The sequence below is a fragment of the Bradyrhizobium sp. 195 genome (assembly GCF_023101665.1).
GTDB lineage: Bacteria > Pseudomonadota > Alphaproteobacteria > Rhizobiales > Xanthobacteraceae > Bradyrhizobium.
The window spans coordinates 511,788-566,075 of sequence record NZ_CP082162.1; the positions used below are offsets into that span (position 1 = coordinate 511,788).

General features: G+C 62.8%; 60 protein-coding genes and 5 pseudogenes (2 of these 65 running past the window's edge). 27 read left to right on the forward strand and 38 right to left on the reverse strand.

Features of this window, described 5'->3' with window-relative positions; translation table 11 throughout:
- Positions 1–407, reverse strand: partial view of a (2Fe-2S)-binding protein gene (locus IVB26_RS41265; RefSeq protein ID WP_247973587.1) — the 5' portion only. 64 nt of this gene lie to the left of the window's left edge; only the first 407 of its 471 coding nucleotides appear in the window; its start codon is at positions 405–407; the stop codon falls past the left edge of the window.
- Between the two features lie 653 nt (positions 408–1,060).
- Between IVB26_RS41265 and IVB26_RS41270 the strand changes: the two genes are divergently transcribed.
- From IVB26_RS41270 to IVB26_RS41295, 7 genes are all read left to right on the forward strand, one after another.
- On the forward strand, positions 1,061–1,588 hold the full coding sequence (locus IVB26_RS41270; protein ID WP_247973588.1) for a hypothetical protein: 528 nt from the start codon (positions 1,061–1,063) through the stop codon (positions 1,586–1,588).
- A 53-nt stretch (positions 1,589–1,641) separates the two neighbouring features.
- Entirely contained in the window at positions 1,642–2,295 is a 654-nt protein-coding gene (locus tag IVB26_RS41275) for a cysteine hydrolase family protein (RefSeq protein ID WP_247973589.1), read from the forward strand.
- A gap of 134 nt (positions 2,296–2,429) precedes the next feature.
- Entirely contained in the window at positions 2,430–3,140 is a 711-nt protein-coding gene (locus IVB26_RS41280) for an SDR family NAD(P)-dependent oxidoreductase (protein ID WP_247973590.1), read from the forward strand.
- Positions 3,141–3,155: 15 nt separating this feature from the next.
- Positions 3,156–3,392 (forward strand): tautomerase family protein, encoded by a 237-nt coding sequence (locus tag IVB26_RS41285; RefSeq protein WP_247973591.1) that lies wholly within the window; start codon positions 3,156–3,158, stop codon positions 3,390–3,392.
- Between the two features lie 30 nt (positions 3,393–3,422).
- Entirely contained in the window at positions 3,423–4,664 is a 1,242-nt protein-coding gene (locus IVB26_RS41290; RefSeq protein ID WP_247973592.1) for an MFS transporter, read from the forward strand.
- Between the two features lie 462 nt (positions 4,665–5,126).
- Positions 5,127–5,261, forward strand: coding sequence for a hypothetical protein (locus tag IVB26_RS43080; RefSeq protein WP_256468930.1), 135 nt, complete (start codon positions 5,127–5,129; stop codon positions 5,259–5,261).
- A gap of 830 nt (positions 5,262–6,091) precedes the next feature.
- The gene (locus IVB26_RS41295; protein WP_247973593.1) at positions 6,092–6,607 is read left to right on the forward strand and encodes a YybH family protein; all 516 of its coding nucleotides are present in this window, start codon (positions 6,092–6,094) and stop codon (positions 6,605–6,607) included.
- A gap of 274 nt (positions 6,608–6,881) precedes the next feature.
- On the opposite strand, the gene IVB26_RS41300 is transcribed toward IVB26_RS41295, so the two are convergent.
- The 6 genes and pseudogenes from IVB26_RS41300 to IVB26_RS41325 form a co-directional block, all read right to left on the reverse strand.
- Positions 6,882–7,100 (reverse strand): hypothetical protein, encoded by a 219-nt coding sequence (locus IVB26_RS41300; protein ID WP_247973594.1) that lies wholly within the window; start codon positions 7,098–7,100, stop codon positions 6,882–6,884.
- A 141-nt stretch (positions 7,101–7,241) separates the two neighbouring features.
- A pseudogene (locus IVB26_RS41305) lies at positions 7,242–7,432 on the reverse strand (hypothetical protein); the annotation flags it as partial.
- Between the two features lie 328 nt (positions 7,433–7,760).
- Positions 7,761–8,837, reverse strand: coding sequence for a relaxase/mobilization nuclease domain-containing protein (locus tag IVB26_RS41310; protein ID WP_247973595.1), 1,077 nt, complete (start codon positions 8,835–8,837; stop codon positions 7,761–7,763).
- The gene (mobC, locus tag IVB26_RS41315) at positions 8,834–9,160 is read right to left on the reverse strand and encodes a plasmid mobilization relaxosome protein MobC (RefSeq protein ID WP_247973596.1); all 327 of its coding nucleotides are present in this window, start codon (positions 9,158–9,160) and stop codon (positions 8,834–8,836) included. Before mobC ends, IVB26_RS41310 begins: the two co-directional genes overlap by 4 nt.
- A gap of 616 nt (positions 9,161–9,776) precedes the next feature.
- Positions 9,777–10,757 carry a ParB/RepB/Spo0J family partition protein gene (locus tag IVB26_RS41320; protein ID WP_247973597.1) on the reverse strand — a complete coding sequence of 327 codons (981 nt, stop codon included), beginning with the start codon at positions 10,755–10,757 and terminating at the stop codon, positions 9,777–9,779.
- Positions 10,747–11,508 carry a ParA family protein gene (locus IVB26_RS41325; protein ID WP_247973598.1) on the reverse strand — a complete coding sequence of 254 codons (762 nt, stop codon included), beginning with the start codon at positions 11,506–11,508 and terminating at the stop codon, positions 10,747–10,749. Before IVB26_RS41325 ends, IVB26_RS41320 begins: the two co-directional genes overlap by 11 nt.
- An 833-nt stretch (positions 11,509–12,341) precedes the next feature.
- Here IVB26_RS41325 and IVB26_RS41330 point away from each other — a divergent pair.
- Positions 12,342–12,647: an HU family DNA-binding protein gene (locus tag IVB26_RS41330; RefSeq protein ID WP_247973926.1), complete on the forward strand. Its 306-nt coding sequence runs from the start codon at positions 12,342–12,344 to the stop codon at positions 12,645–12,647.
- 11 nt (positions 12,648–12,658) lie between these two features.
- Here IVB26_RS41330 and IVB26_RS41335 read toward each other — a convergent pair whose 3' ends face one another.
- From IVB26_RS41335 to IVB26_RS41345, 3 genes are all read right to left on the reverse strand, one after another.
- Positions 12,659–12,802, reverse strand: a complete 144-nt coding sequence (locus tag IVB26_RS41335) for a hypothetical protein (protein ID WP_247973599.1) — start codon at positions 12,800–12,802, stop codon at positions 12,659–12,661.
- A gap of 61 nt (positions 12,803–12,863) precedes the next feature.
- Entirely contained in the window at positions 12,864–13,175 is a 312-nt protein-coding gene (locus IVB26_RS41340; protein ID WP_018273795.1) for a DUF736 domain-containing protein, read from the reverse strand.
- Between the two features lie 709 nt (positions 13,176–13,884).
- Positions 13,885–14,067, reverse strand: coding sequence for a hypothetical protein (locus tag IVB26_RS41345; RefSeq protein WP_247973600.1), 183 nt, complete (start codon positions 14,065–14,067; stop codon positions 13,885–13,887).
- A gap of 148 nt (positions 14,068–14,215) precedes the next feature.
- Between IVB26_RS41345 and IVB26_RS41350 the strand changes: the two genes are divergently transcribed.
- Complete coding sequence (locus IVB26_RS41350) at positions 14,216–14,413, forward strand: hypothetical protein (protein ID WP_247973601.1); 198 nt, start codon at positions 14,216–14,218, stop codon at positions 14,411–14,413.
- 239 nt (positions 14,414–14,652) lie between these two features.
- Here the strand turns inward: IVB26_RS41350 and repC are convergent, their stop codons facing one another.
- The 3 genes from repC to repA form a co-directional block, all read right to left on the reverse strand.
- On the reverse strand, positions 14,653–15,870 hold the full coding sequence (gene repC, locus IVB26_RS41355) for a plasmid replication protein RepC (RefSeq protein ID WP_247973602.1): 1,218 nt from the start codon (positions 15,868–15,870) through the stop codon (positions 14,653–14,655).
- 251 nt (positions 15,871–16,121) lie between these two features.
- A complete protein-coding gene (gene repB, locus IVB26_RS41360) occupies positions 16,122–17,120 on the reverse strand; it encodes a plasmid partitioning protein RepB (RefSeq protein WP_247973603.1) in 999 nt (332 codons plus the stop codon).
- The gene (gene repA / locus IVB26_RS41365; protein WP_458309400.1) at positions 17,120–18,340 is read right to left on the reverse strand and encodes a plasmid partitioning protein RepA; all 1,221 of its coding nucleotides are present in this window, start codon (positions 18,338–18,340) and stop codon (positions 17,120–17,122) included. The genes repB and repA overlap by 1 nt, the downstream gene beginning before the upstream one ends.
- Positions 18,341–19,960: 1,620 nt before the next feature.
- Here repA and IVB26_RS41370 point away from each other — a divergent pair.
- From IVB26_RS41370 to IVB26_RS41380, 3 genes are all read left to right on the forward strand, one after another.
- On the forward strand, positions 19,961–20,206 hold the full coding sequence (locus IVB26_RS41370; protein ID WP_247973604.1) for a type II toxin-antitoxin system VapB family antitoxin: 246 nt from the start codon (positions 19,961–19,963) through the stop codon (positions 20,204–20,206).
- Complete coding sequence (locus IVB26_RS41375; RefSeq protein ID WP_247973605.1) at positions 20,206–20,601, forward strand: type II toxin-antitoxin system VapC family toxin; 396 nt, start codon at positions 20,206–20,208, stop codon at positions 20,599–20,601. The genes IVB26_RS41370 and IVB26_RS41375 overlap by 1 nt, the downstream gene beginning before the upstream one ends.
- Positions 20,602–20,914: 313 nt before the next feature.
- Positions 20,915–22,132 carry an RHE_PE00001 family protein gene (locus tag IVB26_RS41380; RefSeq protein ID WP_247973606.1) on the forward strand — a complete coding sequence of 406 codons (1,218 nt, stop codon included), beginning with the start codon at positions 20,915–20,917 and terminating at the stop codon, positions 22,130–22,132.
- A 155-nt stretch (positions 22,133–22,287) separates the two neighbouring features.
- Here the strand turns inward: IVB26_RS41380 and IVB26_RS41385 are convergent, their stop codons facing one another.
- From IVB26_RS41385 to IVB26_RS43645, 12 genes and pseudogenes are all read right to left on the reverse strand, one after another.
- A complete protein-coding gene (locus IVB26_RS41385; RefSeq protein ID WP_247973607.1) occupies positions 22,288–22,602 on the reverse strand; it encodes a DUF736 domain-containing protein in 315 nt (104 codons plus the stop codon).
- 653 nt (positions 22,603–23,255) lie between these two features.
- Complete coding sequence (locus IVB26_RS41390; protein ID WP_247973608.1) at positions 23,256–24,182, reverse strand: ArdC family protein; 927 nt, start codon at positions 24,180–24,182, stop codon at positions 23,256–23,258.
- Positions 24,183–24,472: 290 nt separating this feature from the next.
- Positions 24,473–25,060 (reverse strand): hypothetical protein, encoded by a 588-nt coding sequence (locus IVB26_RS41395; protein WP_247973609.1) that lies wholly within the window; start codon positions 25,058–25,060, stop codon positions 24,473–24,475.
- 386 nt (positions 25,061–25,446) lie between these two features.
- Positions 25,447–25,773: a hypothetical protein gene (locus IVB26_RS41400; RefSeq protein WP_247973610.1), complete on the reverse strand. Its 327-nt coding sequence runs from the start codon at positions 25,771–25,773 to the stop codon at positions 25,447–25,449.
- Positions 25,774–26,004: 231 nt separating this feature from the next.
- Positions 26,005–26,208, reverse strand: coding sequence for a hypothetical protein (locus IVB26_RS41405; RefSeq protein WP_247973611.1), 204 nt, complete (start codon positions 26,206–26,208; stop codon positions 26,005–26,007).
- Positions 26,209–26,211: 3 nt separating this feature from the next.
- Positions 26,212–26,573: pseudogene (locus IVB26_RS41410) on the reverse strand (DUF7007 domain-containing protein); the annotation flags it as partial.
- A pseudogene (locus IVB26_RS41415) lies at positions 26,559–28,616 on the reverse strand (N-6 DNA methylase); the annotation flags it as partial. The pseudogenes IVB26_RS41410 and IVB26_RS41415, both read right to left, overlap by 15 nt.
- Before the next feature lie 167 nt (positions 28,617–28,783).
- A pseudogene (locus IVB26_RS41420) lies at positions 28,784–29,390 on the reverse strand (DUF1419 domain-containing protein).
- 297 nt (positions 29,391–29,687) lie between these two features.
- A complete protein-coding gene (locus IVB26_RS41425; RefSeq protein ID WP_247973612.1) occupies positions 29,688–30,587 on the reverse strand; it encodes a DUF3991 and toprim domain-containing protein in 900 nt (299 codons plus the stop codon).
- Positions 30,588–30,792: 205 nt separating this feature from the next.
- A complete protein-coding gene (locus tag IVB26_RS41430; protein WP_247973613.1) occupies positions 30,793–30,969 on the reverse strand; it encodes a hypothetical protein in 177 nt (58 codons plus the stop codon).
- A gap of 693 nt (positions 30,970–31,662) precedes the next feature.
- Positions 31,663–32,904, reverse strand: coding sequence for a recombinase family protein (locus tag IVB26_RS41435; protein WP_247973614.1), 1,242 nt, complete (start codon positions 32,902–32,904; stop codon positions 31,663–31,665).
- Between the two features lie 48 nt (positions 32,905–32,952).
- A pseudogene (locus tag IVB26_RS43645) lies at positions 32,953–33,345 on the reverse strand (recombinase family protein); the annotation flags it as partial.
- A gap of 244 nt (positions 33,346–33,589) precedes the next feature.
- Here IVB26_RS43645 and IVB26_RS41440 point away from each other — a divergent pair.
- Positions 33,590–33,859 carry a hypothetical protein gene (locus IVB26_RS41440; RefSeq protein ID WP_247973615.1) on the forward strand — a complete coding sequence of 90 codons (270 nt, stop codon included), beginning with the start codon at positions 33,590–33,592 and terminating at the stop codon, positions 33,857–33,859.
- On the opposite strand, the gene IVB26_RS41445 is transcribed toward IVB26_RS41440, so the two are convergent.
- The 4 genes from IVB26_RS41445 to ku all read right to left on the reverse strand — a co-directional run bounded on the left by IVB26_RS41445 (position 33,856) and on the right by ku (position 36,447).
- On the reverse strand, positions 33,856–34,020 hold the full coding sequence (locus IVB26_RS41445) for a hypothetical protein (RefSeq protein ID WP_247973616.1): 165 nt from the start codon (positions 34,018–34,020) through the stop codon (positions 33,856–33,858). The genes IVB26_RS41440 and IVB26_RS41445 overlap by 4 nt on opposite strands.
- A gap of 183 nt (positions 34,021–34,203) precedes the next feature.
- On the reverse strand, positions 34,204–34,500 hold the full coding sequence (locus IVB26_RS41450) for a hypothetical protein (RefSeq protein WP_247973617.1): 297 nt from the start codon (positions 34,498–34,500) through the stop codon (positions 34,204–34,206).
- Between the two features lie 245 nt (positions 34,501–34,745).
- Complete coding sequence (locus tag IVB26_RS41455) at positions 34,746–35,354, reverse strand: DUF72 domain-containing protein (RefSeq protein ID WP_346732903.1); 609 nt, start codon at positions 35,352–35,354, stop codon at positions 34,746–34,748.
- 166 nt (positions 35,355–35,520) lie between these two features.
- Positions 35,521–36,447 carry a non-homologous end joining protein Ku gene (gene ku / locus IVB26_RS41460; protein WP_247973618.1) on the reverse strand — a complete coding sequence of 309 codons (927 nt, stop codon included), beginning with the start codon at positions 36,445–36,447 and terminating at the stop codon, positions 35,521–35,523.
- Between the two features lie 168 nt (positions 36,448–36,615).
- Between ku and IVB26_RS41465 the strand changes: the two genes are divergently transcribed.
- From IVB26_RS41465 to IVB26_RS41475, 3 genes are read left to right on the forward strand one after another with little or no spacing between them, the layout of a single operon-like run.
- Positions 36,616–36,846: a hypothetical protein gene (locus IVB26_RS41465; protein WP_247973619.1), complete on the forward strand. Its 231-nt coding sequence runs from the start codon at positions 36,616–36,618 to the stop codon at positions 36,844–36,846.
- Positions 36,839–37,087, forward strand: a complete 249-nt coding sequence (locus IVB26_RS41470) for a hypothetical protein (protein ID WP_247973620.1) — start codon at positions 36,839–36,841, stop codon at positions 37,085–37,087. Before IVB26_RS41465 ends, IVB26_RS41470 begins: the two co-directional genes overlap by 8 nt.
- An 11-nt stretch (positions 37,088–37,098) precedes the next feature.
- Positions 37,099–37,245: a hypothetical protein gene (locus tag IVB26_RS41475; RefSeq protein ID WP_247973621.1), complete on the forward strand. Its 147-nt coding sequence runs from the start codon at positions 37,099–37,101 to the stop codon at positions 37,243–37,245.
- Positions 37,246–37,634: 389 nt separating this feature from the next.
- Here the strand turns inward: IVB26_RS41475 and IVB26_RS41480 are convergent, their stop codons facing one another.
- The 3 genes from IVB26_RS41480 to IVB26_RS41490 all read right to left on the reverse strand — a co-directional run bounded on the left by IVB26_RS41480 (position 37,635) and on the right by IVB26_RS41490 (position 38,559).
- Entirely contained in the window at positions 37,635–37,805 is a 171-nt protein-coding gene (locus tag IVB26_RS41480; RefSeq protein ID WP_247973622.1) for a hypothetical protein, read from the reverse strand.
- A 250-nt stretch (positions 37,806–38,055) separates the two neighbouring features.
- Entirely contained in the window at positions 38,056–38,301 is a 246-nt protein-coding gene (locus IVB26_RS41485; RefSeq protein WP_247973623.1) for a hypothetical protein, read from the reverse strand.
- A 33-nt stretch (positions 38,302–38,334) separates the two neighbouring features.
- Complete coding sequence (locus tag IVB26_RS41490; protein WP_247973624.1) at positions 38,335–38,559, reverse strand: hypothetical protein; 225 nt, start codon at positions 38,557–38,559, stop codon at positions 38,335–38,337.
- 784 nt (positions 38,560–39,343) lie between these two features.
- Here IVB26_RS41490 and IVB26_RS41495 point away from each other — a divergent pair.
- The 4 genes from IVB26_RS41495 to IVB26_RS41510 all read left to right on the forward strand — a co-directional run bounded on the left by IVB26_RS41495 (position 39,344) and on the right by IVB26_RS41510 (position 43,844).
- Positions 39,344–40,159, forward strand: a complete 816-nt coding sequence (locus IVB26_RS41495) for a sensor histidine kinase (protein WP_247973625.1) — start codon at positions 39,344–39,346, stop codon at positions 40,157–40,159.
- A 323-nt stretch (positions 40,160–40,482) separates the two neighbouring features.
- Entirely contained in the window at positions 40,483–42,306 is a 1,824-nt protein-coding gene (ligD, locus tag IVB26_RS41500; protein ID WP_247973626.1) for a DNA ligase D, read from the forward strand.
- Positions 42,303–42,800 carry a hypothetical protein gene (locus tag IVB26_RS41505; RefSeq protein ID WP_247973627.1) on the forward strand — a complete coding sequence of 166 codons (498 nt, stop codon included), beginning with the start codon at positions 42,303–42,305 and terminating at the stop codon, positions 42,798–42,800. Before ligD (IVB26_RS41500) ends, IVB26_RS41505 begins: the two co-directional genes overlap by 4 nt.
- A gap of 177 nt (positions 42,801–42,977) precedes the next feature.
- The gene (locus IVB26_RS41510) at positions 42,978–43,844 is read left to right on the forward strand and encodes a 3'-5' exonuclease (RefSeq protein WP_247973929.1); all 867 of its coding nucleotides are present in this window, start codon (positions 42,978–42,980) and stop codon (positions 43,842–43,844) included.
- A 44-nt stretch (positions 43,845–43,888) separates the two neighbouring features.
- Here the strand turns inward: IVB26_RS41510 and IVB26_RS41515 are convergent, their stop codons facing one another.
- Positions 43,889–44,071: a DUF3606 domain-containing protein gene (locus IVB26_RS41515; RefSeq protein ID WP_247973628.1), complete on the reverse strand. Its 183-nt coding sequence runs from the start codon at positions 44,069–44,071 to the stop codon at positions 43,889–43,891.
- Between the two features lie 261 nt (positions 44,072–44,332).
- Between IVB26_RS41515 and IVB26_RS41520 the strand changes: the two genes are divergently transcribed.
- From IVB26_RS41520 to ligD (IVB26_RS41535), 4 genes are read left to right on the forward strand one after another with little or no spacing between them, the layout of a single operon-like run.
- Positions 44,333–44,539: a hypothetical protein gene (locus IVB26_RS41520; RefSeq protein WP_247973629.1), complete on the forward strand. Its 207-nt coding sequence runs from the start codon at positions 44,333–44,335 to the stop codon at positions 44,537–44,539.
- Positions 44,540–46,222, forward strand: coding sequence for a DNA polymerase/3'-5' exonuclease PolX (locus tag IVB26_RS41525; RefSeq protein ID WP_247973630.1), 1,683 nt, complete (start codon positions 44,540–44,542; stop codon positions 46,220–46,222).
- A complete protein-coding gene (locus tag IVB26_RS41530) occupies positions 46,222–46,785 on the forward strand; it encodes an MOSC domain-containing protein (protein ID WP_247973631.1) in 564 nt (187 codons plus the stop codon). Before IVB26_RS41525 ends, IVB26_RS41530 begins: the two co-directional genes overlap by 1 nt.
- A 12-nt stretch (positions 46,786–46,797) precedes the next feature.
- On the forward strand, positions 46,798–47,745 hold the full coding sequence (gene ligD, locus IVB26_RS41535) for a non-homologous end-joining DNA ligase (protein WP_247973632.1): 948 nt from the start codon (positions 46,798–46,800) through the stop codon (positions 47,743–47,745).
- Between the two features lie 28 nt (positions 47,746–47,773).
- On the opposite strand, the gene IVB26_RS41540 is transcribed toward ligD (IVB26_RS41535), so the two are convergent.
- Entirely contained in the window at positions 47,774–48,598 is an 825-nt protein-coding gene (locus IVB26_RS41540; RefSeq protein WP_247973633.1) for a ribonuclease HII, read from the reverse strand.
- A gap of 232 nt (positions 48,599–48,830) precedes the next feature.
- Between IVB26_RS41540 and IVB26_RS41545 the strand changes: the two genes are divergently transcribed.
- The gene (locus tag IVB26_RS41545) at positions 48,831–49,934 is read left to right on the forward strand and encodes a DNA topoisomerase IB (protein ID WP_247973634.1); all 1,104 of its coding nucleotides are present in this window, start codon (positions 48,831–48,833) and stop codon (positions 49,932–49,934) included.
- A gap of 378 nt (positions 49,935–50,312) precedes the next feature.
- Here IVB26_RS41545 and IVB26_RS41550 read toward each other — a convergent pair whose 3' ends face one another.
- Positions 50,313–50,726 carry a hypothetical protein gene (locus IVB26_RS41550; protein ID WP_247973635.1) on the reverse strand — a complete coding sequence of 138 codons (414 nt, stop codon included), beginning with the start codon at positions 50,724–50,726 and terminating at the stop codon, positions 50,313–50,315.
- 15 nt (positions 50,727–50,741) lie between these two features.
- Positions 50,742–50,942 (reverse strand): hypothetical protein, encoded by a 201-nt coding sequence (locus IVB26_RS41555; RefSeq protein ID WP_247973636.1) that lies wholly within the window; start codon positions 50,940–50,942, stop codon positions 50,742–50,744.
- A 651-nt stretch (positions 50,943–51,593) separates the two neighbouring features.
- Between IVB26_RS41555 and IVB26_RS41560 the strand changes: the two genes are divergently transcribed.
- The gene (locus IVB26_RS41560; protein WP_247973637.1) at positions 51,594–51,923 is read left to right on the forward strand and encodes a hypothetical protein; all 330 of its coding nucleotides are present in this window, start codon (positions 51,594–51,596) and stop codon (positions 51,921–51,923) included.
- Between the two features lie 440 nt (positions 51,924–52,363).
- Complete coding sequence (locus IVB26_RS41565) at positions 52,364–52,993, forward strand: helix-turn-helix domain-containing protein (protein ID WP_247973638.1); 630 nt, start codon at positions 52,364–52,366, stop codon at positions 52,991–52,993.
- On the opposite strand, the gene ribB is transcribed toward IVB26_RS41565, so the two are convergent.
- Together ribB and IVB26_RS41575 are read right to left on the reverse strand one after the other, a co-directional pair.
- Complete coding sequence (ribB, locus tag IVB26_RS41570) at positions 52,952–54,028, reverse strand: 3,4-dihydroxy-2-butanone-4-phosphate synthase (RefSeq protein ID WP_247973639.1); 1,077 nt, start codon at positions 54,026–54,028, stop codon at positions 52,952–52,954. The two genes, IVB26_RS41565 and ribB, sit on opposite strands and share 42 nt — an antisense overlap.
- A gap of 136 nt (positions 54,029–54,164) precedes the next feature.
- Positions 54,165–54,288 carry the end of an Lrp/AsnC family transcriptional regulator gene (locus IVB26_RS41575; RefSeq protein ID WP_247973640.1) on the reverse strand. The gene runs 500 nt beyond the window's last position, so the window shows 124 of its 624 coding nt (coding positions 501–624); the start codon falls outside the window, past its right edge — the gene reads right to left on this strand; it ends in the stop codon at positions 54,165–54,167.

The following is a 54,288-nucleotide window of genomic DNA, read 5'->3' on the forward strand; positions in this document are numbered from 1 at the left end:
CCGCATCGGCAGATGTTTCCACTCATGGCTTCGTCGATGTCAGCATCGGTGGGATGCGGATTACTGGCTAGTAACGCCGAAGCCGACATGATCTGCCCTGATTGGCAGTAGCCGCACTGGACGACCTCGTGGTTGAGCCAGGCTTTCTGAATGCTTGCGCCAGGCGCCGTCGCCCCGACGGCTTCAATCGTCGTGACAGTGGACTTTCCGATGCTATCGATCGGAGTGACGCATGACCTTGTCGCGACGCCATCGATATGCACCGTACAGGCGCCACATAGCGCTTCGCCACAGCCGAATTTCGTGCCGGTCATACCGAGCACGTCACGCAAGACCCACAGTAACGGCGTGTCGCCATCTACATCGACGCTGTGCCTGCTTCCATTGATGCTGACGGTAAAGGCCATGGTGTGTCCTCTCATTTCTGCGAATGTGTTTTCGCATGCTGTTGCCGATTGCGGCTACTCAGCCGGTGGCCGACCAAACTCGCTGCCAAGACTGCTGATACGATGCGGCACGCCTTCCCCGCTTCTGTGCGGTTGGCCGTTCGCCACGTAGTACACATAACTGCTTCCGACGATCAGTACGGCCGTCGTCAAAGATCTTAGCGTCTTCACAAGACCTATCGTCCGCACAGGCACAATCATCGTCGTATTCCGGGGCACTTCCGGCATGGTCATGACGATCTTCTCCATTTTCGCGTTGTGCCGACCCGAGATCGAAACCGGCTGATTGCTCCGTCATGACCCTCGCGCAGCCGCAGGGAATTAGCTCGTTATGGGTTGTTAGACGCTGTTAGCTGTTGCCAGCGGCTATCCGGCGGCTTCCTGGCCGAGGGCGACACATTCGCCGCCCGCGCCCCCCAGCCATGCAAGGGCTAACGATCCATAACAACCCATAACGAGCAAAATCCGTCCGCCCGCTGCATTGTCGGTTTGAGACAAGTCGACGGCGCCCATGACGACGACCCGTGAAAGCCTCACCGCGGGTAGCCGAATGGGTCGTCAGGCCCTCGAACAAGACGAGCCTATAACGCGCAGAGCAACCAGGAGACCGAAATATGACCACCAACCAGATCGTCGATTCCAGCTTCACGGCCATCATCAACGCACCGATCGAGAAGATCGACATTCCCTCCTGGTGCTTCAACCTCTCCGAGACCGATTATCAGGGTTGTTCGCCGGCACACATCGCGGCCGGTTTCACCACCGCACCCGACGGGCGAAGAATGTCCATCAACGTCGAAATCATCGGCGGAAGTCTGATGGTTCAGCACTACGTCGAGACGCTGGGCGAGAAGAACCATCTTGTCCTCGATTCGACCTCGGACGTCTTCACGCCGACCGGGCGGACCACCATCCACGTCACCTGGGAATTAAGCGCCCGGGAAATCGAGCCCGGGAAGTGCGAATTCACCAACAGGGTGCGATCGAACGCCACGGACGAGTTCATGACGTTCATCGGCAAGCAGGGAATTCCGTTCGACCTGTTCCGCGCTCAACGCCAGCCTGCTTCGATTGCTCACAATCAGAGCGAAACGCCTCTTTTTGCAGCCAGCATCGAGCGGGCCGCGCTCAAGACGAGCTGAACACAAACCGCAGCTGCGTCGGTGCAAGGGCGCGGCCGCTATGGAGAGCTTCCATGACTTACCCTTCCTTCGACAAGAACGTCACCGGACTGCTGGTTATCGACCCTTACAACGACTTCATTTCCGAGGGCGGCAAGATCTGGCCGCGGATCAAAGCCGTCGCCGAAGCGAACAATTGTGTTCCGCACATGCAGCAAGTCCTGCATGCGGCACGCGATGCGAAGGTTCGCGTCTTCTATGCCATGCATCACCGGTACCGTGCCGGGGATTATGCCTCCTGGAAGTACATCGCACCCATCCAGCGAGCTGCATGGAAACGCCGTAGCTTTGAATTCAACACCTGGGGCGGCGAGTTCCGCGCTGAATTCGTTCCAGCTCCAGGCGAGATCGTTGCCGACGAACACTGGTGCTCCAGCGGCTTTGCCAACACCGATCTGGATCTGCAGCTCAAGAAGCACGGCATCCAACAACTCATCGTCATTGGATTGGTGGCGCATACGTGCGTTGAAGCGACCGTGCGTTTCGCCGCGGAGCTCGGATATGACGTCACAGTCGTCAAGGATGCGGTTGCCGATTACTCGGACGAGATGATGCACGCCGCACTCGAAATCAACCTGCCGAATTATGCAAGCGCGATTGTGACCACGAAGGAGATCGTCGAAGCACTGTCAATCACGCATGCGCCGGCGCTCGATCCGTCCGCATAAAGGCCCCATCCGGCGTTCGTTCGCCGCGTAACGGTGTCTGTATGTATTCGCATCCGGGCTATCGGAGCCTAACTGGAATGCCCAAGCCAGCCGCTGCTGGCGAAGGTTCTCAAAGCCAACTACAGGAGCCCATCATGGGTATCGAACAGAAGGTCGCCATCATCACCGGTGCATCGCAGGGCATCGGTGCCGCTTTAGTCCAGGGTTTTCGCGACCGCAACTACAGGATTGTTGCCACAGCGCGCACGATTAAGCCGTCGGGTGACGATAAGGTTCACGCCGTTGCCGGCGACATCGCCGAGCGGGGCACGGCCGAACGCGTGGTCGCGGAAGCCGTCGCCCGGTTTGGCCGCGTCGACACGCTGGTGAACAATGCCGGTATCTTCGTCGCAAAGCCGTTCACGCAGTACACCGCCCAGGACTATGCGGCGGTGATGGGCACCAACGTGGCGGGCTTCTTCAACATCACCCAGCTCGCCATCGCCGAGATGGAGAAGCAGCGGTCCGGCCATGTCGTGCAGATCACGACGACCCTCGTGGAGCAGGCCAACTCGAACGTTCCCTCGGTGCTGGCTTCGCTCAGCAAGGGCGGGTTAAGCGCCGCGACGAAGTCGCTCGCGATCGAATACGCGAAGCGCGGGATCCGCGTGAACGCCGTGTCTCCCGGCATCATCAAGTCCCCAATGCATCCGGCCGAAACGCATGCCCAGCTCAGCGCGCTGCACCCGGTCGGCCACATGGGCGAGATGTCCGATATCGTTGAGGCCGTGCTCTATCTCGAGGGGGCCTCCTTCGTGACCGGCGAGATCCTGCATGTCGACGGCGGCCAGAGCGCCGGTCACTGAGCACGGAGAAACACGATGCCCATCGTCACCATTCAAGTGACCCGCGAGGGAACAACGCCGGGTACGGCGTCGATCACGGCGGATGAGAAGGCCGCACTGATCGAGGGATCGAGCCAGCTCATGCTCAACGTGCTCGGCAAGCCGCTCGATTCCACCTTCGTCGTGATCGAAGAAGTCGACATCGATAACTGGGGCTGGGGCGGCCTCCCCGTGCAGGAATTCCGGCGCCGGCGCGCAGCCCAGACCGGATAATCCGCGGGCCATCGTGCGCGGGAGGATGACATGACCAACGCGGATACGAAGCAACACGTCGACACCCGGCAGCATCCGCGGCCGGGATCGACATCACAGCAAACTACAACGCGAACGTGGCGATATGCCGTGGCGGGATTGTCCGCGTCACTGGTTGGACTTGGCCTCGCCCGGTTTTCCTACACGCCGCTGATCCCGGCCCTGATCGCCGCGAAGTGGTTCAGCGCATCCGACGTCGTCTATCTCGGAGCTGCCAATCTTGCTGGCTATCTCGCCGGCGCGTTAGTGGCCAGGACCGTGGCCGCTCACATCGGCGCAGTCTGCGGGCTGAGGGCGATGATGCTGCTCGCAACACTCTCCTTCTTCGCCAGCTCGGCACCAGTCTCGTTCACCTGGTTTTTTGCCTGGCGGACGCTGTCCGGCCTGACCGGAGGAGTCATCATGGTGCTGGCAGCCTCCGTCATTCTGCCGCACACCTCACCCGGGCGGCGCGGCATCATCGGCGGCGTGATCTTTGCGGGCGTCGGGCTCGGCGTCGCCGCGTCGGGCTCCCTGGTGCCGCTGCTGCTCCAGCAGGGCTTGCAGCATAGCTGGTATGGTCTGGGCGTGCTCTCCGCCGTGCTGACGCTCGCGAGCTGGTGGAACTGGCCGGCTGAGTCTAAGCCCGCTGCGGCACCTTCGCATCATTCGAAGCACGACCATGCTTCGCCCGCTGTCCGCGCTCTGCTGGTTCAATACGGCCTCAACGCGGTGGCCCTGGTGCCGCACATGGTCTTCATTGTCGATTTCGTCGCGCGCGGCCTCGGCCAGGGCATCGCGGCCGGCTCGCGCTACTGGGTGCTGTACGGCCTCGGCGCAATCGTCGGCCCGCTCGTCACCGGCCTTCTCGGCGACCGGTCGGGCTTCGGTCCGGCGCTGCGCGCAGCGTTCCTGATCGAGGCAGTTGCCGTTCTGCTCCCGAGCGTCAGCACCGCTCCGATTTCGCTGATCGTATCGAGCGTAGTGGTCGGCGGCTTCACGCCCGGCATCGTGCCCCTGGTGCTCGGACGCATCCATGAACTCGTCCCGCACTCGACCGAACAGCAGCGGGCGGCATGGAGCCACGCCACGACGAGTTTTGCGCTGTTCCAGGCTGTGGCGGCTTACGGCTTTTCCTGGATCTATGCACAGACTGGCGGAGACTATCTGGTGCTGTTCGGGTTGGGGGCCGCCGCTGTGGTGCTGGCCGTCGCTCTCGATTTCGCGATCGCGCTCACCACACGGGAAGCATAGTAGATGGTCAAGCGGAACGCCATTAACCTGCGATCTCCCCTTCGAACCGGAAGCCCGGAATTCTGGCTTCCCCAAAAATGAGCGTTTACTCGAACTGCCGAACTGACGCTCCGGAAGGAGGTTTGGATTACGCCGCCCCCAAAACCTCTGCCGCGTGAAGACCGGTGCCAATGACCTTTTCGCGCTGCTTCGTGCCTAGATTGACGCCCTCAGCCCCGATGGTTTCGATATCGGTCACGCGCCATCATTGGCGACTGAGCCGCCGAACGACTATTATAAATCCAACAAGGAGGCCCTGGCCAAGCTGATCCGCGGCTGGGCTAATGCCAACGACTACATCATCGCGAACAGCAACGAGGCGAAGGAGAAGCTGCAGAAAGGTCATTACAGCCGGACGCCGTTGTCGGACATCAACAAATCCTTCAAGGCCAGAACATCTTCACGTCCAAGGACTGTAAGCGGATGTACTCGGTCGGTACGGTCACCAACTGGCTGCAGCAGCCGACCGACTTCTTCATGACCAAGGCCGGCATCGAGTACTTCACGCCCGCGCGCAAATACTTCGATCCGAGCCTGTATTCGAAGACGATCGCCTAGAGCCGAGGGGGTCGAGAGACTCGGAGTTCGCACTGCACACGTCACGGGTGCAACCAGCTCCGGTCGATTGATCTGCTAACGTACCAAGCATGTATTGAGCACCGCGGTGAAAACGACCATCCTTTCCGTACGCTCAAATGCGCTGCTTCGCTCCTTATTCAGGGGTGGTGTGGATTATCGGCTCCAAACAGGCTAACCTGTTCACTGTCCTTCGGCCGCCGTGAAGGCGGGAGACATAGCCAAGGCTACGCCAGAATACGCGATAGCTGCCTGCGGCACTACTCCCACTCTATCATTTCAAACGACTCTTCGTAATTGATCTGCAAGCACAATTTGTCACTCTGACGGACAAACGCCGGCGGCATACCCGCCGGATTTTTTTGACCTTGAATTCACAGAAAAATTCGAGCTGTCCGCAATGCCAGCGATTTCGATACCTATCGGAGTCAATCGACTGATCGGGTCATCTGCGTAGACAAGAAAGCGATACCCGATCCAGCGCCGCGTCGTTTCAAATACCGTCAGAGGTGAAGAACACCTAGCTAGGGCGTCTTGTGATCGTGCGCCGACCAGAATAGTCCGCTTTGCGCCAAGAACTGCCCTCCCCCCAAGTCGCCTTTTGACCCAACTCGGACGTCAATCAAGATGGGAAAGCTGTTCGCTCCTCATCTCGACGCTGGCGATACGGCGCGTCAGTTCGTCCGGGCGGGCCGCCATGGCAAGGAGCAATCACTCTCGTCGCTCCCGGGACCGAGTGAGTTGGCGAGGGCGCCACGTCTCACTCAGTTCGTCAATATTTCTTACGGTAATTCCCCGGAGTTGCTGTTTTGTTGAACCCGGTCTGGGATGTGGCATTCGACGCCTCCGCTGTGGGCAACACCCGCGCTGCAATCGAATTGTACATTGAGTTGGAGATGATCATGCGCAACATCGTACTGGTGATGGTATTCGTGGTCTCGCTGGCGGCTCCGGCTTTGGCTCAGAAGCCCGAGATTGAGGCGATCAACACCAAGTTTATTGAATTCTTCAACAAGGGCGATTTCTCTGGTATCGGCTCGCTCTATAGCGCTGATGCGATCGCGATGCCGCCCGGCTCCTCGATGGTGCAGGGCCGAGCAGCCATCGAAGTGATGTGGAAAGGCATGGCGGATCAAATCGGCGACCCGAAGCTCACAACTGTTGACGTGAAGTCGCTCGGCCCTTCGGCGGCACGCGAGATCGGCACGTTTGCTCTGAAGACCAAAGGGCCGACACCGCAGGAAGTGACTGGGAAGTACGTCGTTGTTTGGGAAAAGGTCGGAAATGACTGGAAGCTCGCCACCGACATATGGAACGAGGGCAAGTAGGCCGCCCGTAGGCGTACGTGTCCGTTAGAAGTCACGGGTCGTGTCATGGAGGTCCAGATTGTGAGGCAGTCCGGCCCAAGGACCGAAGATCAGTCGAGTTAAAGGCAACGGCACTAGGTGCGAAAAAACACGAACCAGACAACGGCCATACCGACGACCGCGACACTTACGCTGATGACAAGCAGTACGAGGATTGATGGCCCGGGTTCGGCTTGACGCGCTTCAGTCGGTGTTTCGATAATGATGCCGTGCTTTTTCCTCGTCATGAGTGCACCTAAATTTTTGGCGCTAAGTCTGCGCGGTCAAACACCGGGACAACCTCAATGTCTTCCGGTATGGCACCCGATGGCGTGTCTTCCGCAGCTTGGCGCGTCGCTTCGGTGCTTGCATCCAATCCATCAGCAGTTTCGTTCGCGCCGCTCCCGGCATCGTGACGACGTGGCTGGACTTGATGGCCCGTATCGGCTTCTGTGATCGGTATCTTTGTGGACATATGATATCCTTTCGTCTCGGATACCAAGCTGCCCCAACGGGATGGTTCCTGCCCTGGCTGAGCGTCGGTCTCTACTCACGCACGTTGAAATCGGAGTCGGCTGCCTGAAGTTCTGGTGGCAGGAAGCGCGATTGTGCGTGGTGAATGTAGCGCGGATGAATTTGGTTTGCCTATTGGCGGCACTTCCCCGTCGAGCCACTGCTGCTCCTCGGCGAGCGCGCGCCACGCCCCTCCATGCGCTGATAGCGGCGCGCCGCGGGGGCAGTCTGGGCCTGCTCCGCGAGCTGGGCGCAGTTCTCGGCGGACTCAAGGTATTCGCGGGTACGATACATGATACTGCTCTCGACTAATGGGTGTTGCTCTCCTGCCATTTCTCCAGGTCGATATCCGGACGGTCGGGCGGGATTTGATCCTTCTCAGGATTGCCCTTCCATGCATACATCGGCCGCAGGCAAGAGCGTCTGCGCACGCCAACTTGGTGTACAAAACTTTCACAACCCGGATGCGCTTGTCACCAGTTCGGGTGCTGCCTAGAGCATCAACTCGCCTTTACTAATAAGCTTTCTCTCAAATCCTTATCAGTTGTCGAAAAGAAACGTCCGTTTGTACGTCTTACTTCGCGCGTTGGATTGTTTTGTGGAACGCAACAACCAGATCCGCCTATCTCGTCCGCTCATCGCCTCGTGTTTCGTCGCGCCTGTCGGCATCGACGCTCTTATTCGCGCCTAGGCGCCGGCTACTAGCCAGCGCGGAAGGCTCGTTCTTCAGCACATGCCGGCGGGTTTCGATCGTAGGCATATCGCCGACGAATTGCCGTATCTCGCGCGCGAGCGCGTGATCTGCTCGCGCCTCACAGCGCTGTAGCTCGGCGGCATAATCGAGATATCGACGCCGGATCACGTCCTGACGGGACTTAATCTGTTCGTCCCAAGGATGCTTGGCAGCGTTGCCACCCCTCACCTCGGAAAGCACCTCCTTACGAGCGAGCCGATCAACATCGGGCGTGATTCTTCGCTTGCGCAAAGCGAGGACCGCCCCGCGATCGGCCTTTCGAACCCGTCCACGGGTGCGCCGCGGCGTTGCCTCAGCCGCGATCCCGCGAAGCCGGAGTTCACCGGCAAATCGCTCTCGCCATGCCTGAAGATCCGCCTTGCGGGGGTTGAGGCGCTTGCCGTCATGGCCGAGTGAGCGGACGGTCAAGTGCACGTGGGGATGCTTGTCGTCGAGGTGCTGCACAAAGACGTAATCGTAATTATCGCCAAACGTCTCGACGGCAAGTGCACGAGCCGAATCCTTAACGCCGACCGCATCGGTGCCAGCCGGCATTGACAGAATGATGTTGATCGAAAGCGATCCATCGCGGCGGCGCTTGTCGTCGAGACCGGCATCATCCTCCCAGCGTTGCTGCAGGTCTTTCAATCCGGCACGACCCGTCAGCGACGTGCCCTGCTCTGTTTCCGCATCGAGCTCGCCGTTTCGCGTGATGTATGCCAGGTGTGACTTGAGATGCGCCACGTCCTTGGTGCGGCCGGTGATCTTGACCATCACCTCTGGTGCTCGGCGCACGATGCGTTCGAGCTTCGCACGCATCGCCGGGGTCAGGCGGCCGGGAGCGGCCGGATCTGGGATGTCCCACTCGGCCCGCCGCGGGCGCCGATTGGGCGTTTCCCAGACATAAGAGATCGGCGGAAGCCCGGAGGCCAGGTCTGTCGGCCGCGGCGGTTTGCGCCGGCTCATGACTGTCCATTCCAATAGTCGGCATTGCCGTGCAGCGCGCTACGCAATTGCGCGAGCTCTCTTTCAATGACCAATTTGGCCTCTTGAATTGCGGATAGATCGGGCTCAACCGCGCTGCTCTGCAGCACGCTGGTGTTTACGGCACGCGCGATCTGATTGATGTTGCCGCCAATCCGGTTGAGCTCGCGAATGATCGCACGGAGCGCCTCATGCTCGTTCGGGGAATGCTGCACGGGCGACGCCAATCGTGAGCGCACCAGCGCAACAATCCAGCCTGTGCGGGTCATGCCGCGCTGATGTGAAGCTTCCGCGAGCTGCCGCATCTCGCTCTCGCGAAATCGCACTGTCACCTTTTCCGGCCGTCCGACAGGCAACGCCAAGATGCGGGGCGCTGGTGCGGCTAGTGCATCAGCAATGAGACGCCGCAGCATCGCGGATTTGCCGCCCTGGGTCGCTGCAAGAACTGAGAACTCCGCCGCGACTTCATCGGAGACACGAAGCGAGATCAAAGCCATGCTCTCCAATCCCAATCGCGATGTAATACATCGCTGGTGCGAAGCCTATCCTGCACTAGAAAGTGCGAATCCTTCCACCCCCTCCATGTTGGTCCAGACCAACAGGCTCGGCAATCAAAGCTCGGGTGTTGCTGCAGGCGAGATGCAACCCAGCCGACGATCGATGCGGGGACTTCCTCTGGGAATGACGCAGCCGTCGCCCTCAGTGCTTCTACTCCACGAACACCGCGCGTAGAGATCGGCAACATTGGCACCGAGCATGTGGACCGCGGCTTTCCAGCAGCCTCCGGCCTCTCTACAGCGCTGTGGGGGGCGCGTTCGGCCTCCGGCTGCTGCGCTAACGCGCCATCCTTCGGATGGGAAATCCGCTCCGCCGGCGTACCAAGCGCAGCAGTTTTTCTGAGGAGACAGTCTAAGGCCAGCTTCATGCGAAAATGATCTCTTCGATCGTGATGGTCGATGCCGGCACCTCTTCCGCTTCTTCTGCGCCATCGACCAATAGCACGGCATGGCGTGAGCCTTGAGACGCGAGCCGATCGACGAGAAGACAGCCGGCGCGATTTTGATGGCGCACTCTGATCGTCACTGACGAACTCATTCGCTCATTTCGATGGACGGAAGACTTGGAGCCCTTCTCCGCGGCCGCCGTTACACGGTCTCTCTCTATGGGTCGCAATGCTACTTGCGGTGCGATCGGGCCTCGTGCCGATTGAGCTCCAGCGGCACCTTCACCATCAGCATGGGAGCCACCAACTTCGCTGCGAATTTTGCGTGCCAGCTGACGGGCATGTGCGTTGGTGAAGCTCTCCTGCGCTGCGCATAAGGTCTCGACGGTGTTGGGCTGCTCGCGCCAAGCCTGGTAGAGTTCATACACAGCGCGGATTGATGAGCCGGCAAGCTTCGACCGGAGGAATTCCGGCATGCTCTGGACCGAGGCGTAGCGAGACACCCAGTCCCTAGGCTTGCCGAGCTTGCGCGAGATGTCCGCTTGGTTGTCACCCTGCTCCAAGCGGTCCGCGATGAATGCCGCAATTTCGGGGGCATTGAGGTCTTCGCGCTGGATATTCTCGATCATCTGAACGTAGCGATCCGCAGAACCAACGGCATGAATGAAAGCCGGGATGTCGCGGAGGCCGGCGCGCTTGGCAGCACGATACCGCCTCGCGCCCATGACGATCACGTACCGGCCTTCGTCGGTCCCTTGCCGCAGCACAATCGGTTGCAGCACGCCATGCTGAAGGACCGATTCCGCAAGCTCCTCGAGCTTCTGTTCGTCGAAGCTGCGGCGGGGCTGATCCGGATCTTCGTCAACTTGATTGATGGGGATGGAAATCGGCTGCCCGGTAGGGGCAGCCACTTCTTCCGCGGCGTCGATGAGCTGCTTAAAGCTAAGATCAAGCGCCATGTGCCGTCTCGTTCATCTGCGCGACGATCTTGGCGAGAACGTCACGGATTTCGCGACCAGCTTCCTGCGCAGAGCGGCGCTTCAACTTCCAGACCGGCAGGCGTTCCGCCACGGCCTCAGCGTAGCCGTCCCTTGCAACGATCTGACCCGGGAACACATATTTGCCGGCCTCCCGCAATAGTTGTTCAAGATGCGTCCTTTGGCGGGGCGACTTCGTGTTGAAGTTCGAAGGCAGCAACCCGAGGAACTTCGTATCCTGGCGGCCATAGCGCCTCTGCACGCCGATCACAGTTTGCATCAGCCCTTTGACGCCCTTGATCGAATAGTCTTCCAGATAGATGGGAGCCAGCACGTGCGACGCCGCAACCAAACACCCGACACTGCGCAATCCAAGCGATGGCGGTGTATCGATGACGCAGGCATCGAACTGATCCGACGCAATGGCGAGGTTTTCTTGCAGAGTCGTTATGGCAGCGGCATTGCTGCGATCGAGATCAGTCAGCGAGCTATCGGCCGGCGCTAGCGTTAAGCCTTCGTCCTCTCGAGGTGCGATCCGGATCCCCGGCTTGAACAAATCCGCGGCTAATGTTGAACCGGCATATTTCCTCAGCGTGTCCGACGCATTGCTCTGCGCATCAACGTCGATCACGAGAACGCGGAGATTCGCTTCCGCCATGAACCAAGCCAAATGCACAGCAAGCGTCGTCTTGCCGACCCCGCCCTTTTGATTGTTGATGACAATGGTCTTCATCTTGAGGTCCGAAACGGGTCTAACGGCGCGGGGGGCATATCTTCGTCCATCATGTCGTGGGAGATGTTGGTTTGAACCAACAGACGATCGCGAATCCGATCACCGGAACGATCCCGAAATTCATCCGGCGAATCCCCTGCCAGAAGAGTCAGGTCGGTCCATAACCATCGGGAGGAGCAAATTCTGGCTAGGGCGGCTGAGATCGTGCTCGTTGCTGGACCACCGCTGTCGACACGGCCGCGAGAGGATCGTCACGCGAATGCGCGGAGACCGCTTGCGGGCTCCGGGAGCGTCGCAGCGCGGCGCGAGTAGAGCCGTCCCCTAAGGGGCTCGCCCAAGCGTCCCTGCTGCAAGAGTGGACCCCTGGATACGAATTCTTCTATGCGACGGCTATGTGCATCGATGAGAATACATTCTGCCTACCGCGAGCGAGAGTCGTACCGTCGGTTCAAGCTCGACCACTGCCGGCTGTTGCGATAAAGACCGGCGCAATTGCAAGCCAGGCATCGCAACGGGCATCCTGACAGCGAAGTCGCCGTTGAGGAAAGATTTAATCCGGCAAGGGTGGAGTCAATTTCCGGCGCAATTGACCGATCGAAGATGAATCGATCTGCCCAGTCCGATTCACGATACTCATTGGACGGAGCTTGCGAGAGAAGCAAGAATCCGCCCATGCCGAAATCGGAACCAAATCCGCTTCATCTGCACCGCATCGATGCCGCGCGCAATATGCGGCGGTTCGGGGATTACGGCTCCGCCTGCGATGCCGGCTCTATCAGTTCCAAGGCCTTAATGTCAGACGAGCAAAATCGAAACAAGACGGAGCCCGTCCCATGACGACTACCAATGAGATTGCCGAAAAGATTGCAGCCGAGAACGAGCTGACAAAGGCTCAGGCGAAAACGATCGTCGATGGCGTGTTCAAGGCGATCGCTGATGCGGCCGCAAGCGGAGCCGAGACGAGCCTTCCCGGGTTCGGCAAGTTCAAGGTCAAGGATAGCCCCGCTCGTGAGGGCCGCAATCCGTCGACCGGCGCAACGATTGCGATCGCAGCTTCCAGGAAGCTGACTTTCACGCCTGCCAAAGCCATGAAAGATGCTCTGAACGGAGGGGCGGCCCCTAACGAGGGTGCATCGTAACACGAGGGGGCTTATGCCCCCTCCTCGGCTGCGAGCGCCTCGTGGCGTTGGCGGATGAGTTCGGCGAGTTCGATTTCGAGCGCCTTGCGTTCCGCCGGCGTGAATACGCAGTCGCGCAGCTCGGCGCGCAATTCTTCAATGATGTCGATGGTCATGATCGCATCTCCGGTCGAAGGAAGCAGGCCCCGCCGTGCGGCGGAGCCCACTGGCTGAGCTTCAGTCCCGGTTCGGCCGGGACCAGATCAGCTGGAGGCCTTCCGCACCTTCGACCTCGGTCAGGGTGGCGTAGATCGGAGCGGGGAAGCTCGGATCGTCCAGCTTGACGGAGAGGTAGTCGCGCTCGGTGTCCTTCGCGGTCTTCTGCCAGGCCGCACCCAACTCGACGTTGCCCGAGTAGATGCGGAAGTGCGGTCCCTTATCGGAAGGATTCTCGACGCGGATCAGCTTGGCCTTGACGTTGAGGTTGAGCGTCTTGATGGCGCCGGAGAAGCCGTTGCCCGTGGAGGTGAAGGTGCCGATGGTAGCCATTGTCTCATTCCCTTGGTTTTCTCGGGCCGCGCCTATCGCGACCTCGATGGCGGTCGTGAGACCGGAGGCGATCGACTTGCACCCAAAGGGCCGAAATGAAATGGAGGGCGGCCGGCAGCGACTTTCTTGGACCGCGAGGAATGGCGCGCAGCGCCAGGGGAAGAAAGTCGAGGACGGGCGTTGCAGGGATAAGATCGAGAGCCCGCAAAGCGGGATCGCCCTTCGGTCAGACCAGCCTCTATCGAGGACGCAGATGGGTGCGCCCGTCGCGAAAACACATGGAATGAAGACAGACGGCCCTATGCGCCATTCGGATCAAGGCAACGAGCGTCGCAGTGGAACGTCGTTCACCGTAAGCAGGCCACATAAGAGCCGGGTCATCACCTACCAGGGAAACTATCGCTGTCAGCAACGTCGGCGGACCTGTCGAAGCGGCCATCGCAAGATCGATAACGAGGCTGCCCACGTTCTCGCCATGCGGATGCAACCCGGTCCTCCGCATCCGTGCGACCGACACGCCGCGAGGCGTGAAACAGATGCTAGCGTCGGTGGACGTGCCGGCCGCCGAGTCCGGGACGATTCCGCCGGCACGCGCGATGGGACGAAGCTCGGCGTGCCGGTTGCAAGGCCGCACAGCATTGGTGCGGGTTGTGAGCACGATCGACGTCAACAGCAGATCCGGCTGCCGGGCTCGATTTCGGTTCGAACGTTACTTGGCCGGGGGCCGCAGCGGACTTTCCGCCCATTTCCGGGCGGCGGGATCGCGCAGCGGATCGTCTTCGCAGGCCAGGCAGACGTAGCGCGGCCGGCCCGGCGCGACGTCATCGGGCACAGCCGTCATCGGCTTCCCGCACTTCGGGCACAGCGTCCGGCTCAGGTAGAGCGGAGTCATGGTTTTTCCCTGCCGGGACCAGCTTAGTTCCCGGTGCGCCGCGAGCACAAGTAGATCGCCGAAACTTGTCCGTATGCACCAGACCGCTTGACGTGGAGCGCATCTAGCATTGAAATCCGGCTTTCAGTGATGTTGCGGGGGTGGCGTCGTGGAAGAATTTTACAGGAGTTTCGCGCAGCGGGCGCGCGATCTAGCCGAGAACGCGGACCCATTCACCCGGCGGCGGCTCCTGGACCTGGCCAAGCGATACGACCTCAAGAGCAGACCAGGATCACCCGGCGGACGGTCCATCCTGCCCCCGCGCGCAACGCCACCGACCGTGCTGTTCTCCGGCTCTGGCGACTGACGAAAAGGTCGCGGTGCAGATCGTGGGCCGCTTCACCGCCACATCGTGGGCGCGCTCTTAGTCTGTGTTCTGCCACTCCCCTTCTCCTTCCTTTACATCGCGCCACGGTGCCTCCCGCGCCTTCCGGCGGTGGCATCGCTTCTATCGAACCATCGAACACTTCAATCACGCCCGCAGTGCAGTTCGCGTCCCGCGGTTCTGGAGACGCAGTCGCAGGGCGTCGGAATGCCCGCTCGCTGCTAGGAAGCCTGTTTATCATTCGCAGTCTTTTGCTTCTTCCAGAGCGCCATGATCTGCGGTCCGATGGAATAATTGCCGGCCCTAGCTTTCGCCGTAAGACCCCGCAGGTAGCCGCCCGGGCTTTTGACTTCCGCCGAGCGTTGCAGGATCGCGGCGACCGTAACCGCTGCATCGCCCTCGCCCATCGCGTCCACGGCGTCTTCCCAAGCGCTCGGGCTGACCCCCAGCGCCGATCGAACGACCGCGGCCGTGGCGATGAATTCCGGCCAGCTTCCGATTCCGGTCCGCGAGTACATCGCAATGTCGGGGCAAGCCTTGAGGATCAGCCCCAACGGGAATCCCGTCGCCTGTTGGCTCCTCCTCTCCGGTACCGGTTGGATTTCACTGATCGCCCCCCCGCCTTTTTGGGAGGCTGGTTCAAGTTCAATAGAGGGGTCTGGATTTGAATTCTGATAGTGCGCGCCGGAATGGCTGTCATTGCCGTCCGTTTTCTGTGCAGAGAGATGAGAATCCAACAGCTTGCCTGCCTCTGCGGCGAGACGCTCCAGGTTTTCGGCCAGAGGCTCGAGCAGGCCTAGCCCGACCGCGCGCGGCAAGCGGCCACTGAGACCGGCAAAGCGCCTCCGAATATCCCCCCAGTCGCCCAGGGCCCCCTCCTCCGCCGCAACGGCAATGATCTTGGCGATATCCCGCCGGAGTATCGAGACACGCTCCCGCGCCAGGGCGATGGTGCGGCGCTCGATCCTCACCTCGTCGGCCAGACGATCGAACTCCTCGGCCCGCGCAACGATCGGCGTCAGATCGAACCCGAACGCCTGCTCGATTGTGCCATCGCCGGATCGCCGAGCGTATCGCTTTCCGTTGGGGCTATCGCGGCGGATGATGAGTCCCGCGTTGACCAGCGCGAACAGATGCCGGCGGAGCGTGGTCCCTGCCATGCCATGCGCGCGCTCGCTCAGAGACGCGTTAGAGGGGAAGACAACGAGGTTGCCAGGGGTGAGAGCCGTCTCTGGCAGACACGTCAGCAAGGCGTTGAGCACGGTCAACGCACGATCCGAGATATCGAGCCGCTCCCTCGCATCGGTGATCGCGCGGAAGATCTTCCACTTGTGAACTACTCTGCCTTCAGGGCATGCCTTTGCGGCCGCCTGGCTCGTCACCATGGCAAGCGTTAGCGTTCGCCGCCCGAAGGGCGTCGTTGGGTGACTGTCGGTCATGTTCTTCGCCTTTCCAGGCAAAGAAAAAGCGCTCGGCGAATCGATACCGCAGCAAATACGCTTGACTGGGATTCGCGTCCGTGATTCTCTAAGGCTGCTTACACGTTAGAGAAGGCTTCCGGGCGGAGACGTTTCGGGGGCCTTTTTCTTTGCGTTCTACTCCTCTGTTGAAAATCGATACGCCTACTGATCGCGCGGCAAGCCCTCTCGGCTGGCTGCGCCATGTTCTGCAGGAGCCTCGGGAAGCGCGCTTACGCGGTTCCCTTGAGGTACTCCAAGTAGAGTTCACCTAGCCGCCCGACGACGAATTCACCGAACCCCGGGGCGACCTTCTCGTTTACTGCGAGGGTGGTCTTTTCCGTTTTGCGTTCGATCGAGGCGACCGCCTTGCCGTCAGCGGACGTCCAAGACTCTGGTTCCGTTCGCTGCGGCCTGGGCGCAAGCGCTGCACATACGGCAAGGAAGCGCGCATCGGAATCTTTACTGCGAAAGGTCTGGCTCGATACCAGCTGTGCCAAGTCGCCGATTGCATCCCTGCCCTGGAGCAAGGCTTCGAGCTCCATCCAGCGTCTCCGGCCCGTCTTCGGCGCTGGGCCGATCGCCTCGATCAACGCACGCGGAATGGCTCGGCCGACCGAGATCAGGCGGGAGAGTTCGGTCTTGTCGACGCTAAGGGCGGAGCCGATCGTGTCGCGCTTGAACTCGCGGTCCTCAAGAGCGACGGCGTAGATTGCCCTCTCGATGAACGAAAGATCCTTCCGTTCGCCGTTCTCCTTGCCTTGCGCCACCACGAGCTCTTCGTCAGTCATCTTCCTGATGACCGCACGAACTGGCTTTCCGAGCGCCTTCAGCGCCCTCACCCGGCGATGACCGTAAGCCGTCTGGTAGCGGGCCGGCTGACTCGGATGAGGACGCAGTAAAACGGGGACGAGCTGGCCGTTGGCGGAGATCGATTGGACCAGCGCCTCATGCTCCTCGTCCGCACCAGGCATCCGGTCTGGTACGATTGATGCGTCGATCAGCGAGGGATCGATTTCGAGCACTGTCTCGCCATTGGCGAACCGATCGGCCAGCGCTCTCGCCGCTTCGCTCTCGGCCGACAATCGCTCAAGCGATCGACTCATCGCTCCGACAACTCCACGCCCGCCGAGGGTCGGCTGCGGTGCCCTCCCCTCTTCCGCCGGCGGCGCGCTCGGAGCGGCTTGCGTGGCATCGCTCAGCAGATCGCTGAGTAGGTTCTTGCGTCCCATCAGGCTCTCCCCCAGGCCGCTTGCATGAGATTCTGGATCTCGCCATTGACGCCGTCGAGCGATTCCATCGCGCGGTCGTAGGTCGATCGCGTGAACTGTTCGCGCGGCACCTCGTAGAGGGTTTGCTTGGTGATGCCGGCGTCACTGATAGCGGTGCTTTTCAGCATCATGTTTGTGATCATGCGATCGCCGAAAAGCGATCTCATGAAGCCGACCATCTGCGCCTGCGGACCGTCGCCGGGTTCGTAGCGGGTGACGAGATATCTCATCCAATCGTAGTTCATGTTGCCGCCGGCTTTCGCGACGACTTCCAGCAAGTCCGAGGTCATCAGGAGAAACTGCGACATCGACATCACGTCGAGCATTTGGGGGTGCACCGGGATGAGGACTGCGGTTGCGGCGCATAGCGCCGACAGCGTGAGAAATCCCAGCTGGGGCGGACAATCGATGACAACGGCGTCGTAGTTCGCTTCCACCGACCCGAGCACCGTCGCCACCCTTGCGAAGAAGAGTGGGTCTCCGGACTGCCGTTGGGCCAGAGCCTTGGGCGTCTCGTGCTCGAATTCCATCAGTTCGATGTTCGCTGGTACGATATCCAGGAGCGGGAAGTAGGTCCGTCGGATGATGTCGCTCAGTTCGCGGCGGCTGTCGTCGTAGCGGATGGCACCATACAAGGTGCCGTTCTCTTCGACGTCGAATTCGGGCTGGTATCCATGCAGAGCCGACAAGGACGCCTGAGGATCGAGGTCGACGGCAAGAACTCGATATCCCTGCAAGGCGAGGTGCTGGGCCAGGTGCGCCGCGCTGGTGGTCTTGCCGCTACCGCCCTTAAAGTTGACGACGGCTATGACCTGCAGATGCTCCCCTTCCCTGCGCGTCGGCAGATATCGGCGCGAGGCCTTTCCGGTCTCATCGAGATAGGTCCGAAGGGCCTGGATGTCGCCCAAGGAATAGAGACGTCGGCCGGCCGGGCCGATCTCGGGCTCGGGCCCCTTCTTCTCGAGCGACAACTGCCGCAAATAGGAGTCGTTCACGCCGATCAACTTGGCCGCTTCGCCGGACGAGAATCGACGTAAGGTTTTGGCCGCTTTCGGGGGGAAGAGCTTAAGTCTGTGGGCGACAAGCTTCGCCGACAGCTCGCGAGCGTCCGCAGCGATCAGTTCATGGATCGCGCGAGGCTCATTTAACGCCGAATGACCGGCGACTTTTCGTTCTGTCAAAGACACGGCGGCATCTCGTGGTTACGACATTTTGCCGAAAACTCTACATTCGGCGTTAGTAACTCCGATTCTCTACCGTTCGGCAATGAAGAAAGGGTTAACGAGAGATTAAGGGCTGCAGGACGGCTCGGGCTGAGCCGAACCAGTCGTGCAAAGACCGAGCTCTCTTCATGGATCGCGATTTCAACAGCAGCAACATGCGGGCGAGAAGCGATCCCCGCTCGATGAAGTTCAACCGCGATCACCGTCGCCTATCTGACAGGTGGTCTCGGCCTGACTGGTCGGCGTCGAACACCTCGATCACCCTGCCCGCCGGGGCCGCTCGGCGCTATCAGCTACAACATCGCGCCCCCTATTGGACCGCGTGTGGTGAAGAATCTCGTCCCATGACGAGATGAAGGAGCTTAGGATCTCAACGGAGCCCTTCTCTCTAAGACTTCCGAACCATCCGTTGCAGAGGAAAAGTGCGCACAGGGCGTCACCACCTTTCTTCGTGGGCTGAGCCGGCTTTACGACCTTTCGAACAGCTCGACTCCCGCGTCATCTGCGCCAACTGCGAGACGATGCCCCATGCCGACGGCGCAACAGCGCAGAACCTCATCGCCATAAACGGTCGGTCGGACCGGAGAAGGGTGCCTTTCGATCTAGCCTCGCACCAGCCGGAAACTGGATGATGACCGCGAGCCGAACTCCTTCTTATCGGCGGATTTTCGAGGAAGCTCATCTGGACCGCTGAAGCGAGCTCTCACACATCGTCGACCTGCCCGCGGCCGAGGCAGCTATGACGGTCGAATTCCGACGGACCTCAGCGGAAGGGCCGGCAAGCGTTTACCAAACCTGCCCGCTGACATCGAACAGGGGGGTCGGGGGCTTCGTGCGGAGCTATAGAAAGTTGACCGCGGTCAACTTTTCCAAGGGCGCAGTTTCTGAGGCCGGACCGCTCCCTTAGTTGTGCTTTGAGTGAAATGTCGGTCGCTCTTGCGCTAGGACCTCCCGCCATGGCCTTGTCTCAGGGAGGTGTTATGACACCTCTACACCATCAACCAACACCTTGCACGCTCCGAATTCGAAAGTTGACCGCGGTCAACAAGCTGGAGAACTATACTCGCTTGCCTCACGTCCGGAAATCTGAGCGTCAGGCGCTCCGCTGAACGAAGATTCATTCCGCCCACCTGGGGCGATCGAGATAACGCGATCCGACCCGCGAATCTTCAGGTTGCATCGGCCCTGGTGCCGTGCCCCGGCAAAAAAGAGGCGCGGACCTCCCAGCTCTAGGGGCCTCTGCAATTGCACCCGTTTGAGCGTCCGTTTCGGTCGCATGTGCCGACAGGCAGCGCGGAGCTGTCGGAAACAGGAAATAGCGAGCCCACCGGCTCTACTAACGGCTGGGTTGGACGCGTCACAACGGCTGCTGGCATTCGGAACATACTTCTAGGAGGAGCGTCCTGGTTCAGATTCCAGTTCCCTAAAAGTTCGAGGGGGAGGAACTTCACGCGATGTTAACCAACAGATTCCCCTAACACCGCCAAGGAGGCCTTGGCGATCAATTTGGGGCTGGCCTTCGTGCGGTGTATCCGACATGATATTAAGGATACACGGCGGCGGATACCGGAGCGCCCAATGGCCTTCCATATCAAGAATCCCGAGACCGACGCGTTGGCTCGCAAGGTCGCCGCGCTCAAGAAGATCGGACTCACCGAGGCCGTGCATACGGCGCTTGCCCACGAGTTGGAGCGCGAGCAGGGCAAGCCGTCCTTGGTCGATCTGGGCGTACAGTTCTGTCGCGATCTCCGGGCCAGGAGCAATCCGCAAAAGGGCAAGCCCGCAGACAAGGCGTTCCGCGACGGCCTTTACGGGGACGATTGATGTTTATCGATGCCTCGGCGCTGACCGCCATGCTGACCGACGAAGACGAAGCGCGGGAGCTTTTGGCGCGCCTTCACCAAGCGGCCACGCGACTGACCTCGCCGCTGGCAGTGTGGGAGGCAGCGATTGCCGTAGCCCGAGTGCTTGGTCTCCCTATCTCTGAGGCTAGCGAAGCGGTCGAGAGTTATCTGGCGCTGATGGAGATCAAGATGGCGCAAGTGCCACCCGAAACGGCCCGGATAGCGCTCGACGCCTTTGACCGTTACGGCAAGGGCCGGCACCCGGCACGGCTCAATTTCGGGGACTGTTTTGCCTATGCATGCGCCCGCCATTTCGGCGAGCCTTTGATGTTCAAAGGCACCGATTTCCCGCAGACTGACATCGAAGCGGCATGACGCCGTCGGCGCAGGAGTGCTCACGGCAAGTGTAGACCAGGACCAGGAGATACAAATCCCAGTCGATAACCGGCCAGCGATTGGGAGGGCAGGGGCCTTCCGAAGAAGGCGGGGCTGTCTCAAACCACCAAATCGATGGCGGCACGGGCCGTGTCGGATGGCCGCGGTCGGCTGGGGTCGACGCTCCTTTGGCGGGGAAGCCCGTTGGCTTGATTTTCAGGCCCTTGGGCCGCGAGAGCCACTGAATTTGAGTTCTGACGTGGATTGTTGTCGATAAGAGGGGCTAGCAAGGCAAGGGAAAGCAGCCCTCGCTATGACGGAAGCTATCCGCCTGATAGATTCCGTTTCAGCAGCACCTGTTAAGGTTATCAAGGCCTTGCTCTTCGGCTACAAAACGCCAGATCCGTTGCCTTGGGCCGCTATCGCCCGCCCGCTTGCGACCGCGGAGGACGCGCTTGCCCGCCTCGACGAACGCCTCGCAAAAAGCCCAATTCGGGATGGGTGGATCAGCCGAAACCACTTCACCGATGCCTGCGCCAGTCTATGGCTGGAGGGCGAGCTCGTCCACCTCGAAGATCTGGTTCTCCATGACGCCGGCATGGATATCCGAGCACCGACCCATGAGCTGACTCGGGCACGCGCCGTGCTGCGCGCCCGCCGTCGCATCGACCGGGAAAAGTCCGACTGGGCTTTGTCGCCGGCCGGACTTACCATCTTGCGCGGCCAAGACGGGATGGACGACCTGGACGGGGTAGGCGGCGAGCAGGAAGGGAATCGGGGAGGGGGGCGCAATGCGAAGGAGGCCGGCGATGTGTTGGAGGCAGACGAGCCCCTTGCACTAGCCGCAACGGACGATCGGCTGTCGGAGGCGTTCGCCGCGGTCGATGCAGCGATCGCCAAGGCCGATCGCGCCCTCGCCAGCGATACCCGAACTCAGATGCGCCGCGCGACCGAGCGCGATCCACTGGTCTACGACATCGACTGGGACGAGGACGCGCGCCTTGCCGCCTGGCGCGACAGCCTTGATGAAGCCCGCAGCCTGCCGCCGACGCTCGCGGCGGCCGTTGCCGCCGATGCATGGCGCAGCATCGAACCGCTACAGCACAGGCCATGGCTCGGCCAATTGCTAGCGGCGGCACTGTTGCGTCAACGCGGTAAAACACGCTCGCACCTCGCCTGCCTGTTCGATGGGCTCAAAACCATCCCGCGCGAGCGGCGCCGGTCGCGCGACACCGCGACACGGCTTGTCGCGGAGCTAGATGCGATCACGGCTGCAGCCGAAGCCGGAGTGAAGGCGCACGATCGCTGGCTCAACCAACGCACGCTACTACTTCGGAAACTAACCGGCCGCCGGTCGACTTCCAAACTGCCTGCGCTCGTCGATTACGTGTTGACCCGCCCGGTCGTCTCTGCCGGCATGATCGCTGAAGAATTGGGGATCACGTCACGCGCAGCATTGAGCCTGGTAATCGAGCTTGGCTTGCGCGAGGCCACCGGGCGAGGGCGGTACCGGGCGTGGGGAATCCTCTAAGAGACCTCGGCGGAACAAAATATCCTTTGCTGAGGTGGCCAATCCGGATTGCACCGTGCTCGAGCGCTTGGCCGGCATACGCGCGTTCTCGTCGTTGTCTCTGCCTTTCAGCAGGCGAATGCCTCGCCACTGACGAGGCCTTCTTGCGCGCTGTTTCAGTCGCGGTTCGGGCGAGACCAGATGAGCGAGTGACCTTCCTCGCCTTCGACCTCGACCAGCGTGGCGTAGATCGGCGCCGCGAAGCTCGGGTCGTCGAGCTTGACCGAGAGGTAGTCGCGGTTCTGCTCCTGAGACTTCTTCTTCCACGCGGCGCCGAATTCGACGGTGCCGGCGAAGATGCGGTAGTCCGGCGCTTTCTCCGAGGTGCGGTCGGCCGCGACGATCTTGGCCTTCACGGTACCGAGGGCGAGAGTCTTGACGGTGCCCACGAAGCCGTTGCCGTTCACGATGAAGTTGCCGATGGTAGCCATGTTCGTATCCTCTTCGGTTCTCGGGCCGCGACCACCGCGACTTCGATGGCTGTCGTTGACCGGAGGCGATTGGACCGCACCCGAAGGGCCGCAACCCAGTGGAGGGCGGCCAGGGCGAGGCTTTCTTGTCTCGCGAGGAATGGGCGCGCAGCGGCCAAGGGAAGAAAGCCGCGAACGGCCGTTGCGGTCATGGAATCGAGGCGGAGCGCAGCGACGACGGCCTTCGGTTAGACATGCCAAATCGAGGACGCACTGGGCGCGTCAGGCCGACCGAGGGGATATGTCTGGTGAGAAGCAGGCGCACCGCACGACAACCGCAGGGCCACGCTGACTAAGAGACTCGCCCGCGCCCCTGCTGAGTCTTTTCGAGGTACGGCCACCGCGAGGACGATGTCGGACGAACGTATTTCGTGCTGCATCCCCCTTGAGCTTCTGCGGGAAGACCCCCGTTGAGGAACAGACGGATATCTCGGGATCCTAGCGGCCCCCACGCGGAAAACCCCTAGCCGCGCTGGAGGAGGTGAGGGGAAGTGCCTCCGCCTCCGGAAGACAGAAGCACACGACTGTGCCCAAGAAGGACCTCGCCGCTAGGCGAGGGCCTTGGTGAGCTCATGAAGGCTGAAGAGCAAGGGCGAGACGCGATGGCGTCGCGCTCATGCCGCCTGGTCGATTTCGGCCGGCTTCGGCTGAAGATCGTGCAAATAGGTCACGGCGCGCTGCGCGTGCGCCGCCGCTGAAAAAATGAAGTGCTTGTCGTTGGCCAGCACTTCCAGCCACGACGCAAGGTAACTCGCGTGGTCGGCGCGCGGCTCAAGCTCCGGCACGATGGCGAGATCGGCGCTAAGGAAACAGCTTCCGAGTTCGGCCACAAGCTCCTCGCGGGCGCGCTCGCTGCTATCCTTTGCGTAGCGGCTAAGATCGCGATTGACGCGGTGCGCCGGCGCGGTCCAGTGCACGCACTCATGCGCGAGCGTGGCCGCATAACTCTCCGCGTCGCGGAAGGTCTCGAACGGTGGCATCTGGATGAGATCGAGCGATGGCGCGAAGAACGCCTTGTCGCCGCCGTGCCGAATGGTCGCGCCGGTGTTCGCGAAGAACGCGTCCACGTGCGCGATGCGCTGCGCCGGCGGCGTGCTCGGAGCAGGGCGCGAGTAGTAGTGGTCGGGCAGGCCGTCGATCTGATCGACGCAGAACACGGTGTAGGCCCGCAGGAACGGCACGGTCCGCTCGACGTCGTCGCCGTTGTCGTCCGTCTCGATCTTAGTGATCCGGTTTGCGTAGACGACCATGGTTCCGCTCTCGCCTTTGCGGACGTGGCCGCCGAGCTCGAGAGATTGCTTGAATGTCATCCAAATCGGCGATGTGAAGCCGCGCGATACGGCTTCCGACCAGAGCAGCACGACGTTGATGCCTTGGTAGGGCATCCCGTTGTGGCGCAGTGGCCGCGTAATTCGCCCAGCCGCGTTGACCGCATTCCACGGCCTGACCCACGGCCGCACGCCGCGCTCCAGGTCCGCGACGATGCGATCGGTGATACGCGCGTAGATGTCGGCGCGCGGTTTTTCTTCGTTCCTGCTCATTTCGATGACCTCCGTCTCGGAGGCCGCGCCTGCCGCGGCCCCTCGCGAGGTCTGCCGCGGCGGCACTAAGGCGCTCGCGCACCCGGCCGGGCCGCAGCGCAGCGGAGGACGGCGCAGCCGTTGCGCGGGCGCCGTATCCGCCGCAAGACCACCGAGCGGGAGGGGCCACACTGGCGCGACGCGCCGTTTTTCTTGTTGGATTTGCCGGCGACAGGAAAAAGGGCCGGTCTCGCGACCAGCCCTCGCGGCATCAACATGTGGAAGGCGGGTCCGAGGCCCCGCCTTGAGGTCTACTCGAAGACCGCCATCTGAGCCGCGGCGGCCTTCTTGGTGACAGTTTCGCCGGCGTGCTCGACCTGCCGCTCGAAGGGCTTCCAAGGCTCGCCGATAACCTGCTCGTAGGCGCCGACGGCCCCCTCAGCGGCCATGCGAAGCGCGTGAGCCTGCGCGCCCATGTCGGCGGCGAATTCACGCTTGCGCCGTGCCTGGCTATCGAAGCCGACCGGACCATCGAGGTCCTCATCGCGGCTGTCGTTGGCGAGCTTGGCGGTGGCATCTCGCGCTTCAGTGACTGCTCGGGTGTAGAACTGGCCGGCGCCGTGCGCCGATCCGACATAAGCACCGACGATCCGTTGAAGGTGGATTTGCATGGCGCGTTCGCTCAGGCCATCCTTGAGCGCGTCGGCGGTTTCGACGATGAGCCGCTCATGCAGATCTCGGATACCGTCGCTGTCCAGGATTGCGAGGCCGAAGCTTTCAGAGATGCGCTGTGCCTGCGCCGAGTCTGGACAGGCGAGCCGGACCATCTCGAGAGTGGTGCCCTTGCGAAGCGGGATGACACGGGCGCTGGCGCGAGAGGAGCGAGCAGTTTTGGTCATGGTGAGATCCTTTCTCGGTTTCGCCTTGGGAGCGATCGCCCTTTGCCGTCGCTCCCTCGGGTGCGGTCGACCAGAACCGGCTTCAACGGGCCGCTTCAGGGGGTGGCGGCTGCCAAGGTGAGCGTGAGTGGGTCGCGGGCGAGCGGGCCCTCAGGCCTGCGAAGGACGCGGCCCCTCATCGCGAGACGGCGGCCGCCGATCGCCTCGCGACTTGCCCTTGAAGCGGACCGCGGCAGGTTCAGACCGCAGCACAAACCGAGGGAGCGCCGGCCAAGGGGCAGCGAGCCGCCGAAACCGGAGAGGTTGGGCCAAACCTGCTGAACTCTCCGTCTCGACATCAAGTGTCCGCGCTCCGCTCGCACTCCAATTGGTGCGTCCTTCGTCTCTCACCGCCACGCAGCGGAAACGCAGTGGTGCGTCCGAAACTCGGCGATCGCCGTCTCCTGCCGATCGAGCTTTCGCGTGAGGGCGTCGATATCGCCGCGAGAGCCAAGGCCGAGCTCCGCGACATGCTGCTGAAACAGCCGCTCGTCCGCGCTCGTCCAGCTCGATGCGTTACGGCCGCGCTGCCTGCGCTTCGTTCGGTCGGTGATCGTCAGCCGTTCGGCCCGTGACGCGATCTGGCGTTCGATGAGGCCGAGACGGCGCTGCGTCTCGGCTTGCGCGGCTTTCATGCGCGCGAGTAGGAGGCATTGGTCTTGAGGCTCAGTCATCGCTCCGTCCTCACAGGCCATAGAGGAAAGGCGGACTCGTCAGGAGTGTTGTCGTCCGGGAGGGACCCCGCGACGATGGATGAAGCGACGTCGTCGCCAGCGATGCCCCGCGCCGAATCGATGCCAGCGTGCTTGCGCATGCCTGGCGTAAGGATGCCGTCGAGTGCGTAGGCGATGGCGCTCTCGGGATAATGGTGCACGTGCATGAGGAGATCGACGGCGGCAAGGCATTCATGGCTGAGTCTCCTTTCTGTCGACGTCAGCCGGGCAGGGCTTCGGCGCATGGATGGATACGCGCACGGCGCACCTCCAAGCGTCGGTGCCGGTGAAATGCCGTCGAAGTCGCGGATGCCAGACGACGAGGACCGGCGTTTCGCCGTGCTCGTCAGTGGCCATGCGCCAGCCGAAGGCTTTGGCAATGAGGCGCCAGGGCATGGGTCACCTCCAGCCGACGAAGTCGGAGGGGCCGCCGTAGACCTGGTGGCGGGCCTCGTCGATCACGATGCCGAAGCGTCCGACCTGATACTCGCCGGACGGCACGAGGAAGCGGCGCTCCTCAGTCCCGGGCCCGCGCTTTCCGCCGAGCGTCGCAACGACCTGGACGAAGCCGCTCTCGTGCTTGGAAGTGATGGCAGAGACGACGACCCAGTCACGCCCGTGCGCTGGTCGAAGGCGCGGCGATCCTTTTCGCGGGACTCGCCCGCCTGGAGGATCATGCCGGAAATCGCCTCCCAGATGTCGGGCCAACTGTCCTTGATGGTTCTCTCGGCGCAACGCCGTTCGAACGCCGTGAAGAGCTTGTCCCGCACGTGTCCCGACAGATAGGCTTCGGCCGTCTGCCAGGAGCCGTCCGCCAGGTCGCGGAAGATCGCGCTGCCGAGTTCGGCGACGACGTCGTCGCGGTTGCGGTGAAGCAGCTCGGCGATGTGGTCAATGTCCACGCGGCCGCGCTCGTTGAGCACGACGGCGAGCGCGTCTGCCGCGCTGGTGATTTCCGGGGCCGCGGGCGGCGCGATCACCCGCTCGGTGAAGATCGGCCCGGGCTTCGCGGTGTTGGTCTCGAGATCGTAATCCTCGATCGAGGCGACCAGCCAGCAATCGGGATCGTCGAGGAAGGGCTGAATGTTCGGCCGGCGATGCATCTCGTGTACCTCGCCGGTCTCCTCGTCTTCGACGGTCGAGACGGTCGTAAAGTTGATCGGGCCGAAGTCGCGGACGAAATTCGACCAGGCGATGCGCAGCCTGACCTGCGCGTCTTTCCACGGCCGGTCGAGCTCCTGCGCCTTCAACACCTCGCGCACGGCGTCGCGGACCGGGATCAGCCTCCGGATGATGCGCACGTGCTTTTTTGGGATGCCGTCGGCGCTGCGGCCCTTGCGCGCATTCACCGCGACCGGGCCCCCGTCGACGACCTGCATCAAGCCGTGGGCCTTGTCGAAAAAGTAGCTGCCCTCGCGCACGTGGCGATCGGCGGCCCAATTGGCGTCAGATGGATCACCGGCTTCTTCGAGGTCGGGATCGATCACCTCCGGCTCGCCGTCGTAGACGGCTTGCGGAGGAGGCCGATCGCGGCTTTGAGCGTCGCTTCGAGATCCTCGTCCTCGCGCGGCAGGCAGGTGTAGGCCTCGCCGAAGGCGACCAGACGCGAGCGCATGCGCGCCGAGCACGAAATTCGTGTGCTGCACGAACCATCGGTCCACGCGGATCGCGCTCTCGTCTTCCGCCGCTGGCCGAACCTCGTCGAGGGCGAGCCATGACAGGTCGCCTTCCGCGTCGCCGACCTTGCGCTTGCGGAAGAACAGGATGTCGACGACGACGTCGGTGCCGGCGCTGGCGCGGAAGCTGCCCTCGGGCAGGCGAATGGCTGCGATCAGGTCGGCCGACTTCGCGATGTGCTGACGCGCCGAGGCGTCCACCTTGTCCATCGTGCCGGAGTTCGTGACGAAGGCGGCGAGGCCGCCGGGCTTCAGGAGGTCGATTGCCCTCGCGATGAAATAGTCGTGCATCCGAAGGCCCATCGGCCGGTACACGCGATCCGAGCGCACGGTCGGGTCCGAGAACGGCGGATTGCCGACGGCGAGGTCAAAACTCGCCGGCAGCTCGGTGCGCGCGAAATCGCCTGTGACGATCCGCGCCCGCGGCTGCAGCAGCCGGACGATGCGCGCGGTAACGGGATCGAGCTCGACGCCCGTGACGTGGCCAGTCTCGCGTAGTTCGTCCGGCATCAGCGCCGGAAACAGCCCGGTGCCGATGCCCGGCTCGAGCACGCGGCCGCCGCGCCAGCCGAGGCGCTGCAGGCCCGACCAGATCGCGCTGACGATAAACTCGGGCGTGAAGTGGGCGTACTGGGTGCACCGCGCGAGCGAGGCGTAGCCGGCGTCGTCGACGGCGTCCTCGAGATCGGCGCCGATCTCCCCCCAGCCACTCGCGAACTCGGATTCGCCCGGCTTACGGAAGACGCCGTTGGCGAGCTCGGAAGCGCCGAAGCCCGTGAAGCGGATCAACTGCCGCTGCTCGTCCGGCGAGGCGGGCCGCTGCTCCGCCTCGATCCGCACGGCGAGCCGAATGGCGGCGACGCTTTCGCGGGCGCGCTGCTTCCAACCCTTTGCCAGACCGCGGTCGCCGGCGAGGTGGAAGTTGTCGCCGCGCTTTACGGCATTCGGCTCGCGAGCCCGTGCGGGGGCGAACGCCGGCGCGGCGGGGGCCGGGGCCGACTGCGGCGGATCGCGGTCATGGTCGTCGCCGTCCAAGTCAGCGGCGAAGGCGGTGACGCCGAGACCGAGCCCCGACGAAAGGGCGGTGTTGCCGAAGAGGTCGATCGTGAAAGGGTCGTCCTGCGCCATTGGAGATGTCCTTCTGCTGGGCGCGCGCGACCGCGTCGCCGCCGCGGCTGCGGCGGACGGCACGTTCTTGCGAGATTGACGGGAGAGCCGCCGCAAGGCCGTGTGCTCAAATAGCGAAGCCCGGCAGGGCCGGGCTGTTCGCACGTCGAGGAGGGCGGGCGGCTCGGCTAGGCCGCTGCCGCTTCCGGCAGGTGGCGGAGCTGCACGGGCAGTTTCGCTGCGATCTCCATTTCGGTAAGGTCGTCCAGCAGCTTCAGCGCGGTGCCATGCCGGCCGGCATAGACGAGCACGTTGCGGCGGCCGCGCACGGCCGCGGGCCAGCGCTCGCCGGCGTAGCGGCGGTAGTCGTCATGCGTGCTCGACCAGATGTGCTCGAGCCGCTCTTCGCGCGTCATCGCGCGGACAGGACGAGACTCGCGCTTCGATGATCGCGGCACTCATCCGCTCCGGCGACGCTCTGTCCGACAGGTCGCAATAGCCGTGGAACCAGCGCATCTGGCCGTCAATAGACAGGGACAGAAAGACGCTTGTCACGCTTGCCGTCATGAATTCGCGCATCGCGAACATGTCCGGGCGCATCCATAGCGGCGGCAGGATTTCGAACATGTAGTCATGCTCGGACTCGGCAATCTCGAACCATTCGCCGGCAAAGAGGTGGGCGGCGGCGCCTTCAGCGACTGCCGGATGGCCACGATGGCGGTTGAACATACGGTGCATCTCGTGGCGCGTCGCGACGCCTTCGAAGACTTTGCGGGTGGTGGGTGAGGTGTGCATGGACGGCTCCTCTTGGCCTGCCGGACTGAAGCGCGAGCGATCCGCCTGATCTCTTTGTCACTTCAGTCCTTCTTCACGCATCCTCGCCGGCCGCATCGAAGGTCCGGCGGGTCAAGGGCCGCGGAACGCGGCCGAAGCTTCACCCTTGACGCGCGGGCCGCGCATGCGGCAGCGCCTCATTCCCATTTCATCTTTCTCATTGTTCGATCTCCTTTATCCTGCCGCCCGACAACATAAGGCACCGCAATCATGCGGCGGTATTCGTTACGTCACCACGCGGCCCATTCGCGAGCCGCATCAAGCGGTCGCCGTCGGGGGCTTCAGATCCTCATTCCAATCATCGGTGCGCGGTCGTAATCGCGCATATTCCGCACTCGCTTCTCTGGCAATGGCCCGAACGCGATCGGCGTAGATGTCACCCTGCCGATTGTTATCGGTCGCTGCCACGAGGCAGACGTTGGCTCGCTCAGCCAGATTGCGGATGGCATGATCTGTCGCCCGGGACCAGCCGCCTCCGGTACTGACATAAAGTGTATCGGAGCGTCGGACCTCGATCGCCGCAAGGCTCATGGCATCGATCGCCGCTTCTGTAATGCAGATCCGCTCGGACCCGGGCGGCCCGCAGCGAAAAAGTTCTTTCGCGCCCTCAGTGGCGAAGCCGCGCCATTGCGGTCCACGCTCCTCCCACCCCGTGATCGCTCCGGCAGAATCGCTATGGGCGGCCCATATGCTGCCTCGGGGGCCTTCTCGCAACCGATCGAAGGCGATCACCTGCTTCACGATCTCGGCCGGCACCCCGCGCTCGTCCGTGAGATAGCGCCAAGCTGGCGAGCCTGGGCGCGGCTTGAGGCGATTTTCCCACCGCTCAGCGATAGACCCAGGCACCTTCCGCCTTGCTGGCCGCCGCCACGCTGGTGCTTTCGGAAGGAAACCAACCATATCTGCAACACGGTCGCACGCTTCGACGAAACCATCGGCGCCAAGATGTTCGGCGAGCGAAAACACGTCCCCCTTCGCCGGCGACAACGGATCGAACCAGCCGCGGCCTTCGTGGATAACGATGATGATGTTGCTGTCACGCCGATACTTGATCGCGCGTCGGGTGCTTTCCTTGACGTCGACCTTCCAGCCGGCTTTCTCCAGCAGGGCCGCGCAGCCGACCTTTTGGCGCAGCTCCTCGATTTCGCTCTTGTCCATTTGTCTACACCGGTCTCGCGCAAGCGAGTCCGCCCCTTTCTTCTGTTGACCTCTCTTGCTCCCAGCCTTGCGGAGCATCCCCGACCGGCCGCGAAGCCTGCCGAATGCAAGGGCGCGCTGACCAACCGTCAGTCGCCGCGTCATTCGGGCGCGGCGAAGCCTCCCTTGCAGCCGGCATGGCGCCAGCGGCAGCCGGTCACCCGGCTCAATGAGCCGGGCACCAGGGGTCGTATTCGTGAACGATGGCGTCCTGATCGCCGTCGTACTCGCTGGAGACCATCACGCCGAATTCGCTATCAGCCTGAAAAAGGATGACGGGCACCATCAGCGTGCGGGCGAGATCGAAGGCGTGGTTCTGAGCGAGAGTGAGATTGTGCGACATTGAAGGCTCCCGTCTTGCGGCGGGGACCATCCCCGCTCGACAGGCGCCGACGTGTTCGGGGGCGGCCGCGGTCACCTCGAGAGGCGAGCCGAAGAGGTCGCACGCTTGCCTAGCGAACCCCTTGCGGGTTGATCGTGGAAGGCCGCACCAGAACCAAGGAAAGCCCATTCGAGAGCGGCGTTGGCCCTCCACCGGAAGCAGGGTCTGCCAAAACGCACATGTCCCGCGCATAACCAAGCTGAGGCTGCCTTGCGAATTGTCCCATTTAGTGCACTCGAGGTCGTCGGCATCGCGCGCATGCATGGATAAAAATCCCGGTCCGAGTACGTGAAGGTGCTTTCGATCGGATCAGCAGGTTTTGTTCGGGCATGGGGCCGTTTGCGTCAGGGATGGCAGCCCGCAAAGGGGGAAGACCCGCGTGCGGGGCTTCAGCGCAGCCAACAGCCGGCCCGCAAGGCGACGCCCAGTTTCCCACCCGCCTGCCAGTTAGTGAAAAATTCTGGTGGGCAAGCATATTCTGATAAAGAGAAATATCACTTGCTCCGTCGGGCAAAACAGTGGTTCATAGGGCGCTGGTCCTAGCAGATGAAGGAGCCAGCCCGGTGGCCCAAGACGTCGACACTTCCTCGGAGCTTTCCAAGATCGCGAAACTGAACGGTGACTTCCGACGGAACTATGGCACTCTCATCGGAGCTATCTTGTATTTGCGCACGGTAAGCGCCGCGCGCCGGAGCCCTTGGCTCTGGGCCGGTCTGATCTCGATCGCTTTTTCGACGGTCCTGAGCTGGCTGGGGCGGCACGGATGGTTTTTGCCAGCCCTGCCTTGATCGCACCGAACAATGCCCCCTTTTCCCCGTAAAGCGCCCCGCGATGTCGACTAAGGGACTCGGAAGAAAGCCAGACGTAGCGTCCCGCCCTCAGGGGCGCGGGCAACAGCACATAGTCCTCGATCGCCCGATTCGCCGCATCCAACCGCATCACGGCAAGCAGGCCGGCCGAGATTTGCCGCCGGTAGGCCTTCCATTGCGGCGCATGGTCCTCGCCGCGCTGCGCCAATCTTCGCGCGACGAGAAACGAAACAATGCGCTCGCCTCCGACATCGAGCCCTATGCCGTCCGGAACAAGATCAGCCTGGAGGCCAAGGTCGGTTCGCAGCACTTCCGCGAGCTCGGTGGCATGCCTCGCCTGTTCAGCAGCCCAAAAATCTCGGGTATCGATCCAGTTGCAGTCGCGCGGGGAGACGTATCCGATCAGTGCGTAGGCCTTCCGCAGCGAACCGAAGTGTTTCACGTAGGAGGAGACGTGATTGAGACCCAGCGTTCCGTTGATGATGTGCGAGTTGAGCTTTCCGCGCCGGCGCAGCGTGAGGCGCAGGCGCAACAACATCTGATCTTCGGAAACCTCCACGCGCCGTTCGGCCAGCAGTTTCTGGGCGCGAGCAAAGACTCCCGGGTCCACGATGGGCTCGATCGCCGCGGCGCCCCGGACCCAGGCGTGATCCGGATTCTTGACCAGCCTCTGTCCCAAGCGTCGCGAGGTGCGATTGTAGATGGTCTTGCCGATGTAGTTCTCGTTCGCGAGGATGGTCGGGATCATGCCGTCGGTCCAGGGCCGGCCGTTGTGATTGGCGATGCCGGCGTCGTTCAATTGACGCCTGATGTCGCTGTACGATTTCCGGCCGTTGACGAACTGATCGAAAATGGTCCGGATCACGGCTTTCTCCTCGGCGGAGCCGGGCTGCAGTCGAACGCGATCCGATTGCAGAGCCTTGAACTGGCCCTTTTCGAGGAAGCCTTTCGGATGCTCGCTTTCGTCAACCATCAAGCGCCGGAGGCCGTAGCCGACGGGAGCGCCGACGCGGTACCCTAGGCTCGCGACCCGGCAGTGTCCCGCGTGCACCTTGACCGAGAGCTCTCGGCTCCACTCGGCGGCCATGCCTCGCTTCAGACTTTTTGCGATACCCGAGACGAATGTACCGTCGTTCTTGAAGAGCTCCGCGCAGTATTCGACCTGGACGCCGCTCCGCTTGCACAGGAATTCGTAGTACGCGCTCTCGTCGACGTCCTGGAAGCGGCCCCAGCGACTGACGTCGTAAACGAGGATGTGGTCGAAGTCGGCCTGCTCCGACTGTACGTCCTCGATCAGTTCGATGAGACCAGGCCGCCCCTTGATCCGGAGGCCGCTGCGGCCCTCGTCGGAATAAGTGCGAACGATCGTGAGAGCGTTCGCGTCGGCATAGGCGGCGATGGCCGCCATCTGATTCTTGATCGAGTAGCGCTGGAGCTCCCTCGACATCCGCACGTATTGCGCTGCCCGGCGCACCCGGGTCCGCCTCGCCGGGCTTGTCCCCTTGGGAACAACAAGCCAGTTTCCCATGCACCCCCTCCTGCTACGTCAGAGGTATCACGCCCCGCGATACACCTTTCGCGTTTAAAATGACAAGGCCTATCAAACAGGAGACGGCCTGCCCCTCGGGCCGTTCTGCGCCTTACGCCGTTGTGCACAGCTCCGCGGAACAAGGGGACAAGCCCCAGCCCTGCCGATTGCGAATCCCTGACCCGTGCTACCCGCCCGGAACGAGTAGGAGGGCGGAAGGATTCGTCCTTCAGGAGCGACGTCGATGTTGATGACGAAGGAAAGACGACCGGCGATCCGGACGCTACGCGGCTGGGCGATCAGCGTGCTGCAGGAAACAGGTGCGATCCACGAATGCGAGGAGCACGGTTGGGCGAAGGACCGCGCCGACCCTCATGCGCGCGAGCACGCATTGGACATCGCCAGGCAGGAGCCGCCCGAGGGCTTATCTCCCGACCAGGCCGCCGAGGAATTGTGCGAGGTCTTGGATACTATCGGCGATACGTGCCCGGAGTGCCCCCCAAGTCCCGATTAGTTCGGCTGCGCTGTCGCGCCGCTCGGGTGGCAACGGATTCGGGCGAGTTCGACCCAAGCCTGCGCGAGCTGGAGCCAGCGCTGCCGCTCAGAGCCATCCGCCAGGAGGGCTTCCTTCACCGCCTCTTCCGCACGGTCCTTAGGATCGAAGTCGTCACCCATGCGGACGTCGTAGCCTACTAAGGTAAACGGCCAGTGGCGCTCAGCTCCGTACGAATCCGGGGGAGGTGGCCCCGCACGCCGCCGCCTCCGGCACTGCCCTGCGGGGTGTCCTGTGCGCGGCAGCGTATCGCGACCATCGGGCGAGATCGTCCGGATTGTACGCGCCTCTAAGCCGACCGGGCGTCACTTGCTATCGGGCTTCTTGGCCGGCGGGCCGCTCTTGTTGCCCGGCAGACCTTTGATGTTGGAAGTGTCCTGCTGCTGCACAGACGGATTCTGTTGGTTCAGCGTGGTGCTGGAGCCGACCGTCTCGCTGGGCTTGGCCGCAGGACCACTTTTGTTGCCGGGTTGACTCGCGATGCCGGCGCCGGAGTTCTGGGCGCTGGGCGCGGTCGAGACGTCGGGCGTTGTGGTTTGGGCAATTGCGGCCGGCGCCGAAAGCGTCAGAGCGAAAGCAAGTGCGCTCGCGATAGACCTCATGACCGATCCTCCTTTTTGATGCTTTGGAATCGCGTTTCGCGGCTCCCATCAGTTCGAACGTGCAGTTGCCACCCGCGTTCCTCCTATTCTCACCGCCGTGGAGCGCCCCGCACCTCCTCCCAGCTGCGCGGTATTCGACGTGCAAGAAGCACTGGTGAAAAGCATGATGGCTGGCAGGAAGACGCGGCGAAATCGGGAAGGTGCAGGCCCGCGAGCCAAGACCTTTGGCAAAGACCGAAAGCCCCTCAAGCGAGCAAGTCGAGTGCGTTCTCGAGCGCTGCGCCGGCGGCGGTGTTGTCGAAGATGCACCAGGTCTCAGTAGACGACGGCCCAGCACCGAGCCGCGGCTTCAGCCTTCGAAGGAACGCTCCGTCGTAGGCGGAGTAGTAAATGCGCGGCGCTCCATGCAGTCGAAAATAGCGCAGGCCTGGCCACCCGCCCGGCAGGTCGGCATCGGGCACCCGCGCGGGATCCGCACCGACGCGGCCAATCCGACGCTGCCTAAGCCAAGCACCGACCTCGGGCGTGAACCAACTGGCATGACGCGGCTCGCAAGCGAGAGCGGCTGACGTCCTTTCCCGCAGTGCGCCGAACAGCAATTCAGCATCGGGCTCCACGAACATTTTGCGCGGGGCAAACTGAACAAGCAAAACCCCGAGCTTCGCACCGAGTCCGGCGCTCTCTTCGATGAACCGATCGAGTTCAGCCCGCGCAAGCTGGGACGAATGAGTGACGGACTTCGGTACCTTGACGGAAAATCGGAAGTCATCCGGTGTCGCGCTCGCCCACTTCTCGTACGTCGAGCGCCGATGCGGCTTGTGAAAGGATGAGTTGATCTCGGTCGCGTTCAACACCCGTGCGTAGCGCTCAAGGTGACTACCTGCACCGCCAACCCTTTCCTTGCAGCTTTGGGGAACATTCCACCCCGCTGTGCCGATCCGAAGCACAGCCTTGACATGGGCATCCTCTTCCCCCCGTGTCAGTCCGCAACCGTCATCGGGCGTCACCGGATTCCGAACCTCAAGCCGACTTCCGCCGCACCCCTGCTGCAGGCTTCTTCGCCGCGTCCTTCGCAGGCTTCTTGCCGGCGATCGGCATCAGCATCTCCTTCTGACCCGCGGTCGTTTTTTTCGCCTTCTTGGCAGGTTTTCTTGCAGCCTCGGTCTCGGCCGCTGCGCTCCCAACGCTCTTGCGCAGTGCGTCCATCAGATCGACGACGTTCTCGCCTTTCGGCCGATCCTTCGGCACGATCGGCTTGCCGGCCCGTTTCTGGTTGATGAGCTCGACCAGCGCGCTCTCGTAATGGTCCTCGAACTTCTCCGGATCGAACTGCCCCGCCTTCTGTTTCACGATGTGCTTGGCGAGATCGAGCATATCCTTGGTCACCTTCACGTCCTGGATCTCATCGAAATACTCCTGTTCGCTGCGCACCTCATAGGGGTAGCGCAACAGCGTGCCGACCAGACCCTTGCCCATCGGCTCCAACCCGATGATGTGCTCGCGGTTGGTGAGCACCACCCGCCCGATCGCGACTTTGTTCATTTCGCGGATGGTCTCGCGGATCACGGCGAACGCGTCGTGGCCGACCTTGCCGTCGGGGCGGATGTAGTAGGGACGGATCAGGTAGCGCGGGTCGATGTCGGACTTATCGACGAACTCGTCGATCTCGATGGTGCGCGTGGACTCGAGCGCGATCTCCTCGAGCTCCTCCTTGGTCATCTCAATGAACTGGTCCTTCTCGAGCTGGTAGCCCTTGACGATGTCTTCGTTGGCCACCTCGTCGCCGGTGTCGGCGTCAACCTTCAGGTACTTGATACGATGGCCGGTCTGCCGGTTGAGCTGGTTGAACGAGATCTTCTCGCTCTCGGACGTGGCGGGAAAAAGCGCCACGGGGCAGGTGACGAGGGACAGACGCAAGAAGCCTTTCCAGTTCGCTCGCGGGGCCATGGTTACGCAACGCTCCAGGTACGGGACTTGGACTCAAGACGAACGGGGACCGCCGGTTCCGACACGTCGGCCGCCTGTCACCGAGATTCATCCAGGGGCCCTCGATGCACTATTGGGAGTCCGGGAAAAGGGTCTTGACTCTTGTGAACAAAACGGGAACATAATCGGATGAACGCCACCCCCGGGCAACCCAGGCCGGCACCCGATGATCTCGACACCGCCGCCGACCAGGCCATCGCGACCTGCGGGGGCGACGCCCGGGAAGCCGTGAAGGCGCTCATCGTCGCCAACGACTTTCTCGAGACGCAGCTCGACGAGCTCAGGAGGAAGGTGTCGACCGGGTACGCCCGAGGGCGGCTCTCAAGGGCGCGCGAACGCAAGGATGAAGCAGATGTATGAAGTGACCTACTATGTCGCTCTGCCCTTCGTTTTCTCCGACGACGGCGTGGCCGCCGGCGAGGCGGCCGAGTGCCTGAGCGCCAACGCCGCAGTGATGCGGGCCGAGGCCCTCTCCCGGAAACCGGGGCACGCCGGCGCCGTCGCGTTCTCGCGGACGGGCGACCCGTCCAGCGGCGACTTCAGCGACGCCAGGCTGATCCGGAAGTTCGGCGACGTGCCGGACGATCTGAGCGCGCTCTGAAGCTCGACGGGGTGCGCAACGAGATCGAGCGCATGCGTCGCCAGCTCCGCGCGCAGGAGCGCGAAATCTGGATGCTGCAGCGCGCCGGCGTCCCGACGGCATTGGCCGAGCTGCTGCTCAGCCGGATGAGGGGGAAGGTCGAAGATTCTTTGCCGTGAGCGCGACGCCCTGACGACGGGAGCCGCAGCCACGCAAAGTTGAGCTGGCTCAAAGCGAACCTGACCGAGTGGCGTAGAGTTGAAAGCGTACCGAGCGGCACGAGCACGCGCTCAGGTGCTGTTACGGTTGCGGAGACCCGGACTCCACTCCGGGCTCCGCCTCCTAGTTTGCGACCACAGATACGGCGTCGGCTCCGAGAGCGACCCGCGCGGGCACGTTCGATGGAACGAAGCCCGAGACTGCGGGTTGGAGTGCGGACGCATTTGATAGTTTGAGAGCTCGATCGGCCCTGGCAGCAATTCGGCTGCCGGGGCCGATCTTCATTTCCTTCATGATTGGCCGCCCGACGTCTCCGAAAGCCGCCAGTTCTGGGCCGGATGGCCCGATATCATTCCTCACCCGGCCGGGCGGCAGCATCTCCCGGCCGGAGCAGGCTGAGCGCGGTCTCGACCTGCCCCAGCAGCCGCTCGATGTCCTCGCGTTCGTTCGGTCCAAGATCGCTCTCCAGCCGCTCCAAGAGCACCTGCTTGCGCGCAAGCAGATTCGCCACGGTCGACATCGCTCCTCCCCCGCGTGGGACACCTTCAAACCACTTGGTGCCTCGGCGAAGAACTTGCCAGTCCTCCCTCTGCGCTGCGGCGGTCGGATACGGATCAGGCGGAGCGCTGACGGCGCGGAGTGGCTGCCGCTGCGGTCGAGGCCGCCAAACGCACGCCGGCACCCCCGAGCCTCGGCGAGCAATCGGGTCTTCTCGTCTTCCATGCCGCTTCCAACGAGCAGGTTGCCACGTCGCGCGCAGCGGCCACACTTCAGCCGCCCTTCAGCGCGTCCTTGACGTCCCTCGCGGGCCAGCTCTCACCGGCATGCCTCGCGCGCACCGTCCCGCCGCCGCCGACCAGTTCGTGGGTCGCGACGTCGTCTTCGGCTTGGACCACGGTCAGCTCGGTCTCGGGCTGCCAGCCGAGCGTCAGATCGAGATCACCTGGAAAGATCTGCCAGCGCGAGCCGTCTTCGAGCTCGACGATGTGGCTCTCGGAGTGGGAGCGGATCTTCATCGAGCGCGTCCCTGAGGCCCACCGCGGCTCTCGCTACTTCCGGCCCGACGGCGCCTGGGCATTGGCGTCGTTAGGGCTCTTCTGCTTGTTGGCCTCATGGTGCCCGATGACGCATCCTGCGGCGGCGCCGAGCTTGCCGTATCCGGCCATGTGGCCCGCTACGCCTCCGACGATGGCGCCCTTGATGCAGCCCTTCGCTTCCGCAGGCGAGACCGAGGCAAGCGCGAGAAGGCACACGGCGGCAAGAATCGGCTTCATGGTTCGTCTCCATTCTCCGGTTGGACTTGTGTCCATCAAGTCGCCCGAGCGAGACACGTTCCGGAGAACAAAAGTCGGTGGCGCCGGGGGATCAGGCAGCGTCCAGTCCGCGCGTGCCGAGATCCGGACGTGCGGCGTTGCGCAAGCGGCCGAGTTCTTCGCTGCCGCACCGCGAGCAACGGAATGAAACCTCGGGCGGTGCGACCATGCTTCTCTGCGCACTGACGGCCATCGGCCAGGCTCCGCACCTCGGACACTTCACCAGCAGATCGTTCGTTTCCAACATCGCCTACGCCCCACAGCTCCGCCAACGACCAGAGAATTCCCCCGTTCCCTGCGCCTTGCGCAGGACTGAATAGCCGGGAGCTCGAGCCGGCCGAGCCCCTCCCTTCGGTACCAAATGATATAAAGGTACCAAATGTATAAAGGCCTGGCGTGGCGGTGCTATGGTGGCCGGAGGGGGCTCGGCTCGCATGGTAGATCGCCTGAAGGATTCACTCGCCGGATTGGAGCCGCCTGCCTGCGTGAATTGCAAGGTCGAGATGAAATGGATCATGTCGACGCTGGTGCGCCAAGCGTCCGCAAGAACGGTGATACATCGCTTCGTGTGTCCAGGTTGCGAGGGCGTCGACGACGTCGAAACCGAGTTCAAGCGAATACGAGTTCTTCCCGACAAGCTGACGAAACCGCGCGGAGCGGCCAACGCCGCTCGAGACGCATAGACGGCAAGGGGGAGCACGATTCTCGATCGGAACATCGAGCCCGGAGGGCACGTTGCACCCGAATGGAAGCCTATCTGCACCACCTCCTGACGGCTAACTCCAACTTCCCCGTCTGGGTACGCTACACGTTGACGCTAGGTCTGGTGGGCATCGCGTTCATCGCCCGTGTGATGCTGGATGATCACCTTCGGTCCTATCCCGTTCTGCTGTTCATTCCGGCCATCTTCCTGTCCTCCGTCCTGTTCGATCGCGGCAGCGGTCTCGTTGCAACGACGGCAAGCACCGTGCTCGCCGCCGTCTACTTGGTCCCGGGACCCCCATCATCTGCTGTGATCCCGCTCGTCCTCTTCGTTCTGACGGGCATCTGCATCGCCGCCGTCACCGAGCTGCTACGGCACACTCTGCGGAAGCTTTCGGAAGCAAAGCTGTATTCGGAAGTCCTGCTGCAGGAGCTCGCACACAGAACCCGCAACGATCTCGCCACCATCATGTCGATCCTCCGGCTGCAGGCCCGGTCCGAAAGCGATCCGGCCGTTCAACTGGCGATCGCGTCCGCAGTGAGCCGGGTGGACGTGGTCGCGAAGGTCCACGACCGCTTGCGCGATACCGCCGACAGCAGCCGCATCGCGCTGGCGCCGTACATCCAATCCCTGTGCGGGAGCCTCGCCGACTTCCATCGCGGCGTCCGCACGATCACGATCGGCGTTCGCTGCGACGATATCGAGGTGCGGAGCTCGCAGGCAGCCTCGATCGGGCTGATCGTCAACGAACTCGTGACGAACTGCTTCAAGTACGCTTTTCCCGAGGGTCGCCGCGGTGCCGTGCAGGTGGACGTTCGCGCCAAGGACGGCCGCGTCCTCGTGACGGTTGCAGGATGACGGCGCTGGCTGTCCGGCCGAAGTCAAGAGCGGGCTGGGCACGCGGCTCGTAAGCCTTCTCTCGACGCAGATGAAGGGGACCGTGGTGAGAAGGCCTCTACCGGTGGGTTGCCAGGTGCAGGTCTCCCTCGCACTAGACGCCTGACCCCCGCGTTCAATTAAATTGAAGGTGGCTGCGACCGCAGACCGGTTCTGCCGTAGACGGTGAGAACGACCCAGCCATTGACCTGCAGCGGAGATCCGCGCCGGCAACCGAATGGCACCGTAGGCACCTGGCCACGGCGGCAGCACGGAACGATTCCGGCCGGCCGCGTTGAGTCCGCATGTGTGCCGTCGCGTTGCGTCAGTCTCGTTCAGGAGTATCGCGCGTTGCCGGCGCCCGCAAAGCTGCTATTGCAGGTTACATCGAGCCGTGTGACCCCACGCTGCGCGAGAATCCGCCGCGTGGCGAGGGTTGGGTCTACGAGATCAAGGCGGACGGCTATCGCGCCCAACTGCATCTTCAAGAGGGCGATGCCACGGTCTATTCACGCACGGGGCTCGATTGGACCGAGCAGTTTTCTTCGATTGCAGCCGCGGCTCATAAGCTGAAGGCCAAGAGCGCGATCATCGACGGCGAGGCTGTCGTCTACGGCAGCGGCGGCCTGCCGGACTTCCAGCAGCTCCGGCGCGAACTCGGCCGCAAACGCAGCGAGCGTGTGCGTTATCATGCCTTCGATCTCCTGCACCTCGACGGGTATGATCTGCGCGGCGCGGCGTACGAAGATCGAAAGCGGTTGCTGCACGAGGTTCTGAAGGAGGCACCCGAGACCTTCATCTACGTCGAGGCTCTCGAAGCCGACGGAGACAAGGTCTTCGTGAAGGGTTGCGAGCTCGGGCTCGAAGGTCTGATCGCCAAACGGCTTGGCCAGCCCTACCGCTCGGGCCGGCAGGAGACCTGGATCAAGCTCAAATGCAAGAAAAGCGAGACGTTTCCAATCGTCGCTTTCGTCGAGAAGCTCGGTGCTCACCCACGCAAGATCGCTTCCCTATACGTAGGCCGTCGCGAGAACGGCAAGCTGAACTACGCGGGCAAAGTCCGTACCGGCTACACGGAGGCAGCCGCGCGCGAATTGCGCGAGCGGCTGGATCCGCGGATCCGGCGCACCTCACCGCTGGACGCGAAGGTCAAGAAGCCGAAGGCCACCTGGGTCGAACCAACCGTGAATGCCGAGGTGGAGTATGGCGCGCTGACCGACGATGGCCTGCTGCGGGAAGCCGTGTTCAAGGGACTGCGGGACGATCTCGCGCTGCGCAAGGTGAAGGCGCCGCGCCTGGTGCCCTCCTCAGCCGGACGGCCGAAGCTAGGCGTGCCCAAAGAAAACATCCTGCAGCTTCTTCCCGACGCGGTCGTCCCCTCCAAGGAAGAACTTGCGGACTACTGGCACCGGGTATGGAAGAAGGCGCTGCCGCATCTCGGCCACCGGCCGCTCAAGCTGGTGCGGCACGTTCACGGCACCACCTTCTACCACAAGGGGCCGCTTCCGAAGGAAATTCCGGAAGCCGTCCACCAGCTCCGCGTCCAGAAGCGCGAGGGCGGCGAAGGCACGCGCCTCTGGGTCGACAGCCTCGAAGGCTTCCTTGGATTGGTGCAGATCGGGGCCGTCGAGCTACACCCGTGGAATTCGACTGTCGAGGACATCGAGCACGCCGACCGGATCGTCATCGACCTGGATCCGGGCGACGGCGTGGGGTGGGAGCAGGTGGCCGACACCGCCCTTGAGCTTCGCGCGTTCATGCGCCGCCAAGGACTGGAGACTTGGCCGAAGCTGACCGGCGGCAAGGGCGTCCACCTAATGGCGCCCCTCGGGGTACCGATGCTGCACGATCAGGCTCATCGGACGGCCCGCCGACTCTGTGCTGAATTCGCAGCGCGCGACCCCGAACGCTACATCCTTTCGGCGCAGGCGAGGCGCAGCGGGCGGATCTTCCTAGATTACCTGCGCAACGGACGCGGGACCACTGCCGTCGGCACCTATTCGCCGCGGGCGCGCCAAGCGTTTCCGATCGCTGCGCCCGTCACCTGGGCGCGCATCGAGAAAAGCGTGAGGCCGGACGCCTTCACGATGGATAGCCCCTTTCGGGTGAAGCAGAGGAGGCTCCCATGACGGACGCGTTCGACCGTTGGATCGAGTGGGCCAAGAAACCGCCCGGGGAACGGAGAGGGCTGCCGTCCGAAATCCACGCCAGTGTCAGAGCGCTCTCCCGGGAGCATCGCGCCGACCGGCAGAAGGTCAACGCCGCGGTTGAACATCGGGCCGAGCTGAGTCGGTCCGGAAGGACCGCGTGGGTTTATCTCAACGACTACCAGCATGGAACGCAGCGGAAGGTGGGCGAGGCGGAATGGGTGAAGGTGTTCGCGTCTGCGGAGGCGGCCGATAGATGGTTCGATGAGCACGATCCGGAGGGCGTTGCATGGGAATACGAGATCGAAGGCGGGCAGCGGCAGTCTTCCGTTTGGATCTATCTCCCAGATGAGAATTCCAGAGCAATCGGTGACGTGTCCTGGGCCATGCTGTTCGCCTCCAAGCAGGCCGCAGACGAGTGGCTCGATCGGAACGCTCCCCAGCGTAGGACTTGGTCGTATCCTGTGAAGGAGTAAGCAGAGCGAAAGCGCGTGGGCATTGATCGGTCCGGCGCGCCGCTGCACCCCGCAGCAGACTCGAACGGGCCAATCTGGCCCGAAAAGCCCGTGAATGGTTTGTTTTTTTGGGTACCTCCCGGCGAGGTGCCGTGGCAAACCAGATCGATGCTTCAGGATACGACAAACTTGGCCGCTATGGCGGAGGCCTTGAGCCGGTCGGCGGACTACCGGGTGCTGCGGCGGCTCGTCCCGCGCCCACCGTGCCAGGCCCCCTCCGGCCGCGGGACCCGAACCGCCGTCCTGCTGGACACTGAGACGACCGGCCTCGACCAGGCGCGAGACGAGATCATCGAGCTCGGGATGGTCAAATTCGACTACACGGCGGATGGCCGGATCGTCGGCGTCAGGGGCACCTTCTCGGCCTTCAACGAGCCAAGTGAGCCGATTCCCGGGGAAGTGGCGGCACTCACGGGCATTACCGATGAAATGGTGGCCGGCCACAAGATCGACGAGGCCGCCGTGAACGCCTTCATCGCGGATGCGGTGATCGTCATCGCTCACAACAGCGGCTTCGATCGAAGGTTCGCGGAGCGCTACTGGACTATCTTCGAAACCAAAGCCTGGGGCTGCAGCGCGACCGAGATCGACTGGCGAGCACACGGCTTCGCGGGCGCCCAACTCGCCTACCTGCTGCACGGAGCCGGATATTTCCACCAAGCCCACAGGGCCGTAGACGACTGCCATGCGTTGCTGGAGATCCTGGACTTCACGTTGCCGACGACCGGCGCGCCGGCCCTCGCGCTCCTGCTCGATACGGCGCGGCGAAAGACGGTCCGGATCTGGGCCGAGCAGTCGCCGTTCGAGTTGAAGGATTCGTTGAAACGGCGAGGTTATCGCTGGAGCGACGGCACGGACGGCCGTCCGAAAAGCTGGTACGTCGACGTATGCGAGGCCGCTGTTGACGACGAGCTCGCATTTCTGAGGGCCGAAATCTACCTGCGCGACGTCGAGCCGCGTCTGCAAGCGCTGACCGCCTTCACCCGCTTCTCCGGCAGGATCTGAGGACGCGCTGGCACCACGCTAAGCCCGCCGAAGAACCCGACCCCTCACCGGCCGAGACGCCTCTCGACCCGCTTGCGGGAATTGCCGACCTTCTTGACCGCTTTCTTCACGGCCGATGCCGAGCGGCCAGTTTTCTTCGCTTCATACCGGACTTCGTAGTCCTGTCCCTTGGCTACCCGCGCTCGGTCCCGTTTGCGCCCTCGCGCGGTCTTCTTCGTCGCCGCCATCGGCACCTCCTATCGCGAATGATCGATGCGGGTGCAACGCCGCAAGGATTCGCAGGTTCCGGAGCGATTCCCGCCTACTGGTCTGGGCGGGCGAATTGTTGCGGCCCTTGAGCGGCTCGGCGCCCCTCCAGCAAGCTGGAGGCCCGCTTCCGAACCATAGGCGACAACGGACGTTATCGGATCATGTCAGACGCCTTTGACGACTTCCGGGCCTACGCGGTCCGAGCTCTTTGCAAGGCTCGCTCGATGCGGCAGGGCAGGATGAAGCATCTGCAGCTTGTGGCCGGACGAATTTATAACCTCCTCAAGAAAGAGGCCGCTTACGCTCCGAACATGCAGCACCTCGAGGACTTCCGCGCAGCGCAGAAGCTCGAGAAGTCGCTCGATCGGGAGCCTGACGTCGCCGCGACCGCTCAACGTCGTGTCACTTCACCGGGATCGCAGGACATGGGGCGGGAGGCTCGTTGAGTGCCAGCCCTCGACACCCGCGCCGTGGCAAGCCTCCTTCGAGAATATGCGCAGCGCAGCGCCTTGCGCGGCGACAATCCGTACCGAGCAAAAGCCTACTCTCGGGCAGCAGATAGCCTGACGGCCCTTGCCATCCCTCTTCATGTCCTCATCGCCGAAGAACGGCTTACCGAGATTCCGGGCGTCGGTGAGGCGATCGCCGACATCATCACCAAGCTGCACAAGACGGGCACGCATCCCAGCCTTGAAAAACTGCGCAAGGACATTCCTGAGGGCGTGCTCGAGCTGCTCTCCGTGCCCGGTCTCCGCCCCGAGAAGGTGCTGCGTCTCTACAAGGATCTCGGCATCACGTCCCTTGCCGAATTGGAGGCGGCGGCGAAGGACGAGCGCATCAAGAAGGCCAAAGGACTCGGGGCCGCCTTGCAAACCAAGATCCTGCAGAACCTGGCCATTGCGAAGAGCGGTGAAGGCCGCCTCCATCTGCACCGGGCCGCCGTCCTGCTGGCGCACGCGAAGGAGTCGATCCGCAAGTCTCTACCCGAGCTGAAGCACGTCACCATCGCCGGCGACTTCCGACGGGGGTGTGAACTCGTCGGCGATCTCTCGATCGTTGCTGAGGCCTCCAAGGCCGGCAAGGCCGCGAAGCCGTCGCCGACGGACGGCCTCCAGATCCACCTGTCGGACCGCAAGCACTTCGGCGCCGCGCTTTTGTTCGCGACCGGCTCCGCCGCCCACATCGAGCAGCTCCGGACGCTGGCCGCCGAAAAACAGATGCGGTTGGAAGCCGATGGCTTGCACAAGGGGCGCACCCTGATTGCCGGCGAGGAGGCCGAGATCTACCGCGCCCTCGGTCTGCCCTTCATCGATCCTGAGCTCCGGGAGGGGCGCGGCGAGATCGAGGCGGCTCTGAAAGGCAAGTTACCGAAGCTCGTCACCGACCAGGATCTGCGCGGCATCCTTCATTGCCACACAGATGCCTCCGACGGCACCGAAACCCTGGAGACCATGGCCAAGGCCACGCGCCAGCGAGGCTTCGAGTATTTCGGCGTGGCCGACCATTCCAAGTCCGCCCACTACGCCGGCGGTCTCTCCGTCGAGGAGATTGCGCAGCAGCACCGGGAAGCCGACCGCTTGAATAAGCGCTTCGGCAAGGATTTCCGGATACTCAAAGGCATCGAGTCGGACATCCTAGCCGACGGCTCCCTCGACTATCCGGATGACGTGCTGGAGCGTTTCGATTTCGTAGTCGCCAGCATCCACGGCCGCTTCAAACTGGACCGCAAAGCGCAGACGCAGCGCTTGCTTCGGGCCATCTCCGATCCTCATACCACCATCATCGGCCACATGACCGGCCGGCAGCTCCAGCGGCGACCCGGCTACAAGATCGACGTCGAGAAGGTGCTGCGGGCCTGCGCCAAGCACGACGTCGTCGTCGAGATCAATGCCCACCCATGGCGGCTCGACCTAGACTGGCGCTGGCACCAGGCTGCGCTCGAGTTCGGCTGCATGCTCAGCATCAATCCGGACGCGCACTCGATCCCCGAGCTCGACCACATGCACTGGGGCGTCCAAATGGCCCGGAAGGGCGGCGTCTCTGCCGACCGAGTCCTGAACGCGATGAACCTTCCCGAGATTACGCGCTACTTCCGCCAGAAGCGGCGCTCGCTCGTTCGCGCCGCCTGATGCGGCAGGCGCACGATCTCTCGCTCGAAGGAAAGGTGGCGGCGGTCGCCGCCGACCCTGGGCACCACTTCAGCAAACCGGTCCAGGATCGCATCGTTCTGGTGGAGGGCCACGGCGTCCAAGGCGACGCCCATGCCGGCCCTTTCGTCCGGCACCGTTATCTCGCCCGCCGCCGGCCACGCCTGCCCAATCTCCGGCAGGTCCACCTGATCCCGGCCGAGCTCTTTACATTCCTCGCGGAGGCCGGGTTCGAGGTCGCAGCGGGCGACATGGGTGAGAATATCACAACGACTGGCCTGGACCTGGAGCGGATGCCGTGCGGTACCTTCATCGAGTTGGGTCCCTCGGCCATCGTCGAGCTGACCGGTCTCCGGACGCCTTGTGTCCTCATCGACCGCTTCCGGGCCGGCCTGAAGCAACAGGTGCTCTCGTCGGCGGAAACGGGCCCTGCGTTCAAATCCGGAGTGCTGGGCGTGGTCCGGGCCGGGGGACCGGTCGCGGCCGGCGATAGCGCGCGTGTTCGCCTTCCTTCCTCTTCGTTTAGGCCGCTGCCGGCCCTGTAGAGAGCCCCGACCATGGCCCGAAAATCGACGCTGCCTCTTCGCCTGCAGCCCATGCTGGCCACGCTGACGGATGCGCCGTTTGACGATCCCGATTGGGTCTTCGAGGACAAATTCGATGGTTTCCGCATGGTCGCGGAGATCCGGCGTGGTCGGGTCGCGCTCTACAGCCGTAATGGGAAGATCATCAGCCACTCCTACGTGGAGGTCGCGAAAGCGCTAGAGGGCGTGAAGGCGGACGCGGTGATCGATGGCGAGCTCGTCGCGATCGGCAACGACGGCGTCTCCCATTTCCAGTTGCTTCAGAACGCCCTGCGCCATGAGGCGAAACTCTTGTACTGCGCGTTCGACCTCATGTTCGCGGACGGCGAGGACCTGCGAGCGCTGCCACTCCTCGAGCGCAAGAAGCGGCTGAAGGCCATCCTGCCGCGCCACAAGCTGATCGCGTTCAGCAACCACCGCAAAGGCAAGGGAACGAAATTCTTCGTGGAAGCCGAACGAAGGCATCTCGAAGGCATCATGGCCAAGCGCGCCGACAGCCCGTACGCATCCGGACGCCGGACCGCCGATTGGCTGAAGGTGAAGACGGCGCAGCGGCAGGAGGTCGTAATCGCCGGCTTCACGGCGCCCAGGCGAACCCGGCCCTTCTTCGGCGCCCTCGTGCTTGCAGTGCGGGAAAATGGTGGGTGGCGGTACATCGGCCACGTCGGCACGGGCTTCAGCCACCAGGTTCTCGAAGAGCTTCACGGCAAGCTCGTGAGGCTCAAGACAGGCAAGTCCCCGTTTCCAGCCAAGGTGAAGGATGAGCAAGTCACGACCTGGGTGCATCCTTCGTTGGTCGCGGAAGTGAAGTTCGCCGAGTGGACCAGCAAGGGCGAGCTGCGCCAGCCGGTCTATCTCGGCCTGCGGTCCGACAAAAAGGCCAAGGACGTGGTTCGCGAAAAGAGTTCGTCGCGAAAATAGGGCCGCCGGGAAGAGACGTCCGACTCGGTCAGCCAGCTTCGCGCTCGGCTGCCGAAGGCCACGGCGGCAGGGGCGGCAACCCGAGAGCCGTGCGTACGGGTCCGAACGACCGACGGTGAGCTGCGCATGCACCAAGCCTGGCAAGAGCTTCGTAGTGGGCCGGCACGGGGTAGCCCTTGTGATCCGCGAAGCCGTAGCCGGGGTGACGAATGTCGAGTGTCCGCATGACCGTGTCGCGCTCGACCTTTGCCAGGATCGAGGCAGCAGCGATGCTGGCGGACTTGGTATCGCCCTTGATGATGGCCTGCTGGGGGAGGTCGATTTCCTTCAACTGCTTCGCGTCGATCAGCAAGTGCTGCGGCGTCAACGCGAGTCCCTGAACCGCACGCTGCATGGCTTGGATGCCCGCCCAATAGATGTTGATCGTGTCGATCTCCGCGACCTCGACGAACGCCACACACCAGCTCTCTGCCTTCTCCTTGATCTCCTTGGCGAGTTCCTCGCGAGCGGCAGCGTCGAGTTTCTTCGAGTCGTCGATCCCAACTATCCGCGTGCCGGGTTTCAGGATGACGGCGCCAGCGGAGACTGGCCCGGCGAGCGGGCTCATTCCAGCCTCGTCCACGCCTGCCACGGCATGAACGCCGCTCTCCCAGAGAGAGGTTTCGAAACTGAGGATCTTGCGCAGGCGCTGTCCTTCGGACCTGTTTTCGAAACGCCGTTTGTGGATCGAAGCAAGGATGGCGCGGGCTCCCGCCCGGGTGTCGGCCCGCAATATCTGCTCGACACTGACCTCCAGCGGTCTTTGCTCGACGACATAGCGCCGACGCAAGACATCGAGTGAATACTGGGACATGGAAGCTTTCGTGGAGACTACTGTGGAGAAGCATGTCGGCGAACTTTGTGGCGATTGTCTGAAGTTAAGCTACGCCGCCCAACGACTCGCAGGGCCTTGTCCAAAAGGAACCAGCCCGGCCTTCACCTGAGATGGATTGCAGCCACCGATCTCAGAACGGAACTAACCGGTGTCCTCAACCCTTTAGGAGGAGTGGAGCCTCGATCCCAGGGTGCTTCCGACGGACAGGCCCATGCTCCGAGAGACCGGCAACGAAGAACAGGTTCTGGACCGCACCACCGAAGTGGCGGCCACCATCGCGGAAGAAGGGCTTCGGTATGTCAGCGACTCCGCGCCGGGCTACACCCGCAAGCGGACCGGAACCACTTTCAGCTATTACGACAAGGACGGAAAGCGCATCACCGATGCCGCCGTCATCCGGCGCATAAAATCAATCGGCATCCCGCCGGCCTACGAATCCGTGTGGATCTGCCCCTCGGCCAACGGCCACATCCAGGCGACCGGGCTCGATGCGCGGGGCCGCAAGCAGTATCGCTATCACCCGAAGTGGCGGGAACTTCGTGACCAGAACAAGTACGAGCACATCATCCAGTTTGCGGCCGCGCTGCCGGCGCTCCGCGCCCGGGTCGAAGCCGACATGAAGCTGGACGGACTACCTCGCGAGAAGGTGCTGGCCACGATCGTCAGTCTTCTGGAGAAGACGCTGATCCGGGTCGGCAACGCCGAGTATGCCGAGAAGAACAAATCCTACGGGCTCACCACCATGCGGCGAAAGCACGTCGCCGTGGGCCGCGGCGTCCTTCGGTTCGACTTCACGGGCAAGTCGGGCAAACAGTGGAAGCTTCGCGTCGAGGACAAACGAATAGCCGCGATCGTGAAGCGCTGCGCGGAGATCCCGGGACACGAGCTCTTCAAGTACCTCGACGACGACGGACAGCCGCGCACCGTCGATTCCGGGGACGTCAACGCCTACATCAAGGACATCACGGGCGAGGACTTCAGCGCCAAGGATTTCCGGACATGGGCCGGGACGGTTCTTGCGGCGTTCGCCCTCGCCGAATTCAAGAAGTACGATAGCCAGGCCGAGGCGAAGCGCAACGTGGTCGCCGCGATTGAGAACGTCTCGAAGCAGCTCGGCAACACACCGGCCGTCTGCCGGAAGTGCTATGTGCACCCAGAAGTCTTGGACGCCTACATGTCAGGTGATCTCGTGAAGATGATCGAAGCCAAGATCGCGCAGAAGTTCAAGCGCCAGTACGCCAAGCTCACTTCTGACGAGATCATGGTGCTGGCATTTCTGCGCAAGCGTCTCGATTCTCTGAAGACTCCCGCCTAGTCCCGCGATCAGTTTTTAGAACGGCGATCTCCGCGATCGGTTGCAAACCGGCCTCAACGGCACGCGCTCTCGTCGGCAGAAACGAGCCCTCGCCTTCGAAATCGGGGTGCTGGGCGTGGTCCGGGCGAACGGGACGGTCGCGGCTGGCCATAGCCACCGGGTCGGCTTCCGTCTCATCCCGTCCCTTGCCGGCTCTGTAGAATGCCCCGTGCATAAATCGGCGGCCCGATAGCCGAGTCGAAGCGCGTTCGGTAGGTCGGAGCGGTATGGCCGCAAACAAGTTAACGGCGGTACCTTTTCCGCTGGGAGGCAAGCGACGGTCCGGGACTATCAAGCCGCCCAGCTGCGCTGGCGGCTTTTTTTCGGCTCGACCGTGTCTCAGGAGGCGTTCGCCTTTGCTCGTTCACGGGCCTCACGGCGACGCTCCCGGCGCTCGCGACGCGGCTTGGCACGATCGGCGGGCTGCCGCAGCGGAGGAACGCTCTCCGGGAAGAACGGACTGGGACTCTCAACCGCGGGCAGAGCCGTCTCGACCGCCGCTGGGCGGGCCTCCATGACCTCGAGCACCGCACGCCCTTTGGCGGTGATCTTCCATCCTCCGCTTAGACGTTCGACCAGTCCTTGTGACCAGATGTCGAGGCCGGGCGCCCTGGCCGCGAGCCGCCTGGTCCGGTCCGCCCAGTCGCGACCACTGGTCGCCAGGATAGCCATGTCACGCTTGAGGTCCTCCATCACGGCAAACCCGTCCGAATATGCCGCCAAGATCTTCAAAACAGTGACCTGGAAGTTCACGCCCGCCCCGCCCGATCAGCGCCACATGGTGGGCGCGTGTGAGAGGGCCTTGCGGCCGACCTGCCTGAGGTCCTCGGGCGAGAGCTCGCCCCTGGTGGCGGCCTCTAGGATCTTCGATGCCACATGCGTACGCGCCCCGATCTCGCGGTTCGGAAGACCCTCGCATACTTCGTCGAAGACCGCGCGCAAAAGCGCGGTGGTTGCCATGTCGAACATGAATGCCCCCAGTCAGGGAAAGTCGTATCTTAGCCGAGTTTTCCCGGTCTGGGGATTCAGGCATGTTAATCGGGGGCCTGGGATCTGAGGCGACGGCGCCAGGGCATGCCAATGCAGGACGGCCAACACGTCCTCTTCCATACTTATTGCAGACATCACGCCGGCTGCACAGTGACCCCGAGCGGCCCCGTTGAAATCGTAGAACTAAAACGCATCTCATCGATCTCGCCGTAGGGCCGCCTCAGTTAGATTTGAGCTAGATCAAAGTTCCCAAGCGCCCCGGGGCGGACCATCAGGTCATGACCGCCCCCGACAAGCAGACTGACGGCAAGGAAACCAGGCCCCAATCTTCGGGAGTTGATCAAGCAGCTACTCCGCAAGATGAATTAAGGCCGCCTCGGTTGGCGGCCTCTTTCATTTCAACCCAAGTTGACTTCCGCTGGCCCCCGAGCCGAACAACGGTTCTGCGAGACGAGCACCGCGTGTCCGTAAAGGTTGTAACGGCGGATAAAAAACCGGATCACGTTCCGTCCTGCTGGTTTCTCTATGGATTGTGTCAACCCTGCAGCCGCAAGTTTTCATGAGTGTGGAGGAAATGTCGGGGGATGCGCACGTTGATGAGGCGGCGGGGCTTAGGATGGAGAAACAGCCATGCGATACCTATCTGTGGCATTGCTTGTCGCACTTCCAGTCCTATCGATACCTGCTGCCGGCCAGCAGCAGGGCGCGACGTCTCAACCCGGTGTCGATCAAAACGTGCAAACTGAAGCCGATAAGGGCATCAAAACCCGCAATTCGGGAGAGTCCGGGTACGTTGGCAACCAGGACCGGCCTGGCGCGGCTTCTCATGCACCGGGAGAGACAAGCAATGCGGTCGGGACAACAACCGGTAGCAGTACGTCCGGCAATCAATCAAACATGAATAGTTCGCAGGCCGACTACGACCTTTCCTTGAAGGATGGCTCTGCGCCAAAGAAATAGCAGCTTGCGACGACCGCCTGGGAAGAGGAGATCGCGCCGCGATCTGCCAGCGGCACAAGGAGTGAAACCCGCGAGAACGCTAAGCGGGTTTCTTTGTTTGCGCAGGCATTGCCGATTTAGGAGAGGTCGGCTCTTGGCCCTCAACAGACTTCCGCGGTGGCAGGTCGACCGCGGCTCTTTGACCCGAAGCCGACATAGGCTGTGACAAAGGCAAGCCACGTTTCAACCCGTAGGAACGACCGCCGTCCGGGAAGATTGAGGGGGTGGTCTGTCCTCGCCCAGCGCGGCGGTGTGACATGCGAAGTGCCGAGCGGCCTGTGGATGGTCCCGCCGCGCTGCGGCGTCTGGATTCCCGGCGGTATGCCCCACAGCAATCGCGTGAGCGGCAACGCCAGCCTGCTGTTTCTCTATGTGGATATGGATGCGAGCGTGCCGCAGGAATGCTGCACGCTGTCGATCTCACCGCTGTTGCACGAGCTGATCCATCGGATGGCGACGCTGCCCCGCTCTACGATCCCGACGGCCCGACCGCGCAGATCGCCGCGGTGCTCCTCAACGAGTTGATCGCCATGCCGACCGAACGCCTGCATCTTCCGATCACGCGGAGCTCGAAACTGCGTATGATCGCCGATGCCTTGATGGACAATCCGGCCGACCGCCGGACCGTGGCGGAGTGGGCGCAAGCCGTCGCGCTCGGCGAGCGGACGCTGATGCGCATTGTGCTCGCCGAGACCGGCATAACCTTCAGTCGCTGGCGTCAGCAGCTTCAGATCATCGTCGCCATCCAGAAATTGTCTGCTGGCGACACGGTTCAGTCCGTGTCCGGGGCGCTCGGCTACGAGTCGGTGAGGGCGTTCATCACCATGTTCAAGAAGGCGCTTGGCAAGTCGCCGGCGCGCTACTTCTCCGAGCGCGAGGCCGGCCAGACTGGGCCGGGGGAAATCTGTCGCGAGACGAACTGCAAGCTTCGCCGGATGCCTGAGGTGCGGGACGCGCTCAATGGACTTTCGCAACGCAGATGGCTGGAGTTAGAGCGCTTCGTTTCGGACGATCTCGATGCCGAAGCCTGACAGTCCCTTGAAGTGATGCGTCGACGACGTGAGGTGACGGATGGAGCTGATCTTGAGATCCCGCAGGATCTGGGCGCCGACGCCGATCTCGCGCCATTGCCGATTGCGGTCGTCTTCGCGCGAACCGATCGGGCCTAGCGGCGCAGGCGGAACGCCCGCCGCGCCGTCGCGCAGATAGACGAGCACGCCGCTGCCATTATCCTTGAAGCGTTGCAGAATGACGTTCATCTTGGCCTGTTCCTGACCCGAGAACAAATCGCGCAAGATGTTTGGTTTGTAGAAGCGCGTGAGGACGTTGGTGCCGTCGCCCAGTTCTCCGTAGATATAGGCGACGTGATGAATGTGGTCGAACGGCGAGCGATACGAATAGCCCTGGAGCGGGCCGATCGGGCTCTCCGCCGTGACGCTCGAGACGCGCTCGATCAGTGTCTCGCGGGCCTGCCGGAAGCTGATGAGGTCAGCGATGGTGACCTGTTTCAGCTTGTGCTTGTCGGCGAACGCCGCGACTTGCGGACCCTTCATCACCGAGCCATCGTCGTTCATCAGTTCGCTGATGACACCGACCGGCTCGAGACCTGCCAGTCTGCACAGGTCGACGGCGGCCTCGGTGTGACCCGAGCGCATGAGTACGCCCCCCTCCTTTGCGATCAGAGGGAAGACGTGTCCCGGCCGGCAAAAATCGCCGGCGCCAGCGTTGGGGTTGGCGAGTGCACGGCAGCACGAGGCCCGCTCTTCGGCCGAGATGCCCGTTCCTTTATCCGGCCGGTAGTCCACCGACACGGTGAACGCCGTCGTGTGAGCCGAGTCGTTGTTGAGAACCATCGGGTCAAGCCGCAGGCGTCTCGCGCCTTCGAGGGTAATCGGAGCGCAGACGATTCCCGATGTATGGCGGATGATGAAGGCCATCTTCTCAGCCGTACACCGCGAGGCGGCGGCGACGAGGTCGCCTTCGCCCTCGCGATCGTCGTCGTCGGTGACCACGACGATTTCGCCGTCGGCGAACGTCTGCAGGGCCGCTTCGATTGATGCCATCATCTCGGTCGCTCTGCTCGTTGGAGCCCACGTGTGCTCGCGTTGGGTCGTGTGCGGATTGTCAGGCTACCGCTCGAGCACACTGCCGATCTTGACTTCACCATTATTGCCAGCTGGCCGGAGCCCATGGCGGGGCGCCTCATAGTCTTTCCACGTTGTAGCTGGGACAATTGGTGTCGAGCCCGATCGGCGCGTCGGACAGCAAAGGACCAGCTGCGTCGTATCGGTGCCTTGGGGAGCGCTCCAGAGGGCGCGAGGGGTTG

Bases quoted from the DNA above. Each gene is read 5' to 3' on its own strand.
- IVB26_RS41270 (WP_247973588.1), top strand. From the start codon at position 1,061: ATGACCACCAACCAGATCGTCGATTCCAGCTTCACGGCCATCATCAAC.
- IVB26_RS41275 (WP_247973589.1), top strand. From the start codon at position 1,642: ATGACTTACCCTTCCTTCGACAAGAACGTCACCGGACTGCTGGTTATC.
- IVB26_RS41280 (WP_247973590.1), top strand. From the start codon at position 2,430: ATGGGTATCGAACAGAAGGTCGCCATCATCACCGGTGCATCGCAGGGC.
- IVB26_RS41285 (WP_247973591.1), top strand. From the start codon at position 3,156: ATGCCCATCGTCACCATTCAAGTGACCCGCGAGGGAACAACGCCGGGT.
- IVB26_RS41290 (WP_247973592.1), top strand. From the start codon at position 3,423: ATGACCAACGCGGATACGAAGCAACACGTCGACACCCGGCAGCATCCG.
- IVB26_RS43080 (WP_256468930.1), top strand. From the start codon at position 5,127: ATGTACTCGGTCGGTACGGTCACCAACTGGCTGCAGCAGCCGACCGAC.
- IVB26_RS41300 (WP_247973594.1), bottom strand. From the start codon at position 7,100: ATGTCCACAAAGATACCGATCACAGAAGCCGATACGGGCCATCAAGTC.
- IVB26_RS41310 (WP_247973595.1), bottom strand. From the start codon at position 8,837: ATGAGCCGGCGCAAACCGCCGCGGCCGACAGACCTGGCCTCCGGGCTT.
- mobC (WP_247973596.1), bottom strand. From the start codon at position 9,160: ATGCGGCAGCTCGCGGAAGCTTCACATCAGCGCGGCATGACCCGCACA.
- IVB26_RS41320 (WP_247973597.1), bottom strand. From the start codon at position 10,757: ATGGCGCTTGATCTTAGCTTTAAGCAGCTCATCGACGCCGCGGAAGAA.
- IVB26_RS41325 (WP_247973598.1), bottom strand. From the start codon at position 11,508: ATGAAGACCATTGTCATCAACAATCAAAAGGGCGGGGTCGGCAAGACG.
- IVB26_RS41330 (WP_247973926.1), top strand. From the start codon at position 12,342: ATGACGACTACCAATGAGATTGCCGAAAAGATTGCAGCCGAGAACGAG.
- IVB26_RS41335 (WP_247973599.1), bottom strand. From the start codon at position 12,802: ATGACCATCGACATCATTGAAGAATTGCGCGCCGAGCTGCGCGACTGC.
- IVB26_RS41340 (WP_018273795.1), bottom strand. From the start codon at position 13,175: ATGGCTACCATCGGCACCTTCACCTCCACGGGCAACGGCTTCTCCGGC.
- IVB26_RS41345 (WP_247973600.1), bottom strand. From the start codon at position 14,067: ATGACTCCGCTCTACCTGAGCCGGACGCTGTGCCCGAAGTGCGGGAAG.
- repC (WP_247973602.1), bottom strand. From the start codon at position 15,870: ATGACCGACAGTCACCCAACGACGCCCTTCGGGCGGCGAACGCTAACG.
- repB (WP_247973603.1), bottom strand. From the start codon at position 17,120: ATGGGACGCAAGAACCTACTCAGCGATCTGCTGAGCGATGCCACGCAA.
- IVB26_RS41370 (WP_247973604.1), top strand. From the start codon at position 19,961: ATGGCCTTCCATATCAAGAATCCCGAGACCGACGCGTTGGCTCGCAAG.
- IVB26_RS41375 (WP_247973605.1), top strand. From the start codon at position 20,206: ATGTTTATCGATGCCTCGGCGCTGACCGCCATGCTGACCGACGAAGAC.
- IVB26_RS41380 (WP_247973606.1), top strand. From the start codon at position 20,915: ATGACGGAAGCTATCCGCCTGATAGATTCCGTTTCAGCAGCACCTGTT.
- IVB26_RS41385 (WP_247973607.1), bottom strand. From the start codon at position 22,602: ATGGCTACCATCGGCAACTTCATCGTGAACGGCAACGGCTTCGTGGGC.
- IVB26_RS41390 (WP_247973608.1), bottom strand. From the start codon at position 24,182: ATGAGCAGGAACGAAGAAAAACCGCGCGCCGACATCTACGCGCGTATC.
- IVB26_RS41395 (WP_247973609.1), bottom strand. From the start codon at position 25,060: ATGACCAAAACTGCTCGCTCCTCTCGCGCCAGCGCCCGTGTCATCCCG.
- IVB26_RS41400 (WP_247973610.1), bottom strand. From the start codon at position 25,773: ATGACTGAGCCTCAAGACCAATGCCTCCTACTCGCGCGCATGAAAGCC.
- IVB26_RS41405 (WP_247973611.1), bottom strand. From the start codon at position 26,208: ATGCCCTGGCGCCTCATTGCCAAAGCCTTCGGCTGGCGCATGGCCACT.
- IVB26_RS41425 (WP_247973612.1), bottom strand. From the start codon at position 30,587: ATGGACAAGAGCGAAATCGAGGAGCTGCGCCAAAAGGTCGGCTGCGCG.
- IVB26_RS41430 (WP_247973613.1), bottom strand. From the start codon at position 30,969: ATGTCGCACAATCTCACTCTCGCTCAGAACCACGCCTTCGATCTCGCC.
- IVB26_RS41435 (WP_247973614.1), bottom strand. From the start codon at position 32,904: ATGGCCGCCGAGTGGAGCCGAGAGCTCTCGGTCAAGGTGCACGCGGGA.
- IVB26_RS41440 (WP_247973615.1), top strand. From the start codon at position 33,590: ATGTTGATGACGAAGGAAAGACGACCGGCGATCCGGACGCTACGCGGC.
- IVB26_RS41445 (WP_247973616.1), bottom strand. From the start codon at position 34,020: ATGGGTGACGACTTCGATCCTAAGGACCGTGCGGAAGAGGCGGTGAAG.
- IVB26_RS41450 (WP_247973617.1), bottom strand. From the start codon at position 34,500: ATGAGGTCTATCGCGAGCGCACTTGCTTTCGCTCTGACGCTTTCGGCG.
- ku (WP_247973618.1), bottom strand. From the start codon at position 36,447: ATGGCCCCGCGAGCGAACTGGAAAGGCTTCTTGCGTCTGTCCCTCGTC.
- IVB26_RS41465 (WP_247973619.1), top strand. From the start codon at position 36,616: ATGAACGCCACCCCCGGGCAACCCAGGCCGGCACCCGATGATCTCGAC.
- IVB26_RS41470 (WP_247973620.1), top strand. From the start codon at position 36,839: ATGTATGAAGTGACCTACTATGTCGCTCTGCCCTTCGTTTTCTCCGAC.
- IVB26_RS41480 (WP_247973622.1), bottom strand. From the start codon at position 37,805: ATGTCGACCGTGGCGAATCTGCTTGCGCGCAAGCAGGTGCTCTTGGAG.
- IVB26_RS41485 (WP_247973623.1), bottom strand. From the start codon at position 38,301: ATGAAGATCCGCTCCCACTCCGAGAGCCACATCGTCGAGCTCGAAGAC.
- IVB26_RS41490 (WP_247973624.1), bottom strand. From the start codon at position 38,559: ATGAAGCCGATTCTTGCCGCCGTGTGCCTTCTCGCGCTTGCCTCGGTC.
- IVB26_RS41495 (WP_247973625.1), top strand. From the start codon at position 39,344: ATGGAAGCCTATCTGCACCACCTCCTGACGGCTAACTCCAACTTCCCC.
- ligD (WP_247973626.1), top strand. From the start codon at position 40,483: ATGTGTGCCGTCGCGTTGCGTCAGTCTCGTTCAGGAGTATCGCGCGTT.
- IVB26_RS41505 (WP_247973627.1), top strand. From the start codon at position 42,303: ATGACGGACGCGTTCGACCGTTGGATCGAGTGGGCCAAGAAACCGCCC.
- IVB26_RS41510 (WP_247973929.1), top strand. From the start codon at position 42,978: ATGGCGGAGGCCTTGAGCCGGTCGGCGGACTACCGGGTGCTGCGGCGG.
- IVB26_RS41515 (WP_247973628.1), bottom strand. From the start codon at position 44,071: ATGGCGGCGACGAAGAAGACCGCGCGAGGGCGCAAACGGGACCGAGCG.
- IVB26_RS41520 (WP_247973629.1), top strand. From the start codon at position 44,333: ATGAAGCATCTGCAGCTTGTGGCCGGACGAATTTATAACCTCCTCAAG.
- IVB26_RS41530 (WP_247973631.1), top strand. From the start codon at position 46,222: ATGCGGCAGGCGCACGATCTCTCGCTCGAAGGAAAGGTGGCGGCGGTC.
- ligD (WP_247973632.1), top strand. From the start codon at position 46,798: ATGGCCCGAAAATCGACGCTGCCTCTTCGCCTGCAGCCCATGCTGGCC.
- IVB26_RS41540 (WP_247973633.1), bottom strand. From the start codon at position 48,598: ATGTCCCAGTATTCACTCGATGTCTTGCGTCGGCGCTATGTCGTCGAG.
- IVB26_RS41545 (WP_247973634.1), top strand. From the start codon at position 48,831: ATGCTCCGAGAGACCGGCAACGAAGAACAGGTTCTGGACCGCACCACC.
- IVB26_RS41555 (WP_247973636.1), bottom strand. From the start codon at position 50,942: ATGTTCGACATGGCAACCACCGCGCTTTTGCGCGCGGTCTTCGACGAA.
- IVB26_RS41560 (WP_247973637.1), top strand. From the start codon at position 51,594: ATGCGATACCTATCTGTGGCATTGCTTGTCGCACTTCCAGTCCTATCG.
- IVB26_RS41565 (WP_247973638.1), top strand. From the start codon at position 52,364: ATGCTGCACGCTGTCGATCTCACCGCTGTTGCACGAGCTGATCCATCG.
- ribB (WP_247973639.1), bottom strand. From the start codon at position 54,028: ATGATGGCATCAATCGAAGCGGCCCTGCAGACGTTCGCCGACGGCGAA.